The organism is Shewanella sp. KX20019, from assembly GCF_016757755.1.
Lineage (GTDB): Bacteria > Pseudomonadota > Gammaproteobacteria > Enterobacterales > Shewanellaceae > Shewanella.
Map to the genome: position 1 here is coordinate 3,344,942 of NZ_CP068437.1, position 57,671 is coordinate 3,402,612.

The 57,671-nt window shown below is 43.0% G+C and carries 48 protein-coding genes and 1 other RNA gene (1 of these 49 cut by a window edge); 14 read left to right on the top strand and 35 right to left on the bottom strand.

The window, feature by feature from the left end:
- Positions 1-70: 70 nt before the first annotated feature.
- Both JK628_RS14640 and JK628_RS14645 read right to left on the bottom strand, forming a co-directional pair.
- A complete protein-coding gene (locus JK628_RS14640; RefSeq protein WP_202285359.1) occupies positions 71-3,127 on the bottom strand; it encodes an AAA family ATPase in 3,057 nt (1,018 codons plus the stop codon).
- On the bottom strand, positions 3,124-4,269 hold the full coding sequence (locus JK628_RS14645; RefSeq protein WP_202285360.1) for an exonuclease SbcCD subunit D: 1,146 nt from the start codon (positions 4,267-4,269) through the stop codon (positions 3,124-3,126). Before JK628_RS14645 ends, JK628_RS14640 begins: the two co-directional genes overlap by 4 nt.
- A 282-nt stretch (positions 4,270-4,551) precedes the next feature.
- Between JK628_RS14645 and JK628_RS14650 the strand changes: the two genes are divergently transcribed.
- Genes JK628_RS14650 through JK628_RS14660 form a run of 3 tightly spaced genes read left to right on the top strand, consistent with a single transcriptional unit; the run spans position 4,552 to position 7,148 of the window.
- Entirely contained in the window at positions 4,552-5,091 is a 540-nt protein-coding gene (locus tag JK628_RS14650) for a PepSY domain-containing protein (RefSeq protein ID WP_202285361.1), read from the top strand.
- 46 nt (positions 5,092-5,137) lie between these two features.
- Positions 5,138-5,821 (top strand): winged helix-turn-helix domain-containing protein, encoded by a 684-nt coding sequence (locus JK628_RS14655; RefSeq protein WP_202285362.1) that lies wholly within the window; start codon positions 5,138-5,140, stop codon positions 5,819-5,821.
- Complete coding sequence (locus JK628_RS14660; protein WP_202285363.1) at positions 5,757-7,148, top strand: HAMP domain-containing sensor histidine kinase; 1,392 nt, start codon at positions 5,757-5,759, stop codon at positions 7,146-7,148. The genes JK628_RS14655 and JK628_RS14660 overlap by 65 nt, the downstream gene beginning before the upstream one ends.
- A 21-nt stretch (positions 7,149-7,169) precedes the next feature.
- Here the strand turns inward: JK628_RS14660 and JK628_RS14665 are convergent, their stop codons facing one another.
- Positions 7,170-8,639, bottom strand: a complete 1,470-nt coding sequence (locus tag JK628_RS14665) for a DUF885 domain-containing protein (protein WP_202285364.1) — start codon at positions 8,637-8,639, stop codon at positions 7,170-7,172.
- A 614-nt stretch (positions 8,640-9,253) separates the two neighbouring features.
- Between JK628_RS14665 and JK628_RS14670 the strand changes: the two genes are divergently transcribed.
- Positions 9,254-10,516, top strand: a complete 1,263-nt coding sequence (locus JK628_RS14670; RefSeq protein ID WP_202285365.1) for a valine--pyruvate transaminase — start codon at positions 9,254-9,256, stop codon at positions 10,514-10,516.
- Positions 10,517-10,641: 125 nt separating this feature from the next.
- Here the strand turns inward: JK628_RS14670 and JK628_RS14675 are convergent, their stop codons facing one another.
- From JK628_RS14675 to JK628_RS14715, 9 genes are all read right to left on the bottom strand, one after another.
- Entirely contained in the window at positions 10,642-11,001 is a 360-nt protein-coding gene (locus JK628_RS14675; RefSeq protein ID WP_202285366.1) for a DUF6488 family protein, read from the bottom strand.
- Positions 11,002-11,201: 200 nt separating this feature from the next.
- The gene (locus tag JK628_RS14680) at positions 11,202-11,717 is read right to left on the bottom strand and encodes a hypothetical protein (RefSeq protein WP_202285367.1); all 516 of its coding nucleotides are present in this window, start codon (positions 11,715-11,717) and stop codon (positions 11,202-11,204) included.
- A gap of 20 nt (positions 11,718-11,737) precedes the next feature.
- Positions 11,738-12,385, bottom strand: coding sequence for a HupE/UreJ family protein (locus JK628_RS14685; RefSeq protein ID WP_443020012.1), 648 nt, complete (start codon positions 12,383-12,385; stop codon positions 11,738-11,740).
- Positions 12,386-12,429: 44 nt separating this feature from the next.
- A complete protein-coding gene (locus JK628_RS14690; RefSeq protein WP_202285369.1) occupies positions 12,430-15,582 on the bottom strand; it encodes an efflux RND transporter permease subunit in 3,153 nt (1,050 codons plus the stop codon).
- Between the two features lie 9 nt (positions 15,583-15,591).
- On the bottom strand, positions 15,592-16,827 hold the full coding sequence (locus JK628_RS14695; protein ID WP_202285370.1) for an efflux RND transporter periplasmic adaptor subunit: 1,236 nt from the start codon (positions 16,825-16,827) through the stop codon (positions 15,592-15,594).
- A gap of 11 nt (positions 16,828-16,838) precedes the next feature.
- Positions 16,839-18,116 carry a TolC family protein gene (locus tag JK628_RS14700; protein ID WP_202285371.1) on the bottom strand — a complete coding sequence of 426 codons (1,278 nt, stop codon included), beginning with the start codon at positions 18,114-18,116 and terminating at the stop codon, positions 16,839-16,841.
- Positions 18,117-18,211: 95 nt separating this feature from the next.
- Positions 18,212-19,174, bottom strand: a complete 963-nt coding sequence (locus JK628_RS14705; RefSeq protein ID WP_202285372.1) for a M56 family metallopeptidase — start codon at positions 19,172-19,174, stop codon at positions 18,212-18,214.
- On the bottom strand, positions 19,174-19,560 hold the full coding sequence (locus tag JK628_RS14710) for a BlaI/MecI/CopY family transcriptional regulator (RefSeq protein ID WP_202285373.1): 387 nt from the start codon (positions 19,558-19,560) through the stop codon (positions 19,174-19,176). Before JK628_RS14710 ends, JK628_RS14705 begins: the two co-directional genes overlap by 1 nt.
- A gap of 124 nt (positions 19,561-19,684) precedes the next feature.
- Positions 19,685-20,458: a TSUP family transporter gene (locus JK628_RS14715; RefSeq protein WP_202285374.1), complete on the bottom strand. Its 774-nt coding sequence runs from the start codon at positions 20,456-20,458 to the stop codon at positions 19,685-19,687.
- A 131-nt stretch (positions 20,459-20,589) separates the two neighbouring features.
- Between JK628_RS14715 and gcvA the strand changes: the two genes are divergently transcribed.
- Complete coding sequence (gcvA, locus tag JK628_RS14720; protein WP_202285375.1) at positions 20,590-21,483, top strand: transcriptional regulator GcvA; 894 nt, start codon at positions 20,590-20,592, stop codon at positions 21,481-21,483.
- Positions 21,484-21,500: 17 nt separating this feature from the next.
- On the opposite strand, the gene JK628_RS14725 is transcribed toward gcvA, so the two are convergent.
- The 6 genes from JK628_RS14725 to JK628_RS14750 all read right to left on the bottom strand — a co-directional run bounded on the left by JK628_RS14725 (position 21,501) and on the right by JK628_RS14750 (position 27,077).
- A complete protein-coding gene (locus JK628_RS14725; protein ID WP_202285376.1) occupies positions 21,501-23,465 on the bottom strand; it encodes an NERD domain-containing protein kinase family protein in 1,965 nt (654 codons plus the stop codon).
- A 116-nt stretch (positions 23,466-23,581) separates the two neighbouring features.
- Entirely contained in the window at positions 23,582-23,968 is a 387-nt protein-coding gene (locus tag JK628_RS14730; RefSeq protein WP_202285377.1) for a ribonuclease E inhibitor RraB, read from the bottom strand.
- A 9-nt stretch (positions 23,969-23,977) separates the two neighbouring features.
- Complete coding sequence (locus tag JK628_RS14735; protein ID WP_202285378.1) at positions 23,978-24,223, bottom strand: RNA-binding S4 domain-containing protein; 246 nt, start codon at positions 24,221-24,223, stop codon at positions 23,978-23,980.
- Positions 24,224-24,301: 78 nt separating this feature from the next.
- Positions 24,302-24,835 (bottom strand): GNAT family N-acetyltransferase, encoded by a 534-nt coding sequence (locus JK628_RS14740; protein WP_202285379.1) that lies wholly within the window; start codon positions 24,833-24,835, stop codon positions 24,302-24,304.
- A gap of 31 nt (positions 24,836-24,866) precedes the next feature.
- Positions 24,867-25,145: a peptidylprolyl isomerase gene (locus JK628_RS14745; RefSeq protein ID WP_202285380.1), complete on the bottom strand. Its 279-nt coding sequence runs from the start codon at positions 25,143-25,145 to the stop codon at positions 24,867-24,869.
- A gap of 108 nt (positions 25,146-25,253) precedes the next feature.
- A complete protein-coding gene (locus tag JK628_RS14750; RefSeq protein WP_202285381.1) occupies positions 25,254-27,077 on the bottom strand; it encodes a DUF885 domain-containing protein in 1,824 nt (607 codons plus the stop codon).
- A 74-nt stretch (positions 27,078-27,151) separates the two neighbouring features.
- Here JK628_RS14750 and JK628_RS14755 point away from each other — a divergent pair, with 74 nt between their 5' ends.
- On the top strand, positions 27,152-27,658 hold the full coding sequence (locus JK628_RS14755; protein ID WP_202285382.1) for a diguanylate cyclase domain-containing protein: 507 nt from the start codon (positions 27,152-27,154) through the stop codon (positions 27,656-27,658).
- A 139-nt stretch (positions 27,659-27,797) separates the two neighbouring features.
- Here JK628_RS14755 and JK628_RS14760 read toward each other — a convergent pair whose 3' ends face one another.
- From JK628_RS14760 to JK628_RS14800, 9 genes are all read right to left on the bottom strand, one after another.
- Entirely contained in the window at positions 27,798-29,045 is a 1,248-nt protein-coding gene (locus tag JK628_RS14760; protein ID WP_202285383.1) for a tetratricopeptide repeat protein, read from the bottom strand.
- Between the two features lie 2 nt (positions 29,046-29,047).
- Positions 29,048-29,668, bottom strand: coding sequence for an energy transducer TonB (locus tag JK628_RS14765; protein ID WP_202285384.1), 621 nt, complete (start codon positions 29,666-29,668; stop codon positions 29,048-29,050).
- 1 nt (position 29,669) lies between these two features.
- Positions 29,670-30,074: an ExbD/TolR family protein gene (locus tag JK628_RS14770; protein WP_020913264.1), complete on the bottom strand. Its 405-nt coding sequence runs from the start codon at positions 30,072-30,074 to the stop codon at positions 29,670-29,672.
- Between the two features lie 13 nt (positions 30,075-30,087).
- Positions 30,088-30,612, bottom strand: a complete 525-nt coding sequence (locus JK628_RS14775; RefSeq protein WP_202285385.1) for a MotA/TolQ/ExbB proton channel family protein — start codon at positions 30,610-30,612, stop codon at positions 30,088-30,090.
- Positions 30,612-31,967, bottom strand: coding sequence for a MotA/TolQ/ExbB proton channel family protein (locus JK628_RS14780; protein ID WP_202285386.1), 1,356 nt, complete (start codon positions 31,965-31,967; stop codon positions 30,612-30,614). The genes JK628_RS14775 and JK628_RS14780 overlap by 1 nt, the downstream gene beginning before the upstream one ends.
- Positions 31,967-32,749, bottom strand: a complete 783-nt coding sequence (locus JK628_RS14785; RefSeq protein WP_202285387.1) for a DUF3450 domain-containing protein — start codon at positions 32,747-32,749, stop codon at positions 31,967-31,969. The genes JK628_RS14780 and JK628_RS14785 overlap by 1 nt, the downstream gene beginning before the upstream one ends.
- 1,547 nt (positions 32,750-34,296) lie before the next feature.
- Entirely contained in the window at positions 34,297-37,101 is a 2,805-nt protein-coding gene (locus JK628_RS14790) for a TonB-dependent receptor (protein WP_202285388.1), read from the bottom strand.
- 1,397 nt (positions 37,102-38,498) lie between these two features.
- On the bottom strand, positions 38,499-39,692 hold the full coding sequence (locus JK628_RS14795) for a porin (protein WP_202285389.1): 1,194 nt from the start codon (positions 39,690-39,692) through the stop codon (positions 38,499-38,501).
- 232 nt (positions 39,693-39,924) lie between these two features.
- Positions 39,925-42,309, bottom strand: a complete 2,385-nt coding sequence (locus JK628_RS14800) for a DNA polymerase II (protein ID WP_202285390.1) — start codon at positions 42,307-42,309, stop codon at positions 39,925-39,927.
- A gap of 101 nt (positions 42,310-42,410) precedes the next feature.
- Here JK628_RS14800 and dinG point away from each other — a divergent pair, with 101 nt between their 5' ends.
- The 5 genes from dinG to JK628_RS14825 all read left to right on the top strand — a co-directional run bounded on the left by dinG (position 42,411) and on the right by JK628_RS14825 (position 47,213).
- Positions 42,411-44,483 carry an ATP-dependent DNA helicase DinG gene (dinG, locus tag JK628_RS14805; RefSeq protein ID WP_202289837.1) on the top strand — a complete coding sequence of 691 codons (2,073 nt, stop codon included), beginning with the start codon at positions 42,411-42,413 and terminating at the stop codon, positions 44,481-44,483.
- An 8-nt stretch (positions 44,484-44,491) separates the two neighbouring features.
- On the top strand, positions 44,492-45,265 hold the full coding sequence (locus JK628_RS14810) for a sulfite exporter TauE/SafE family protein (RefSeq protein ID WP_202285391.1): 774 nt from the start codon (positions 44,492-44,494) through the stop codon (positions 45,263-45,265).
- Positions 45,262-45,924, top strand: a complete 663-nt coding sequence (locus JK628_RS14815; RefSeq protein WP_202285392.1) for a primosomal replication protein — start codon at positions 45,262-45,264, stop codon at positions 45,922-45,924. Before JK628_RS14810 ends, JK628_RS14815 begins: the two co-directional genes overlap by 4 nt.
- 9 nt (positions 45,925-45,933) lie before the next feature.
- Positions 45,934-46,650, top strand: a complete 717-nt coding sequence (locus JK628_RS14820; RefSeq protein WP_202285393.1) for a DUF2057 domain-containing protein — start codon at positions 45,934-45,936, stop codon at positions 46,648-46,650.
- A 302-nt stretch (positions 46,651-46,952) separates the two neighbouring features.
- Entirely contained in the window at positions 46,953-47,213 is a 261-nt protein-coding gene (locus tag JK628_RS14825) for a late competence development ComFB family protein (protein WP_202285394.1), read from the top strand.
- Between the two features lie 192 nt (positions 47,214-47,405).
- Here the strand turns inward: JK628_RS14825 and ffs are convergent.
- Both ffs and JK628_RS14835 read right to left on the bottom strand, forming a co-directional pair.
- An RNA gene (ffs, locus tag JK628_RS14830) (signal recognition particle sRNA small type) lies at positions 47,406-47,502 on the bottom strand.
- 194 nt (positions 47,503-47,696) lie between these two features.
- A complete protein-coding gene (locus JK628_RS14835; RefSeq protein ID WP_202285395.1) occupies positions 47,697-48,008 on the bottom strand; it encodes a ComEA family DNA-binding protein in 312 nt (103 codons plus the stop codon).
- A gap of 386 nt (positions 48,009-48,394) precedes the next feature.
- Here JK628_RS14835 and JK628_RS14840 point away from each other — a divergent pair, with 386 nt between their 5' ends.
- Complete coding sequence (locus JK628_RS14840; RefSeq protein WP_202285396.1) at positions 48,395-49,789, top strand: SLC13 family permease; 1,395 nt, start codon at positions 48,395-48,397, stop codon at positions 49,787-49,789.
- 92 nt (positions 49,790-49,881) lie between these two features.
- Here the strand turns inward: JK628_RS14840 and JK628_RS14845 are convergent, their stop codons facing one another.
- The 6 genes from JK628_RS14845 to pspA all read right to left on the bottom strand — a co-directional run bounded on the left by JK628_RS14845 (position 49,882) and on the right by pspA (position 55,399).
- Positions 49,882-51,060 carry a trans-sulfuration enzyme family protein gene (locus JK628_RS14845; RefSeq protein WP_202285397.1) on the bottom strand — a complete coding sequence of 393 codons (1,179 nt, stop codon included), beginning with the start codon at positions 51,058-51,060 and terminating at the stop codon, positions 49,882-49,884.
- 318 nt (positions 51,061-51,378) lie between these two features.
- Complete coding sequence (locus JK628_RS14850) at positions 51,379-52,479, bottom strand: TIGR01620 family protein (protein WP_202285398.1); 1,101 nt, start codon at positions 52,477-52,479, stop codon at positions 51,379-51,381.
- A 6-nt stretch (positions 52,480-52,485) separates the two neighbouring features.
- The gene (locus tag JK628_RS14855) at positions 52,486-53,931 is read right to left on the bottom strand and encodes a YcjX family protein (RefSeq protein WP_202285399.1); all 1,446 of its coding nucleotides are present in this window, start codon (positions 53,929-53,931) and stop codon (positions 52,486-52,488) included.
- A gap of 68 nt (positions 53,932-53,999) precedes the next feature.
- On the bottom strand, positions 54,000-54,395 hold the full coding sequence (gene pspC, locus JK628_RS14860) for an envelope stress response membrane protein PspC (RefSeq protein WP_202285400.1): 396 nt from the start codon (positions 54,393-54,395) through the stop codon (positions 54,000-54,002).
- Positions 54,396-54,461: 66 nt separating this feature from the next.
- Positions 54,462-54,695: an envelope stress response membrane protein PspB gene (pspB, locus tag JK628_RS14865; protein ID WP_202285401.1), complete on the bottom strand. Its 234-nt coding sequence runs from the start codon at positions 54,693-54,695 to the stop codon at positions 54,462-54,464.
- Between the two features lie 20 nt (positions 54,696-54,715).
- Entirely contained in the window at positions 54,716-55,399 is a 684-nt protein-coding gene (gene pspA / locus JK628_RS14870; protein ID WP_202285402.1) for a phage shock protein PspA, read from the bottom strand.
- Between the two features lie 177 nt (positions 55,400-55,576).
- Between pspA and pspF the strand changes: the two genes are divergently transcribed.
- Complete coding sequence (gene pspF, locus JK628_RS14875; protein ID WP_202285403.1) at positions 55,577-56,623, top strand: phage shock protein operon transcriptional activator; 1,047 nt, start codon at positions 55,577-55,579, stop codon at positions 56,621-56,623.
- A gap of 65 nt (positions 56,624-56,688) precedes the next feature.
- Positions 56,689-57,671, top strand: partial view of an ABC transporter substrate-binding protein gene (locus JK628_RS14880; RefSeq protein WP_202285404.1) — the 5' portion only. It continues 646 nt past the right edge of the window; only the first 983 of its 1,629 coding nucleotides appear in the window; it begins with the start codon at positions 56,689-56,691; its stop codon lies off the right edge, out of view.

Consider the following 57,671-nt stretch of genomic DNA (forward strand, 5'->3'; position numbering starts at 1 on the left):
GCTTAAGCAACCTGCTCAAGCCGTTAGTATTTAAACATACGTACGTCAAATTAACGCACTCGCTAAATGTTTATGGCAATACGATTGAGATCTCGCTGCCCATAGCACTCTTATTAATGTCTATTCGAGTCCCTATTTGCTCTTTCATTTCCGACACATGAGAGATAACACCGATCATGCGTCCAGATGACTGCAGATCCATCAAAGTTCTTATGGCTAAATCTAGAGAGTCTTGATCTAAACTGCCAAAGCCTTCATCAATAAATAGAGTATCGAGCTTAATGCCACCCGCATAAGCTTGCACAACATCCGATAAACCGAGTGCCATCGACAGTGCCGCCATAAAGCTTTCACCACCACTGAGCGTTGCTACAGGGCGTACTTTTGAGGTGTAAGCATCTTCCACTTCAAGCTCCAGTCCCGAGGCTTTATTGCCTTTGGCTCGCTCTTCCTTACGAATTAAACGATAGCGCCCTTTGCTCATCAGCTGTAATCGCTCACTGGCCTCAAGCAACACATCATCAAGCAACACACTTAACACAAAACGCTGTAGGCTGACCTTGTTGCCCGTCTGGCCATTCGCCACCTCGGACAATGTGCCAATGATGGCATACTCATCTTCGAGCTTTTTGGCTTGTTTATCGGCTTCTTGGAGCAACTTCTGAGTCTGTGTGAGCTGATTCACCCTGCTCTGTAACACCTGCCAGCTATGTTCAGCTTCACGCTGCTCAGTCTGACTCGTTGCCACGCGCGCCTCAGCATCGGCTAACAGAGGTTTAACTTGCCCGTCCAACTTATCGCTGATTTGAGTAAGCCTGGTCTGATTAGCAATACAATCCTGTTGATACGTAGCAATCTCATCAGCTAAATCTTTAAGCGCTTCAGTAGATAACAGCGCCTGAGTTAATGCCTGCTTATCACTGAATCCTGACTTATCTAACTCAGCATTAAGCTCGGCTTGGACCTTATCACTTTGCTCCCTTGCCTGAGTTAAATTCGACTGAGCTCCCGCTAAAGCCGCAGACTGTGCAGCATCTAGCTCTAGGGCTTGCGTATGAGACTGACGTATGGTGTTTATCGTTTGCTGTAAATCTGTTAGATGACTCTGAGCTTGGTTAATCGCACTGTTAAGCGCATCTATGCTGCGATATTGCTCTGGAATAGCCGCAGAGGCCTGCTCTGACTGCCCTTTAAGGCTAGATGCATGATTTTGCAGCTCTTGAAATCGCTCACGTTCAGCATCCAGCCCCGTTTGTAATTCCCTCTCCTTTGATTGCCAAGCTTGTATCTGCTGTCTTAGAAGAGCTAAATCTTGTGCTGCAGAGTTAGCTTGGTTCACTTGCAACTCTAGTTGATGAAGCTGGGATTGTAGCGACTCTAGAGAGTGAGCAGCCCATTCACCAAGTTTTTGTTGATATTCATCTTTGAGCTTCGTCTGCTCCTGAAGTTGAGCTTTTAGCCCTTTATAATCAGCTATCGCTTGATTCAATGCATCTTTGGCTGCTTCACAGACCTGCTTGCTTGACTCTAATTCCTCCTCCGTCGGCAGCACCTGCTCACTAAAGGCTGGCTTAGGGTGTACATCGCTGCCACATACCGGACAAGGTTCTCCAGGATTGAGCTTTTGCGCCAAAATACTTGCTTGGCCACGATGCCAGATCAACTGTTGTTGATCATAAGCTTCCCCCTTAGCTTGGGCATCTAATCGAAGTTGCTTACCTTTCGCTTCAGCCTGTTTCAGTGCTTGATTGGTATTTTCAGCATGACGATTAGCAACTTGCCATTTCTGGTAGCGTTCAATCAAGTCACCTTGTGCCGTCAGGGCTTGCTGAACATTAACCTGCCCACTAGCAACTTGTTCTAACTGAGGGATGAGTTGCTCTGCTACATTTTTTTCTGTAATTAATGCATCTAATGCGGCCTTCTGATTAATGCCCTTCTCTTTAGCTTGATCACGCTCACTCCTTGCCTGAGTGAACGATTTTTGCAAGCTATCTAACCCCAGAAGTTGCGGCTCTAACAGAGTTAGACTCTGCTCATCAACCTGTGCTTTCTGCAGTTTCAAGTCCAACTCAGCCAATGAGTCATACTTGGTTTGGCTTAAGGCTAGTGCCTGCTCACTGCTCTGCTTAACAGATTTAATTCGGGTCAGGCTAGCTTGAGCTTGAATAACCTCTGTTTCACGTGTTAATGAAACATCTAATACTGGTTTTAGTTGCTGCGCCTTTTGACCACTTTCGAGTCTTGTTCTGTCTTGCTCAATCGCCTGCTTTTTCTCATCTAACACTGCAGCTGACTGGTTCAATTTATCCAGAGCATCGAAATCATTGGCCAGTAACTTGGCAGACTCAAACTGCTTGCTGACATTAATTAAGGCAAGACTCGCCTTATCTTTACTCTCAACGGCTTGAGTTAACTTAGGTGAACACTCGGTAAGTTCAACGTTTAGCGCTTCACCTGACTCAAGTTCAATATTATGTAAGATACCCTCTCGTTTATGACGGTGATCGCGCACTGCGCCTCTAATCGCTTGTGCTTGATACTTTAACTTGTCTTCAATTTTTCGGTAAATTTGCGTCTGAAACAACTGACTAAATATTTTCTCTCTGTCTTTTGAGTCCGCCATTAACAGCTCACGGAACTTGCCTTGGGGCAGCACCATCACCTGACGAAACTGGTCGGCATCTAGACCGGTTAGTTGCTCAATTTCAGCCGTGGCTTCTGAGACTTTACTCGGCACCAAAAGGTGTTCAGCCCCCTCGATATCAATCTTATAAAGCTGTGCTTCTGGCTTTTGTACTGTGTAGCCATCGCCACTCTTCTTAGCGCGTTGCTGCTCCGGAACGCGGCGAATACGGTATTGGTCTTCACCGAGTTCAAAACTAAAGGTCACTTCAGTCAATAAACCATCATCAGCGTTATCGCAGCGCATCTGGCTGCCTTCACGCTCATCACCGGTGGTTTTGCCATATAAAGCAAAACAGATAGCATCGAGTAAGGTGGTCTTACCGGCGCCTGTCGCTCCATTGATTAAAAATAGAGGGTTAGAGCCTAATGCTGAAAAATCGGTAACTTGAGTTGATGCAAATGGACCGAAGGCAGACATCTCTAGGGTAAGTGGTCTCATGAGGTGCACTCCGCTTTATGCAACTCGTCAATCGCAGTGCTCATCGCTTGGTGCTGCGCCTGCGTCATTGAGTCACCTGAGACTTGAGCAAAGAAATCGCTGAACATATCCATCTCACCCTTTTTGATATGATCTCGGCTTAGTTCAACCTTGCCCTTCTCGCTCATCAATCCAGTACGCTCTAAGTGCAGCACATTAGGATATACACTTCTCAGCTTACCCATGGCATCTAAAATGGCGTTTTTATCGCTCAATCTCACCATCAGGTAATCGTCTCGATTTAGATCGGTTTTACCGATCTCCAGCAATTTGGCTAGCTCACCTTCGACAATACGTACATCTCTTTTAGTGGTTAATGGCAGCAACTCGAATTGCGCTTTGCCATCGTCATCAAACTCAACCAAGGTGACAGACTTCTTTTGGTGCTGCTCGCTGAACGAATATTTGAGCATGGAACCCGAATAACGCACATGTTGCGCGCCTTTATATTGCGGCCCATGCAAATGACCTAAGGCTACATAGTTAAAAGGGGTAAACAATGCTGGTGACACCTTATCGGCACCGCCAATACTCAATGGACGCTCTGATTCAGATTCACTACCGCCATCAAGAAAACAATGGCTGAGCACCACTTTGGGTAAACCTTTACTGTCGTGTTCATGCACCTGTTCAAGCAGTTTAACCATCGCCTGCTCATGAGTACTGACCTCACAGTCAAACACATGACGCACCGTTGCGGGATCGGCATAAGGCAGACCATAAAACACCGCATTGCCCTGCTTACCTTTGAGCTCAATCGGCGTGAGTGTTTTTGTGAGTGGACCGACTATGTGCAAGCCACTATCTATCATCTGTCTTGAGGCAAAGCCCAGACGTTCATGACCATCATGGTTACCCGCTATCATGATCAGCGCAATATTGAGTTCATTAACTAAGCGATTTACCACTTCATCTAACAGCGCTACCGCATTGGCGGGCGGAATAGATCTGTCGTAGATATCGCCAGCAACGATTACCGCATCGACATCATGCTTAACTGCCAGTTCGACAATCTGATTTAATACTGAGCGCTGGTCGTCGAGCAGACTCTGATTATGAAGCTGCCTGCCAATATGCCAGTCAGAAGTATGGATAAATTTCATGCATTCTCGATTAAAATGAGGGAGATGGTGAACCTGTTTTTTGATTTAGCTATAGTAAGAAAACTATCACGGTTTCACAAGCATGATAACCCGTGTAACACTCACTTTGGCCGTCCAAGATGTGTTAATCTTTTTTGAGTTAAGCCCATTTGACAGATCACAGTGATAACTAGATTAATAACCTAGTTTTGGGATTAACTTTTTGTAATGATTCATCCACGTTGGTGCAAGGGATGGCACGTACAATTCATTTGTCAACCAACAACCCACTAGGATAACAAAATGAAATGGTCTAAATTAATCTGTGCAGCACTGGCCTTCACATCACTATCAGCACTCGCAGGCCAAGAAGACGACGCACTATCTGCACTCGCATTACAACGCGCTAATTACACCTTAGAGCAGGCGATTGAAAAGGTAACTACAGATTACGCTAAGCACATTGTCGAATTTGAAATTGATGATCATGATAATCAAGCAACCTATGATATTGAAGCTATCAATCTTGAAACAAAAGAGAAGCATGACATTGAATTAAGCCTTGCTGATGGCACGGTGTTAAAACATAAAACCAAAAATAGCTTAAGCCGATTAGATGATGATGACCTGTTAGCGTTACAGGAGTTACAAGCATCAAAATTTAACTTAGGCGCTACCATTGCCCAATTACAGCTAAAATATAGTGCTGATGTTTTTGAGTTTGAATTAGAGAATAAAAAAGGCATTACATTCTACAAGTTTAAACTGATGGGCGAGCAAGGCCTTACACGTGTCATTGTAGATGTAACCACTGGCAAAGCCATTCCGGTAATGAAGCGCTAACTCAGTCAACATTTATGGGGGAGTAGCACTCCCCTAGGGAAATTTTTTGCGAATTCTTGTTATTGAAGATAACCAGACTACTCGTCAATACTTACAAAAAGCCCTTCAAGAACAGGGCTATGAGATTGATCTAGCCGATAATGGCCAAGATGGATTATTCTTAGCGCTTGAGGGCGACTACCAATTAATAGTGCTTGACCGGATGCTACCTAAATTAGATGGCCTAACGGTATTATCGACGTTAAGAAACGCGGGAAAACAAACACCCGTACTGATTTTAAGTGCCTTAGATAGCGTCTCTGAACGTGTAAAAGGACTGCGTGAAGGCGGTGATGATTATCTCATTAAACCTTTTGCACTTTCTGAGCTACTAGTACGTATAGAGATTTTAATTCAGCGCAAAGGTACCCATAGCGAAAAGATAACCAGCGTTTTACACGTTGCCGACCTTAAAATGGATCTGCTTTCTCATCGGGTGTTCCGAGGCCCAACTGAAATATCCCTGCAACCAAAAGAGTTTAAGCTGTTGCGTTATTTGATGGAGCATAACGGACAAGTGGTATCTCGCTCGTTATTGTTTGAAGCAGTTTGGGACTATCAATTTGATCCACAAACGAATGTTATTGATGTTCATATGGCAAGATTGCGTAAAAAGGTAGAATTTGATGGTCTTACCCCCTTACTTGAAACAGTACGTGGCGTCGGTTACAGAATGGTGGAGCAGCGTTAAAACTGCCCACTCGGTGTGGCGTTTAACTCGTTTGTATACTGGTTTGTTATTATCAGTAGTGTCTATCTTATTGATAGTCTTGTATCAATTAAGCATTGGTCAAATGAACCGTCAGCAAGGGTTACAAATAGCCAATATTATTGCTCAGCAAACATTACTTGCTGAGCAACTAAGTACTGAGCAGTTTCTTGAACAATTTGAACTGCAGGCTCAAAGTTCACGTCAATACATTCTGAGTTATCAAACAAAGAAAGAGCTTATTGGTAGACTTAGCGAAATCCCAACAACTTTATCGCAATGCCCAAGCTTATCTCGTTTCCCGATTTGGTTAGACCAATTTGATGAGCTCAGACTGGTTTCCGGTTGTTCTCAGTCTATGGCCTCTGGAGCACTCATTATCGCTGTCGACGATGAATCATTATATGAACTTAAAGGACAGTTTATTAGTGCTTCAGCCGTTGCATTATTACTGGCCGTATTGCTCGGCATAATAACCGGATTGGTTTTTTCAATGCGCGTATTAAAACGCATTAACAGCTTTAATCAAGTCGCATTACAGGTTGAGTCAGGCCAATTGAGCGCACGTGTCGCTATATCTGAACAAAATGATGAATATGATCATATGGCGTTACATATCAATACCATGCTCAGTCAACTGCAGCACTCTTTTGAAACAATTTCCGGGATTACTGATGCGATTGCTCATGATTTACGTACGCCAATGAGCCATTTAAGGCAACAAATTGAATCGGAGATATTAAGTAAACGGCAACTGAACCTGCCCACTGAACAGCTACAACCTATGCTAGATAAGCTCGACGAGATACTATTCACCTTTAGTGCAATGCTAGAGTTAACTAGGCTTCAGCAACAAAAAGAGAGCAACAGCCAATACTTTAAAACAGTTAATTTAAAGCAAATCATTGTGGATGCTGTGGATTTAATTGAGCCAATTGCAGAAGAGAAACAACAAGTTGTTAATATAGCAAGCGCTGAGCCCTTATCTATTCAAGGTGATGCAACACTATTGTTCCGAGCCATATATAATCTACTAGAAAACGCCAGTAAGTACGCCGGAAAAAGTGCACAAATCAGCGTTCAGCTAACCCACCGCGGTTTTACTGTCAGCGATAATGGTCCTGGTATTTCTGATATCGAAAAGCAAAAAGTTTTTCAGCGCTTATATCGCATTGAAAAAAGCCGCAGTGTGGCTGGTTTTGGCTTAGGCCTGACCTTAGTAAAAGCCATAATACAACTGCATAACGGAAAAATAGAGTTACTGGATAATAAGCCTGGATTAATCGTCAACGTTGAATTTGTAGACTAAAAAAGGTAACAGATGAAAGCATCACTTAACCAATTGAACCCATAATCGTATATCGTCACGAACTTCAGACAGTGGGCGGACTCCGGCTTCCAAAATTACATCATGAAATGCAGCAATATTAAAATCATCACCTAAAAGTTCTCGAGCTCGCTTTCGTTCAGATAGAATCATATCCGCCCCCAGCATATAGCTCAGCGATTGACCCGGCATCGCAATATAACGGTCCACTTCGATTTCAATCTCCTGACGTGACATAACCGTATTGTCCATCATGAAATTTATTGCATCCACCCTCGACCAGCCACGCAATTGCAGTCCAGGTTCAACAATAAGACGACTAGCCGCCCAAAGGTGCTTGGCAATCATGCCTTGACGAGCATACGTTGAGGAGTAAAGGTTCATTTCATCAGCCAGATACTCCCCATAGAGTGCCCACCCCTCAAGAATTCCGGCATTATATCCCTTCGATGGAATCTCTCGTGGATATGCTACCCATAGGTGATGCCCTGGTATTCCTTCATGAAAAGCGATCACCTCTGCCATCAGACGTCGCTCATTTGGCCGTGATGTATTTATGATGTACTTGGCTGGTGAGTTTTCCTGAGCTTTAGCGTAATAACCTGCAGGTGCAGAATCTTGCAGGTACTTGGGCATTTCACTCACAATCAATTTCTGCGTTATTTGCTTTGAAAATGACAATTGGGTTTTACTTTGTGCCCGCGTTAAAGCCATCTCAGAAACAGATACTATCTCATTGACGCTAGTGTTGTTATCTTCAGTGGATATACGCAGAGCTTTAAGCATGCTCTTGAACGTATCGCCCTTTTGGCCTGTCGCAAGTAGTTGATGGCGAGATTCACTGAGTAATCGTTGACCCACATCTTCGATCTCTTTTTGGGAAAGATTCAAAGTCGTCCACCATGATACCGCCGACAAAAAACAGCCAGCCTCATTGTTGACTTTGGATAGACTCGGATCACTGCTTGCTACTGGAAGATACTCTTTTTTAAGAAATTGATTAAAATCTGACACTGAAGGAACGATACTGTTGCTGATCAGAGTGTTCCACAGTGCCGCATTATTATGAGTGGGAGAATTGAAAGTGTACTTAGAATTTGTCATGGTGAGATCAGACAACAGGTCGTGAATTTGTTGTTGCACACGAACAACTACCGCATGCGGAGCAGTTTCTTTAGAGCTAATACCTAATCGTAACGTCTCGATCGCTAATGTGATTGCTGCGGGGGCTTGCGACCAACTTATAATGGCCTCTTTTGCGGCTTCAGGTCCCGCGACCACTGTGTTCTGCCACTGTCTAGGCCACTTAACTTGCCAACCAATCACCTGATTAAGATGACGTAAATCAGTATTACAACTTCTAAGCGCTTGCGCAGCAAAGCCACTATCGGCAATAAGTTGCTGGCCATGCACATTGCAACAAAACATCATAAGTGCAACCATAAAACCTGCCAAAGATCCTTTTACTTTCATACTCACTCCTTGAATGACAAACCTGCGGATATTAATGCTGTAGAAGCTCACCTGTTTTACAGGTCAAATTTCAAAAAAACGATGATACCTTTGCTTAATATTGCCACTTAATAAAGCACATAATGCCTATAAACAATAGCACTCTATATGACGAAAACTAGCGGTTACTTTAACGAGAAATGTAAGGGGTTAATTAAAGGGATATGCTAGCTAAAACCATCCTTATATCCAGAAAATAGCAATCTTTCATTTCAGACTAAAACTGAACGATATCTCTCTAAACACTAACCATGACACCGAGCTCTTTCGTTATACTGCAAGCCGAATAAAAGCCTAAGTCTATGGGCATAATTCGACATCTAAAGTCAGCGCCGCGTTTTAGTCTCTGCGCATGCTTCTAGGACAGAATTCAGCCATCATTCTTTGGGTACATCATTCACTTTGACCTAACTCGAACCCTGAGTAACTGAACAAAAAAATTGCAATTTTTCTCACAAAACATGACGTATTCCAAATTAGTCACTAATAAATTAAATAATCAGTGCGTTTGCCGCTAAATATTGTTACTACAGGCACTCTTTTAAGTCCTTTCGGTATCTTCAGGTGTAGCTGTCATGCAGTATTCAAAGTTTGGTGAGAAATTTAATCGTAACTCCGGCATTAATCAGTTGATGAATGACCTCAATGAAGGGCTGCGTACACCAGGCGCCATTATGTTGGGGGGTGGCAACCCAGCCACTATTCCTGCGATGCAAGATTACTTTCACCAAGCAGCAAGCGACATGCTAGTAAACGGTGAACTGGTTGCTGCACTAGGTAATTATGATGGTCCTCAGGGTAAAGATACCTTCTTAAAAGCCTTAGCTAACTTGTTACGAGAAACCTATGGTTGGGAGATCAGCGAGAAAAATATCAGCTTGACCAATGGTAGCCAGAGCGCTTTTTTCTATCTGTTTAATCTGCTTGCAGGTAAGCAAGTTGACGGCAGCCATAAGAGAATTTTACTACCATTAGCACCTGAATATATCGGCTATAATGATGCGGGTCTTGATGATGATATTTTTGTCTCCTATCGCCCTGAAATCGAGATGCTCGATAACCGCTTATTTAAGTATCATGTTGACTTTGAACAGCTACAAGTAGATGACTCAGTGGCAGCAATATGTGTCTCCAGACCAACAAACCCTACCGGCAATGTGCTGACTGACAGCGAAGTGGCCAAGTTAGATAAATTAGCCCGTGAAAAGGGCATCCCTCTTATCATCGATAATGCCTATGGCACACCTTTTCCTAATATTATTTTTGAAGAGGTCACTCCCTTTTGGAACAGCAACACCATATTGTGCATGAGTTTATCTAAATTGGGCTTACCAGGTGTTCGCTGCGGCATTGTCATCGCTAATGAAGAGATCACTCAGGCGCTGACCAATCTTAATGGCATCATCAGTTTAGCCCCTGGCGGTTTCGGCCCTGCTATTGCCAAGCACATGATTGAATCAGGCGATCTATTACGCTTAAGCGAATCGGTAATAAAACCTTTTTATAAACAAAAATCAGAGTTTGCGTTGTCGTTACTGCAACAATCCATCACTGATAGCCGATTCAAAATTCATAAACCTGAAGGCGCCATGTTCCTCTGGCTCTGGTTCGATGAGCTGCCCATCACCACCATGGAGCTCTATAATCGACTAAAATCCCGCGGAGTATTGATTGTCCCTGGTGAGTATTTCTTCTTTGGGCAGAAAGACCAGCCTAAAGGAAAGTGGGATCACGCTCAGCAATGTTTACGGATGAACTATGTCCAAGATGAAAGCAAAATGCGCGCAGGTATTGCGATAATCGCTGAAGAGGTGATTAAGGCTTACGCGCAAGCTTAATCTACAGATATTAATAGCAAACTTATATAGTTAGTAACCATCGGTAAAATCGGCACTATTTGCACTATCGCGTAAGTTAAATCCCTATAACTTACGCGTGTTTATCTTAAATAAAAGCCTATGACTTAATGCGCATGTCCATGGCTTTTATTAAACTTTTTACTTTCTTCTACAGTTTTCACTTGGCCACTTTTATCAATAGTGAAATACAATGTTTGGCCGATTTTGGCGTTATAACCCTTGATGATAAATCCATCTTTTGCTTGCTCAGAAAGCACAAACTCAGATTTGGCAACTTGACTCCAGCTGTCATCGATTTTGCCAACTGACATGCCATGATCTTTAAAGGACAGCATTTTTGCTGAGGTTTGTGCTAATTTTACGGCCGCGTCAGCTTCCATGACACTATGGCCGTCACCGTGAGCAAAAGCTTGCGAAGACAGAGATACGAGAGCGGCGCAGATGATGATTGATAGTTTTTTCATGGGTGTTCCTAGATAAATGATTCAATGTAGCGACTTAAAAACTCGGTTTCATAGCGGTGACTGATTATTGCAAATCACCATTAATGAGAACCCTAAGACTAAGTCGCTCTTTAAAAGCGTTTGTGACAACAGCAACTTATTAGGCCTGTTTACAAACGCTTATTGCGACAGGTTTTTATACATGCTTGCCGTATTACAACTTATTTCAAACCTTCAACGATATATTCACCGCTAAAGCTGAGTTGAATTTTGATACTTTTGTCCGTGTTGTTCTTCCAGTACCAACCGTGTGAGCCGTCGAACGGGACGGTAAAGCTGCCTTTCATCTCAGGCAATGTGCCGATGGTGTAACTCTCAAAATAGCCCGTGGTATCACCTGCTGGCTCACCGTGCAAGTCAACATAAAGATCGCCGCCATCGGTTTGCCATTCATAAGTGACTTTTTCAAACTTGTTCATCGACAGTTTGTACTCAATGCCCTTACCTGCAGGCACGGTGAGTACCACAGATTGATTGGCACTATCGCCGCTTTGCTGAGCCCCTTGAGTCACCTCACCTTGCTCGTTAAACACGGTCAGCCCTAACGCCTTCCCCACACCCGTTGGATCGATGTTGTACTCAGCTGGCAAGATAAACAGCACTAATACGATGCCGGCAACAATTGACGAACCTAAAGTCGCTTTAGTCAGCGAACCATTGTTTTCTGTTGAGCTCATAAAAATATTTCTCTTTTTCATTAGTTAATAAAGTATCCAGTCAGCTGCATGCCAACTAGCATAAATCCAGCACTCATAAGTGCAATGTTGGTGACCCGAGCAAACTTGTGAAAGCTATTGTGCCTACGCCAGTAGTTGATCCCCAGTAGGATGAACATCAGTGCCATAAACTGGCCAAGTTCAACACCAACATTAAAGGCAATTAAGTTAGCGACCAAGCCGTCAGACGGCAGGTGAAACTCCTGAATTTTGGTGGCTAAACCAAAGCCGTGAAACAGGCCAAAAATCAATACTGCGGCCTTAGGGTTAGGTTGTACCCCGAACACCTTTTTAAAGCCGCCTAAGTTATCAAAGCCCTTATAGACCACCGACAAACCAATGATTGCATCGATAAGATAAGCATTAACCTGTATGCCACCCAGTACACCCGACATCAGCGTTAAACTGTGGCCAACGGTGAACATGCTGACGTACAGCAACACGTCCTTACTGCGACGTAGGAAGAATAAGACTCCGACTAAAAACAGTAAGTGGTCGTATCCGGTAACCATGTGCTTAGCGCCGATATACATAAATGGCAGGATCTGCACCCCGGTGTTACTTTGTAAAAAATTGCGCGTACTATCATCAACGCCATGGGCAAAGGCTTCTACGGAAACCAATGCCATTAACATCAATAATGGATACAGCAAATGCGTGAGCTTAAATCTACCTAGCATTTCGTTTTCTCTTCTATTAATTGTTGAGTTGGACCCGCTTTATTCGCCGCCTTAGCGTGGAATATGCGATATAAAGCAGGGAGAACAAATAGCGTCAGCAGCGTTGACGAAATTATTCCGCCAATGACCACCGTGGCCAGTGGCCGTTGTACTTCTGCACCAATCCCGGTATTAAGTGCCATCGGCACAAAGCCTAATGACGCCACCAATGCCGTGGTAATAATTGCGCGCAGACGCGTAAGTGCACCGGCAATGATGGCACCATCGAGGCTGAACTTATTGTCTTTACGCAGATCACGAATGAACGACACCATGACTAAGCCATTAAGGATTGCGATCCCCGACAGTGCGATAAAGCCCACCGCCGCCGATATTGAGAACGGTATGCCCCGTAGCATTAACGCAAACACCCCACCTGTTAATGCCAAAGGTACACAGGAGAAGATAATCATTGAGTCTTTCAACGAGCCTAACGCTAACAGTAGTAGGCCAATGATCAGCACTAGGGTTACTGGCACGACAATACTGAGCCTCTCGGTTGCAGATTGCAGCTTTTGGTAGGTCCCGCCATACTCCAACCAGTAACCTGCTGGCAGTTCAACCCGCGCCTCGATAGAGGACTGGATGTCTGCAACAAAGCTACCCAGATCGCGACCACGAACGTTAGCACTCACCACCACTCTGCGTTTACCGTTTTCACGATTGACTTGGTTAGCGCCAGCAACGAGTTTTATCTCAGCCAGCTCCTGCAAGGGCACAAAGCCATTATTCGCGGTTTGGATCGGCAGTTGATGCAGATTGTCCACATCGCTACGCTGACTTTCGGGCAAGCGCACCACGATGTCGAATCGTCTATCACCTTCGTAGAATTTCCCTGCTGTTTCACCTCCTATTGCTACGCCAACCTGGCGCTGTAGCTCTGCTTTAGTTATTGAATATGCCGCCAGTCTGTCGTCTTTTGGCTGTATGGTTAAAATCGGTAAGCCTTTAATTTGCTCAACTTGAATATCTGCCACGCCGTCTACATCGCTAATGGCGGCTTCAATTTCAGCACCTAGGCTGGCTAAGGTTTCAAAATCATCACCAAACACTTTAATTGCCAACTCTGAGCGCACACCGGCTAAGAGTTCGTTAAAGCGCATTTGAATTGGCTGTAAAAATTCATAGCGGTTACCCGGCACAGGCGTAACTAACGCTTCGATTTCAGCCACCAGTTCTATCTTGGTTTTACTCGGGTTTGGCCATTCATCGCGTGGTTTAATGATAATGAAGTTATCAGCAACGCTTGGCGGCACCGCATCTGTGGCAACGTCTGCGGTGCCCACTTTGGCGAAAATACGCTCGACTTCAGGCAAGGTTTGGATCCGCTCCTCAAGCGCTTTTTGCATCGCAATTGATTGACTAAGCGAGGTACCCGGTATGCGTAGTGCATGCATGGCAATATCGCCTTCATCCAAGTTAGGCACAAATTCACTGCCCATTTTGGTGGTCATAAAACCAGCCGACGCCATTAACATGGTTGCAGCAACGACCACTAACCAACGTGCCTTAAGCGCAAATGTCAGTGCAGGGCGATACAGCGACAAACTGGTGTTAATAAAGATGTTTTCACGTTCGACTACCGGGCCTTTAAATAGCAATGCAATTGCCGCAGGCACAAATGTGACTGACAGCAGCATTGCGCTAATAAGTGCAATAACAACGGTAATCGCCATTGGGTGGAACATCTTGCCTTCAACGCCTTCGAGCGCAAAGATGGGCAGATAAACCGCGGTAATGATGAATACGCCAAACATCGCTGGGCGAATAACCTCGCGGGTGGCTTCAAATACCAAGTTAAGCCGCTCAGTTAACGGCAGCGTTCTATCCTTTGCTGCGTGACTTAAACGGCGCATACAGTTTTCGACAATAATGATCGCGCCATCGACGAGCAGACCAAAATCCAGCGCACCTAAGCTCATTAAGTTTGCACTTACACGGGTTTGCACCATGCCTGTCACTGTCATTAACATCGCAAACGGGATCACGGCTGCGGTTAACAGTGCCGCGCGCATGTTGCCTAACATTAAGAACAAAATAACCGTGACCAAAACGGCACCTTCAACCAAGTTCATTTTTACCGTGTTGAGGGTTTTGTCCACCAGCTTAGTGCGGTCATATACTGCGGTGGCGACGATGCCTTGCGGCAAAGTGCTATTGATTTCAGCTAGCTTTTTACCGACATCGCGCGCCACTTTTTGGCTGTTCTCACCAATTAGCATGAACACGGTACTCATGACCACTTCGCGGCCATTTTGAGTAGCTGCGCCGCTGCGAAGCTCCTTACCTTCTTGGATTGTTGCTACGTCGCCCACGGTCAACACTTGCTCTGTGTCCGTTGCGAGTGGAATGCTGGCAAATTTTGTCAGATCTGCCACTTGCCCCGGAATACGCACGAGCCACTGAGCGCCATTCTTCTCAATAAAGCCGGCACCTTTGTTTTGGTTGTGCTCACCGATTGCGGTGATCACATCTTGCTGAGTGATCCCATGAGCCAGTAGCTTTTCTGGTTCGATAGCAACTAAGATTTCACGCTTGAAGCCGCCAATAGGGTTAACCTCAACCACGCCCTCAACTTGCATCAATTGCGGCCGAATGATCCAGTCATGTACGGTACGAAGATCGGTCGGGGTGATCTTATTGCCGTTCTCATCTTTGCCCCCCTCCTCAACATCGACGGTAAACATGAAAATTTCGCCAAGACCACTCGAGATAGGCCCCAGCTGCGGCTCTAACCCTAATGGCAGATCAGCCTTTGCTGCGCCAACACGCTCACTAATGAGCTGACGGGCGAAATACACATCGGTATCATCACTGAATATGGCAACCACTTGGGATAAGCCATAGCGAGATACTGAGCGGGTATTCACCAAATTGGGCACACCCGCTAAGGCGGTTTCCAATGGAAAGGTCACCCGTTGCTCAATTTCAAGCGGCGTATATCCTGGTGCATCAGTGTTAATCACCACTTGTACGTTAGTGATGTCTGGCACCGCATCAATGGGCAATTTGGTGAAATTCCAAATGCCTAACGCAGCGACGGCTAACACCATAACCATGATGAGCTTGCTGCGCTCTATAGAAAATTTTAAGATCGATTCCAACATATTGGACCCCTAGTGATCGTGTGACGCACCCGATTTTTCGATATCGGCTTTAATGAGGTAGCTATTAAGCGCGACATATTCTGTCCCCAAAGGGATCCCGCTTAACACTTCTACCCAAGGTCCCGCTTTGCGCCCAAGCTCTAGCATTCGCACTTCGTACTGCTCGCCAATCTTGGCGTACACCACGGTAAAATCGCGAAAGCTCTGCAGCCCATCAGCTTTAACCGCCAGCGGCACTTGGTAACTGTCGAGCGCTATTTCAGCTTTGAAAAATTGCCCTGCATTTAGCAGCCCTTGGCGGTTGTCGACTTCAGCGCGAAACACCTTGGCTTGGTCGCTATTCAATTCAAAAAGTGAGTCAGTGATATAAGCGACTATCGGCGCATCTAGCCCAGTAATATTGAGCGATACTTTGGCGCCGACTTGCACTTTTTGTACATCAAGCGGGAAGACACTCAGCTCAGCGACTAACTTGCTGGTATCACTAATGGTCAGCAGAGTTTGCGCATTAGCTTGTTGGCCCTGAGTGACATTTTGTTTGGTCACTTGGCCATCTATTGGCGCGAAAAGGGTATAAGGCTGCAGGCTTTCATTGCTCTCGATAGTCATCAAAACTTGGCCTTTTTTGACCTTTTGTCCAAGCTTGACGTTGAGCTCCTTTACCTCTCCGGCAAAGCGAGCGCTGACATGGGTCACCGCGTTAGGCGCTAGCGTCATCGTCCCAAAAACAGCTAACGTTTCATTGAACTGCTGAGACTCGACATTTTCGGTGATGATCTGCATTTTGTCGGCTATCAAGGAGTTAATCAGAGTACGGCCTTCAAAATTGTCGTAGTCCCACTGGTAAGATTTTCCGTTATATTTAGCCGTTACCGTGACGGCGAATGAGTGCGGCTCGTAGATCTCCATGTCACCACGAAGGTAGTCATTTTCGGCATAAAAATTAATATCATCAATTCCATCACCCAGACGAGTGAGCTTGACGTTGATATCAATATCTTCAGGCGCAATTGGCGAGCCGCTGGTGGTCGCAAACACGCGGAACTCAGGTGGCATGCCATCTTCAAAAATAGCCAGTTCAACGGTTAAATCTTGCTCTTTTAGTAAGCGGCCGTTATTGGGACCTTTCTCTTCAACTTGTTGGCTCACCTGCTCTGCACTCTGAGCTATCACGCTATGTGTTGCTAAACTGCCTGCCGCTAAATGCGCCAACAAAATGGCCTTAACTATTGGTTTTAATTTCATAATCTTCTCGTTCAATTATTAAGAGAAACACCGGTTAAGCGTTCAAATTCAATGTTATTGATATGGATCTGGGTATAGGCTTCAATTAGCGCGTACTGGGCGCTGATCAGTTCCTGCTTTACGCCGTACCAATCGGTAAAGTTGTAGCCCCCTAGCAAGTAGGCGCGCTGAGCTTTAACGGATGCGCTTTCTAACAACGGCACTGTGCTGCTATTTAGGCTGTCGATGACATGACGACCGTGGCTTAACTTGCTACTTAGCAACTGCAACTGGGTGGTTACCGTTTTGACCCATGCGTCTGACTCGGCCTGTTGTTGGCTTTTTTGGGCGTTAAGCGCGATGATCTGCCCCTTGTTACGATCGTTACCGCCGAGTGGAATTGAGACGCCCGCGATAAAAGAGAAATCATCAACTTGTTCATCACGCTTCATGCCAGCTGTTACCTGCCACGCCGGGTTTTGCGTTTGACGAGCGAGTGCTATTTCCGACTGTTTTATCTTTTGTTGCTCAATAAACAGCTGCAATTTTGGGTTGCTGCGCAAGTTATCGATGCGCTCCGCAGACAACACTTGTGAGAGCGGAGTATTAAGTAAGCTGCCCTCGACAATAAAATCAGTATTACCGTTCCACTGCGCCGCTAACGCCAGCTTGCTAGCAGCGATTTCGTGGGTTAAATCTTCGGTTAGCAGCTGCTTTTGTGATAAATCAGCTTCAGCTCGCAGTTGATCGATGGCATTTGATTTGCCCGCAAGCGCCCTTTTACTGATACTTTTAACCGCAGCAGCAGCTTCAACTTGAGCCAATTTGGCAAGCTTCAATTTTTCTTGCTGAGACAAAAGCGTGACAAATATCGTCGCGGTACTGGCAGCGAGGTCAATGGCCTGTAGGTCTCGATTAAACGTACTTAGAGTCGATTGAGCGGTAGCGACCTTTTGCCGAGCATCGACAATATCGCCATCGAGTAACCATGACAGACTCAAAGTCGTTTGCATGGCTGATACCCCGGAACGATTACTGCCACCAAAGGCATCTTCGATGCCAACCCCCATGGTCATAGGGCTAGATACGCCCGCTTGCTCTACCCTACCCTCAGCCGCTTTTGCTTGATAAATATAGGTTTTAAGCTGCGGGTTTTGCGCAAACGTTAAGCCTACAGCGTCTTTTAGTGTCACCACTTGTTGCGCTTGTGCGATAGGTGAAATAACACTAATACTTAGCAAACTTAGTGTGACTCCAATATTAAACCGATTGACGATCGGTTTTAAGTTTAAGTTTTTACAGCGATGCATTAACCTTATCCTTACGCCCTAAGACGAGAATTGATGTATTAAACCGAGAGGTTATCGGTTTTATGGGTAAACAAAAGCCTAAAGCTTTGCCAAATTTAGTGGGTAAAAAGAGTCTCGATTAAATGATGAATTGCATCAATTGAATAAGCCGATACCGCAGTCACGATAATCATTAGTGTGATAGTTAACGGGCTACTTATCGGTTTAAGCGTTAACTCACCAAGCAGTGAATATACACGCTGCTCTAGAATTTCAGCACCAAAGCTACTTACCATTTCGTTATCTACAAAGTTATGACTATTGGCATTCAAACGGGCAACTTTGACCAGTGTCGAGGCGATAAATGTTGAAGAGTATTTGCTGCCTATCACTGCATTGTCTGCAGCTTGCTCCATGGCTAGCACCATCTGTAGCTTCAACCGCTGTGCAATCGGGATAACAAAAAAACTTGCTAACAAATTAAACAGCCACTTTTTGAGTGGGTCTCTGCTAGCCATATGCGCCCGTTCATGCATTAAGATCACTTGCTGTTCATCTTCGCTGCTATTTGCAAGCAAGCCTGAGGTGATATAACAACGCTGCTTGATAAAGCCGCTTGCAAAAGCACTTAACTCAGATGTTTTAAGCTGATAAACGCCATCACTGAGCGACGTTGATAACCCATGTAAAGATTGCATTGACTGCTGGTGTTGACGCAGCGCTCGTAGCTTTTTCAGTACAGTAAAACTCAAGCCTAGTAGAGCGAGGATCAAGGTCGCAGCGTGCCAACTTGCTAGCTCAAATGTGGTCATATGGTGCCAATGGGCATAGGCACCCGTTTGTTGAACAAAGGGTGAGCTCAGATCAGACAAAGAAAAATACAAAGCGACAACAAGCGCGGCGACCCAAGGCAAAGTGACGACCAACCACAAGGCAACTTTTCGAGATTTCAATTCAAAACGGGCCACTTTAGCATCAAAAATAGCGACTAATATCGACACGATAATATTCGCAGCAACAAAGCTAATAACTGCAATCGCGCTAATGTTTAGCCACACGGCTAAAGTGCCTTCAATCATTATTTACTTTCCTGTTCAAGCTTAAGTCTTTGCTTTTCTATCATCAGCTCTAAGGCATCGAGCTGGCTTACATTGAGATCGTTAGATATTGAAGAAAAAGCGGCGACTAGGCTGGTTTCGCCTTCAGCTACGAAATCACTGGTCACTGAATTGATCAGTTGGCCTATCAACTCATGTCGCTCGACTTTCGCTTGATATTGAAAGGCATGCCCTTCTTTATAACGCGACAATAGGCCCTTTTTGAACAGCCTGTCTAAGGTGCTTTGAATGGTATTGTAGGAACCGCCCCGCTGCTTCTCAAAATAGGCGTGCACCTGCTTTGCGTCAGCAGACTTATTTTCCCACAAATAGTGTAAAACAAGCTTTTCTAACTCTCCTAACTGCATGTGATGCTCCTTTTGGGCACTCGTTATCATTAAACCTATCGGCGATAGGTTTAATATATAGAAAGATAAAACCCATTGTCAATCGGTTTTACCTTTCTTTTACTATTTAATGGGATTGGTATGATTAACCAAACCAGCCGTACTGCTGTGAAAGTAACTTAAGACTCATGGCGATCGACATGGTCACCACCAAGGGTTTGATAATTTTTGTGCCTTTAGTCACCACCATTTTTGAGCCTAATGTTGCGCCTATTGCTTGGCCAACTAGCATGATAGCGCCGAGTAGCCAAAATACCTTGCCGCCAATGGCAAAGAAGATCAATGAAGCAATATTGGTCGAAAAATTTAGCACCTTGGCATGGGCAGTGGCTTTGGCTAGTCCATATCCCGCCAGTGATACAAAGGCTAAGGCAAAAAAGCTGCCGGTGCCGGGACCGAAGAAACCGTCATAAAAACCGATACTTAACGCCGCCGTAAAAGCAAATACCCCGGGTGTAAACACTTGGTGCTTGTCCTCTTCACTGATTTTTTTCGAAAACAGAAAATACGCACCAATTCCCAGAATAAGAAACGGCAGCATGACCTCAAGAAAGGCAGTGTCTATCATCTGCACCGCTATTGTACCTAGCGCAGCCCCCACAAAGGCGCAACCAATACTCAGTTTCATATCAGCCAAATTAACCAAGCCTTTGCGAACAAAGTACAGGCTGGCAAAGAAACTACCACCACAGGCCTGAAGTTTATTGGTCGCTAATGCCGCAGTAGGTGGCAGGCCCGCCCACATAAGTGCTGGAATGGTGAGTAAGCCACCGCCCCCAGCAATGGCATCGATAAAACCGGCAACTACTGCCACGAAAAATAGCAGAGCAATTAGTTCAAAGGTGAGTTCAATTGTCATTTTGGCTACAGCTTGGTAAGTAAAGTAGCGTTATTAAACGAGGTTTGCAGTTAAAACACAAAGGAGTTATGGTATTCTTCGTGTGAGAATTAGTCACACCTAAGCAACTGTAAAAACTAACAAGGCAGCTAATGTACTCTCATCTCCCGCCACTTAACTCGCTACGTTCTTTTGAAGCTGTAGCTCGATTATTGAGCTTTACTCTTGCTAGTAAAGAACTATTTGTGACTCATGGTGCAGTCAGTAAGCAGGTTAAAATATTAGAAGAGTATCTTGGTACACCGCTATTTGTGCGCCAGCATCGTAGCCTAAAACTCACTGATGAAGGTGAAAGGTACTTTATTAATGTCCAATCAGCATTGCAGACCATTAATAACGCCACCGCAGACTTAATTGAACATCCACTGCGCACACAAACCCTGTCCATTAACGTGCTACCAAGCTTAAGCATTAGTTGGCTTATCCCGCGCATGGAGCAGTTTAAATCTCGCTTTCCACATCTTTATGTTGATCTATCTATTGGTGACTTTGAGGTTGATTTTAATAACGCTAAGTATGACATCGCAGTGCGGAGCGCCACTTCGGTGCCTAAAGGGCTCAATGTGATGAAGTTAATGGATGAAGATCTTTGCCTTGTGTGTTCGCCTGAATTAAGCAAACAGCTGACATCATTGGACTCTATCAACCAAATGACACTGCTTAAGCATACGACTCGCCCTGATCTTTGGCAGCTCTGGGCGGAAGATGTTGGCATTAAACTGACAACAGAAAATAAGTTTGGTGTAGAGCACTTTTACATGCTGAGCCAAGCTGCAACGAGTGGAATGGGGGTTGCGCTAATCCCACGTTTTTTTATTGAAGATGAGCTTAAGACGGGAAAGCTAGTGATCCCCTTTGAAGCTAAGTTCACTAGCCCTTACAGCTATTACCTATTAGCCCCTAAATCGAGCAACCTATCATTGAAGGTACAATCTTTTATCGATTGGTTGCTCGAACTATTTAGCCCCTACAGAGAAACACCGTAGATATGCATACAATCCACTTATGACTCAGCTAAGTCGAACAACGCTAAGTAGCTAAGGCCTGGTTCAATAGCTAGCTCAAACCTAAGGACTTTATGACAAGCATCGAACAGTGCGTCGCCAAACCATTCTCTGTCGAATGCTTCTAGAGCATTGATAATGCCAGCTGGCCCCAAGTCACCTTTAGCACTTGTTGGAGCCAAGGCATCAATAAAGCTTGCAACTAGACCATAGAGATCCTTCTCTGCCTGCCCTTCTACATCCCACAGCGTTGGATCAGCATACTGACTCGCGTAATGGCTAGCAGCGATATCGAGGCCAATACCAAAGTTAACTAGAATGGCTTTGTTGGGATTACAGATGATGTTCTTTGGACAAATAGCACCATGATAGATATCCATCTGATGCATGTACTGCAGACCTGTGAGTAACTGGCTAAACCATTTCATCGGTTGACCAATTTCTATTTCCGGTAGCTCGTCAATTGAGACGCCATACTCCCATGCCCTAGCAATAAACAGCTCTTCACTTTGCGGCAGTTGACCAAAGGCGAGTACTTTTTCAATATGAGGATGAAAAAGTTTGGCTAGACTACGATAGGTATTACTGAGCATTGGCCAGTCAGCTGCCACATTACTATAGATAGATACGCCGCACTGATACTGCCCTTGCAGATGTTTAGCTCGCCAAAATTGACTGGTTTTGGTGGCAGCAATAAATTGTTCTAGTTCAAAATGATGATCAATAATCGCGCCCTTGGTCACCGCTATTTTTTCAGGCACGGTGTCGCAAACGCCCTGATCAATCAATGCCGAAAGATCGCATCGAAGTGCATCTAGATCATTCGTTTCACCCGCTATAGCAGCGCGATACCATTGGTAAACCCTAGGTTGCTTAGTTTGTTCTGCGATTGCTAAGAACCCTTGCGCATAGGCTTTGATATCATTGCTAACGCTTAATGTATCTTTGATATCGATAAATTCGACGTCACCCATGTCAGAGACAAAAATACAGTTACTTGTCCAGCCACCCACTGTAAAACCACGACGGTGGATCTGCTGCAGCCCCGATACGCTTCGGCGCAGAATTTCCAACAACTGATAGGTAGTCATCTGTTCAGACTCTAGCACGTTAAGCGGTACACCACGGGGCATACGGATAGGAAGTACTAACTGCTCACCATCTTGTATTAACGGTGCACAATATGGCACACCACTGCATCCAGATAATGCTTGTAGTCGTTGAAACTCGGTTCTAAGTTGAGTTTCATGGGTTTCAGATTGACTACTATCGTCAAATTGAGTCGGAATTAATACTTTAAGCAACCAGGGAGCAGTCCACTCCCCCGGATTATACTCGGCTTGCCAAACCTCTAAACCACTTTGAATAAACAGGCATTTTAGTTTGGTAAAATCTTGAATTTTATTGTTTCGCTGTTCAACAATCGCCACTTGGCCAATCGTTTCCAACACCAACTCTTTTTGGGTATCGGTAACTTGGTGCTTTCTCGGCGCAGTGAGTCCCCACTCTTTGGTAAGCGCAGCGACAATCTGCTTCGGTGTGTAGATACTCAAAGAGCCTTGATGTTTCTCAAGCTCAATCTCTTCACCTTTACGGCCGGTAATAAACACCATGCCTTGGCACCAAGGGGCATAAACACCGACGGGGATCTTATGCTTGACGTTACCCGCCAAGACTCGGGCGACATAGTTAGCTTTGGCTAAACTGTTATCAACTTCACGGCCATCAAGCGACCAAGCATGCAGGCCCGCGTCTAAGCGGCCGATATAACCTTTAACATCGACAACATAAACGCCCCATTCACCAATAACCAGTGCATCGACTTCCATGGCTTGCCCCGATTTTGTGGGGATCTCTACATTGGTCAGTAAAATATAATCTTCAGGTAGTTCATCTGCGAGCAATGAAAATGCCCAACGCTCAGCATCATTAACTGGCGTACCAAAACTTATCATTCTTGCCATTCTTATCTCCTTGTGTGGCAATCGATACCAACATACTCAACGTCTGGGCACAAAAAAGCCACTTATTTAAGTGGCTAATTTTAAAACTGATTTTTAGAGCTTATTTTTACAGCAAATTAGTGTTTACAATCATCGCTGCATTCATGGTCATCATCGGCGAACTCATCATCACCTTCCTGATGTTGCATTACGCCCCACCCATCAGTGACACCACCAAACTCCTGCGCAAATTCATGCAGATTTAGCTCTTGTTCAACAATCGTCTCGTAGGCTGGAACCATATTGAGGCAAACAATTATTTCCCATTTACCAGAGTCATCATTTAAGAGAAGCTCTATCTCGCCATCAAGATCTGATTTACTAAGCTCCTCTACCGCTGACTCTGCATCGCGCTGGTCTTCAAAGACCAAGAAAAAATCAACATCGAGTGCAACGGATAAATCGATACCTGCATCGGCCATCGCCTGGAGCATCTTGCCGTTATCATCATCTGGAAACTGCATATAAAACCTCTATTCGCTTGCTTCGGACGCTGCAATAATCTGCACAGATTCGTCATTAAAGCTGACAACTTCACCCGCTATCACTTTTTTACGTTTACGGGTCTCTACTTCACCGTTAACTGTAACTTTACCTTCAGAAATAATGTGCTTGGCCTCTCCGCCACCGCTAATCATTCCTTGAACTTTTAATACTTTGTATAACTCGATATATTCTTCGCCTGACTTTAATGTCAGCGTTGGAGTATCTGAACTCACGTTAATTCGCCTTTAATTTACTAAACTACCGCATTATAACACTCAAATCATCAAGCGAGCGTACGCTTTATCGAGTGACTAAGCTCTTTCTGCCATGAGTAGGCCATAAAGCCGTTCGTCCAACCAATTTTCGCCCACTTTCCAGTTTTGCCTCAATAGACCTTCCTGAATAAAACCGCACTTTTCCAACACTCTTGATGATGCGATATTCTCGTCGGCACAAAGTGCTATGAGTTTGTGGGGATTATGTGCAATACATAACCAATCTATGAGCGTTTTTAATGCTTCACTGGCAAAACCGCGACCCTGCGCATTATCATGCAGCATATAGCCGACTTCGTACCGACCTACAGATTCATCTGAATGATGTAGACTCACAAAGCCGACGAAATCATGCTGCTGAACCTCTTCCACTACCACTAATAATCGTTCATCAACAGCAAGATCATTAGGGATAAGTGCACGCTCGAACTTTTCTCGTATTACGATTTCTGCTTGCGGTTTTCGAACATATTTATTCAACTCTTCGCTTAGATGAGTATATAAAAAGTTATCCCAATCACTTGGACTGAGTGTTCTTAACCTTAATCTATCGGAATACAGTTCGAGCATGTTATGTCCTACTTAAATAGCCTGCAGGCTATTAGCCTCTGCTAGTGACTTCTAACAAGTGGTAGCCGAACTGAGTTTTAACAGGACCTTGAACTTCATTCAAAGGCGCGCTAAAAACCACTTCATCAAACTCTTTAACCATCATACCAGGTCCAAATGAACCTAAATCACCACCTTGGGCAGAAGATGGGCAAGACGAGTTTGCTTTAGCTATATCACCAAAATCAGCACCATCAAGGATCTGTTGTTTTAGCGCTTCACACTGCTGCTCTGTATCTACTAGTAGATGTCTTGCTGTTGCTTGTACCATGGAGTAACTCCTATAAATTAAAAATAGTTGCCTATTTGGCAAAATTAAACCCCGATAGTATATCCCAAATATTAGCGAATATTCCAGCGGGGTTATCTGTGGTCGACTCTATTGTTGCGACGCTATCCAGTCATTAACTTTTAGTTCCATCACTTCCATAGGGAGTGAGCCTGAGGTTAATATTTGGTCGTGAAATATCTTTAAGTCAAACTTATCGCCTAACGCTTTTTCCGCTTGTGCACGTAAAGACAGGATCTTTAGCTGACCGACTTTATAAGATAAAGCTTGGCCTGGTATCGCCATGTAACGTTCAACTTCAGCAACGATGTCAGACTCCGCCATCGGCGAATTGTCTTTCATGTACTGAATCGCCTGTTCACGGGTCCAGCCCTTTGCGTGTAACCCTGTGTCTACAACCAGACGCATTGCACGTAGCATCTCATCCGATAGCTTACCAAAGTACTGGTACGGATCTTCAAATAGTCCCATTTCAATACCTAAATATTCAGCATAAAGCGCCCAACCTTCTTCGAATGCCGTGTAATTGCCAAAACGTTGGAACTCAGGTACGCCGGACAACTCTTGCTTAATCGCAATCTGGAAGTGATGTCCTGGTGCCGCTTCATGCAATGATAACGTCGTCGTCCCCCACTTTGGTTGTGCCTTGAGGTTGTATGTATTGATATAAAACACCCCTGGACGCGAACCGTCAACAGCTGGAGACTCGTACGATGCACCCGCGGCCGATTGCTCTCTGAAACTTTCTACGGGTTTGACGATGTAATCAGCCTTAGGCATAACATTGAAATACTTAGGTAACTCAAGATTGATTTTGTCTTTTAGCAACATATAACCATCAATAAGCCCCTGACGATCATCAAAGAAATACTGAGGTTCTGAAGACAACGAGGCAAAGAATGCCGTTAGATCGCCTTCAAAACCCACTTGCTGACGTACTTTATCCATTTCAGACAGTATGCGTGCAACTTCATCTAGACCAATTTTATGGATCTCATCTACCGGCATAGTCGTAGTCGTATGAGAGTTAGCTAAGTGTTGATACCAAACTTTGCCATTCGGTAAGCCCCACCAACCGTCGCTTGCACGAGCTGATTTTAGGTAAGTGTTTTGGAAGTAATCACGTAATGCAGCTAACTCTGGTAGCAGCTGATCAGCAATAAGCTTGTTATATTCGGATGTTAGCGCCACTTTATCAGCAGCAGAGAACGACTCAGGCATTAAATTGATAGGGCTATAGAACAGGCTGTCTTCAGGTTTGTCGACTAATTGAGCTGTCAATTGAGGAATGATACGCTCAACTAGCACTCTAGGTAATACCACCTTACTCGCAATGCCTTCATCCATACGCACTTGCGCAAATTTCATCCACTCGATGAATCCTTGCAAACGTTTCTCCCAATTACGGTAATCTTCTACTGTTTGGAAAGGTTGGGCACTTTCACCCGTGCCCAACTGGACCATGCTAATGACGGTACTATAAAACTGATTCATTGGCATAAAGTGGTTCGGGAAGGTCTCATCTGCCATGGCGACATTACGGTCATAGGTAAACATGTCATAACTGAGTTTTAAGTCATCTGACAATTTGCTGCGGTCGACTTTTTTGACGTCACTCAAATAGCGCTTATTCAAATTGTGGCGCTGTTTCAAGTAATCATCTGATAATCCATCACCAAATTTATCGTTGTAATCATTAACGCCAACGAATGTTGCGTAGATAGGTTCAAGCGCAAGCTGGTCTTTAAAATAATTATCGACCAAAGCTAGATAAGCTTGCTCTACGGTTTGCTCTTGACTTAACGCTGTACTCTTTGCTGTATCAGATTCTTTTAATTGGGTATTTGCTTTATCACCACAAGCCGTCATACCGAGTACCATGCTAATAGACAATGCGACTATCGCCTTTTTCATTCTAATCTTCCTTTTATTCAATGTAAGTGAGCGATCTTTTCTATACTTAACCTTAAGTCTTATAGGAGTGACTCATGATTTACTCTTTTAGTAATTCTGGTTTTAGAGATCCAGAAACAGGTGTGTATAACCAAACCTATTTTATGGAAGTATTTAATCGTGAATGGCATCGCCATATACGTGATCACCAAAGTCTGGCCTTATTGTATCTATGCCCGCACATTCATGGAACTATTTCTCAACCTCAATTGTTAGAATTATTCATGAAGCAGGTACAAGATGCCCTACTGCGTACCAGCGACTTGCTAGCAAGGCTGGATAATCAGTCATTTGCCTTGGGGATTTTTGAAACTGATGCATCTGGAACTAAGATTGTAATCGATAGAGTGGAGAACAGAATCGCTGACTTCAACAGAATCTATCAGAAAGAAACACATGCAGAAATATCATATGAGCTAACTGGATGTATTTGCTATCCATCTTCGAACGTGTACCTAGAAACACTATTTGAAACGGTGGAGCAACAAAGCTTAAGGATGCGAAATAACCAAGCGTTTAATGACAGGCTCGTTAGCTTATAAACCAGCCTTTGACTCTCGCAAACAACAGTAGCCATAAAGCCCCGGTTAATGAAGACTAACTAAAGCGTTGTTCTCGACAAAATAATACGCTAGAAATAAAAAAGCCTCTTTAAAAGAGGCTTTTTTTCACTCAAAAAAGTTAAAGCGTTACGTTATGAACTCGCGCTTTTTCTTTAATATAAGAGATATAACTTTTAGCCGCACGACTTGTTTTCTTGTCTTTAGCTGCAAGCTTCGCATACTTGTATGCGCTCTTGTATTGCTTCAAATTGAGATAGGCCAAAGCGAGTTCAAACTGAACTTCCCCTGGGCTCTTAACTCCAGCATCAAGTGCTTTCTTCAACGCTGTAATAGCTGGCTTACTTTTACCATCCAAAGACAGAATACGTCCCTGTCGAAGGTAAAGCTTACCATCATTATCAATAGCAGCAGCTTTACCATAAGTCGCAGCAGCTTGTTTCAGCTCCTTAGAGTTATGATAAAATCCTGCTAATATTTTGAGCGTTTTCGCGTCTTCTTTAACTAAACCAGACTTAATATGTTTAGCATAGATTTGAGCTGCACGATATGGCGAACCTTTTTGTGCAAGTAACTGCGTTAAACGTTGAATGTTACTCGCAGATTCCAAAAATCCATTTTTATAAGCTAAATCATAAGTGGCTAGAGACTTATCAAAGTCTTCAGTCATCAAATAAAACTGAGCTAACTGTACCCAAAGGCGCTTGTCTTCCTGAAACAATGGCACCATTGTTTCTAAGACGTTAACAGCTTGCTTATAGTTTTTCTTGTTAAAATACGCAGTAAGTTTTAGCTGATAAAGACTTTTATCAGGTTTATCTGCAATAGCTAAACCTTTATCCGCAACTTCAAGAACTTTATCCCACTGCTTTAACTCAGAATAAGCAACACTAATACGACGGTATACGTTTGCTTCTTCTTTACAAGTAAACTCCATCCAGCTGTAATAAGCTGGAATTGATTCTTTAAACTTCTTCTCTTGAATCAAGAGATCGGCATAAAGTTTCAGAGTTTGCGCATGGTCTACACCACCGAGGATATCTGCTTCTACAGCTGTTTTTAGGTACTTAACAGCGGTTTGCATCTGCCCTTTCTCAGCATAGAAGTTACCCAGCATACGTGCAATATAAGCTTTATCAAAATCACTTTTAGCGTTTGCTTCCAATAACATCGTAATTGCTTCATCGACATTACCTTCAGTGTAAGCTTTAAAAGATTTCTGTACTTTCTTCGCTGCGCTCTGACCAACGGCTTTAGACTTTCGCATTTCAATCGGGCATTTCTCTGCCGCTGACACGGCAGGCACGATTGCGACACTTCCCCCTAGACAAAGCATCAAAGCAGCAGCGATAGTATTTACTTTACGCATATCTACTTTCCTCCCTTATCTAAAGTAAAATCTAGTTGGACAGTCTGCCCGGGTACACTTTGCGCTTTTCCATCGATAATTCTAGGCTTGTATTTCCACTTTTTCAGTGCTCTACGAGCTTCTTTATCAAAGATACGCTTAGGTTTGGCCTTGATGACTTTTACATCTTCAACTCCACCAAGTGCATTAATAGTAAAGCTAAGCTGAACCCAACCCTCTTTACCATCACGCGCAGCAGCTATTGGATACTGAGGTTCGATTCTCACGATTGGTGTAGCATCACCATCTCGCGTCATCATGTTACCTAGTTTAAATCCAGTATTAGCTCCACCGGCATTCACTCCACCCATGTTAAATGACATATTTGTATCAATGTCAGATGAACTGTCAGGTGGCGTAGTATCCGGTTTTGGCGGCTGCTCTGGCGGAGTAGGCGGTTTAGGCTTAACCCTTGGCTTTTTCTGCGCTGTTGCATCATCTTTGTTCATGGTTATTTCAATGACAGGTGATTCTGTCGAAGCATCGTGGCGGGTTGGACCGCCACCTACCAAAAATGCCATGAAGACAAACAAAGCAAAAGTCACAGCACCACCAATTATGAATGATACTATTCCTCTCAGCATATTACTCGTTCCCCGCCGATACAGATATCTTATCGATACCCGCCGCTTTAACGTTATCAAGTACCTTAACCACTAAACCATGTTTAGCTTCTTGGTCTGCTTGAATTAATACTGCTGCCTCTGGTGCTTCTGCAAGCATACGTTCAACGTTTGCAGTTACACGTTCGATATCAACTTGACGGTTTTCCATCATGATGACACCTGTCTTGCTCACACCGATAAAGATGTTAGCAGAAGGCTTCTTAGTCGCTTGTGAAGCTTCAGGCTTGTTATAGTCAAGGCCTGATGGCTTTACAAACGAGGTTGTTACAATAAAGAAGATCAGCATGATAAACACGATGTCGAGCATCGGTGTCATATCAATCTCTGCTTCTTCGTCTACGCTTGAATGCTTTCTACGTGCCATGTTCAATCTCTCTCTAGTGGTGCGGCATGCTGTCTTTTAGCTTCGCTAAACTGATTTTCATTTTTGCATCAAGGCGAGTACTAAAGAATACTCCCGATAACGCTGCAACCATTCCTGCCATTGTCGGCATGGTTGCCATTGAAATACCAGCTGCCATCATACGAGCATTACTCGTCCCATGAACTGCCATCACATCGAATACTGAAATCATACCGGTTACGGTACCTAGTAGACCTATCATAGGACAGATCGCAACTAAGGTTTTGATTAACAGCATACGTGCGGTTAAATCTTGCTTCGCTTGGGATACCCAAGCTTCACGGATGCGGTGTGCATACCAAGAGGTTGAATCCTCTCGCGCTTGCCATGCCGTAATGATTGCTTTGTGTTCCTTTGGTGATATCCAGTTAAGATACCAGTAACGTTCAAGCATCAATACCCACATTACAAACAATACAGCCGCAACCAGCCAGAGGACGTCGCCCCCGGAGGCCATGAAGCCCCTGACGGAATCCCAGATATCCATCAGGAATAACATTAGGCTTTCCTCTTCTCAGCGTGTGAAGCAACGATGCCAGCGCTCTGTTCTTCTAGAACTTGTACGATTGACTTGCTACGTGCAATAACAACAGCGTGCATCAACATTAGCGGTAGCGCAGCAACTAGACCTTGTACAGTAGTCATTAGTGCCATAGAGATACCACCAGCCATAAGCTTAGGATCACCCGTACCGAACAACTGAATACTCTGGAAGGTTGCAATCATACCGGTTACCGTACCAAGTAGACCCATCATAGGTGCGATAGCCGCCAGAACCTTGATGATAGAGATACGAGTCTCAAGTGCAGGCGTCTCTTTCAGAATGGCTTCATCAAGTTTCAGCTCTAGCGTTTCAACATCAACGTCTTTGTTGTCCTGGTAAGCTTTAAGTACACGACCTAATGCGTTGTTACCTGGATTTTCAACATTCTTGCGTTGAGCCTTAACTTTAGCACCAACTACACCAAGTGTAATTAAACGTTCGATAGAGATAAGAGCACCAAGAATTAGCAATGCGATAATGATGTAACCAATCGTTCCACCCGCTTCGATACGCTCTTCGATAGTTGCTTTTTGGGTAAAGATATTTAGCAATACGCCGCGAACAGGGTCAATATAAACACTTGGAGTACCTGATGTTGCTCCTTGGAAAGCAGCAGCTGACTTCACTTGATAACCATCAGGCTGCTGTGAAAGCTCCTGGATTAGGTTTAGATCAGCGTTAAATACAACATATTTGCCGTCGGCTAATAGGTTATATGCACCAATACGGGTAATAGTGGTGTTATGCACACTACCATCAATTGCAGTTACTGAACCTTCAAAATTAACTACTTTTCCAGATTCAGCCATTTCAAACAACTGCTCTTCCCAGAAACGCTCTAGCTCGTCAATTTTTGGTAGCTGCTTACGTGCTCCAAGCTCAGCGATAAATACATCACGGCCTGGGTACTGTGCAGAAACGTTTGAACCCGCTAGCTTACCAGCAAAGTCGCCCGCATCGCCTTTAACAACACCAAACATTTCACCCAAGTCACCTTGAGCTGTTTTTAAGTCTTCTTCTAATTGAGCAATTTTACGCTCATTATCCAAAAACGCTTGATTTAAATCTTTACCACGTTGACGCTCTGCCGCTAAAGCATTTTTCTCACGCTTTAGTAGTGCAGCTTTATCGCCACGTTCATTTTTAAACTCTTGCTCACGCTTTGCGTTTGTCTTTGATGCATTCGCACGGTCAACTTTTACTTGGTTAAGTAGTTGATCGATTGTCTTTGGTGCATCTGCAGCGTTTGCAAAACCAGCCGTGAATGTCAGGCTCGCAGCAACGATTGCTGTAGTTATAAACTTTTTCATTATTGTGCAGCCTCCGCAGCAGGAATTGGTAACGAGAATAGATCCGGTGCACCCTGTTTACGTGCAATTCGAATACCTTTGGTGAGTTCACGAAGATTACTATCTTCTAATTGATCCCAACCTTTAGTGTCTCCGTTATACATCCAAGCAGACTTCTGATCCAAGCTCATAGCATATAAAGATACGCGGCCGAAGTTAAAGAAGTCGACTAAAACGTCTTTACCATCTAGCTGTAGCTGACCAGTTTTAACAGCAAGTGTGGTGCCATATTCACGTTCAATTGAATATGCATCAAGAATTAGACGATACTTCTCAGCCAGCGTTATTTCTGCGCTGTTAAGTATTGTTTTAAGGTTTTCGACACGTGCTACACGTGTTTCCTTATTGAATGGAAGATCTAGAGCGACAAACTGCTCTAAAGCGTCAACCATTTTAAACATCAAAGGCACGACGCCTTGACGTAATGCATCAACACCGTTGATGTCACCTTGAATAGATTTCATGGTAGCTTCTTGGTCTGCAACCAAGCCTGCTACGTAATCGTTATAAGATTTTAGTGACTCACGCTCATCAGCAACTGAACCATACTCGAACAACATGTCCTGAGCTTGGTCAAAATACTTATCAACTTTCTTCTGAGACGTCGCCGCGTCAGCGTGAATTTTACTGTCAGCTTTCTGAACATCAGAAAGAGGATCGGCAATCACTAAGTTACTGCCTGCTAGGGCTAGTGCGCCAATGAGCGCTGTAGCGATTTTTGTTTTATTGCTTACCTTGGACATAGTTCCCAACCAATTTGAAGTGATTAAAAAAGCTTTAACTTATCGACAACAGGGTGCGTACGCTTATTTTGCTTTAGTTCCCAGTGCCTAAGCTCGTCTTTCTATTGTGATTGTTAATTATTATCTTCCCTTTTCTACACCTTCGAGGGTGTAGACCCGCTGGCATCATTTCACAAAATGTTGACCTGTGTCAACATTTGGAAACCGCTAAAACTTGTGAAAAACGAGCTTAAAGGCTAGAAAAGAATCGGGAGCGCTGTTTTTTAGAACTTCATGTAATACAAAATGATGATAAAATGAAAAGAAAGAAACTAAAGCTATCATAACTAGCTGTAAACAAAGTCAATAAACAATCAGGTCCTACCGAAGTTAAAATTAACAAACCGTTAACACCACAAGGCGCAAAGATTAACATTACTACTGTCATCTCCTGCTCGAACGGGGCTAAAAAACAACCAGCCGTCTGATAGAATAACTAACTGACGCTTTTAACAACTGATGTTATTTAGGAGGAAAACCTTAATTAATCAGTGCTCTTCTCCTATAAATTAGTAACCTAAGTTCAAAATAAGAATAAAAAAATATTTTTTTAGCCAAAAAACCGACTTTAGCATGCTCATTTATATCCAAAAGGAACACTAGGCATCTCCGTCCTATGGTTAACAAGCCAAGCCGATACCAAGATATATTCACCTCACTATTGCATAAAAAAATGTTAATAAATGACTTCAAATTCAGCACAAATTGCCGCCAGTGAAAGTCGCAATATAGATATAGTCTGTAAAAATCCGCAAAGACTGCCTCATAGAATACCCATTGACACCTGCACACCGCTCTGAGTTTTAGCCACTTACGAACGCCATAGAGCCGAGCATATTCAGTATTAATCATGATGGTAGCGGGGATAAGCCAGTGACTGAGTCAACTCTTATCACTGTGAAAGGCTGTCATAGAAACGGTTCTATAAAATCCATAAATCGCTGCATAGCGATTACATCGAGTTAATCTATAGTCACTAATATTATGATACGTCCAGGAGGGGCTCTAAGCAGGTTCGAAAAATTTAATTATTGGGATGGCTGTTGTTGCAACTCTAGCCTTGACAAAAAGCCTGGGTATTTTTACTTTTCTCACAAGCTATACAGGCGTATAAACTTCTGACACTGTACTGATGTTAGCGACATCAATCAGTAACCTGTAATCGGCATTCCATTAGCAAGCTGCTGATTTATCAAAGCTACTCACTCTTCATCCGGATATTTAGCCACGTTAATTCCTGAAGTTATAGCAGCTAGTATAAGTAAAAACTCAATTAAAGCAGTTAAAAACGTACTTGCCATAACCATTACTTTAAAGTTGAATGAATAGTTTCGTTATGAGACTTTATTATGTATAGCTACTCAAGTTGTCATATTTAAGCCCTAAATGTGTAAACACATTCTAGGACAAGACAGCAGAAAATAAAAAACCAGCTGGATACTCCGACTGGCTTTTTATTTCTGTAGCCGTCAAACTAGTTCGGCTTATATACAGTATGTTTCATTACTTTAGAAAGTATAATCACCTTGTATATAGAAGGTACGACCATAGGCATCAGAATAACGAGGGTCAAAACCAACCTGATGTCCAGCGCCACCAGTGCGTAATGATAAGCTAGGTTGTACATCAAATAGATTGTTAATTCCAAATGTTACTGACATATTATCCATCACGAAGTATTTTGACTGATAATCAATTTTCGTAAATGAAGGAACACGTAACTGAACATTTACACAATCGCCAAATGCATCGACCTCAGTTACCGCACAGTCATCAGCTGACTGGAACTGATCCTGATAACCCGATTTATAGTTTGCTGTAAATGTATGGGCAAAATCATCATGCTTCAATGTTGTTGATAGTTTAGCAACGACTCTGAAAGTCACTGCGTTATTATCACCAAACTGTCCCATACTATTAGTCATTTCATCCGGGCTTCCTGGTACACTACGATCACTTTCAATCATATATGTACCTGCGAAATTAGTGTGTAATTCACCCCAACCGAAATCGTTCAATAAATTCGTATTCCAATCGATTCCGCTATTACTTGTTCTACCTATATTTACAGCAGCCTGAATAATTGCTAGCTCTTCTTCATTCGTTGCTAAGTTTGTCTTAGTTGTAAATAACTCTCTGTATAGCACTGGATCAGCAAATATCTGCCTTTCAGTTAAACGAGTAACGACCTCTTCCATCTCGACGTTCCAATAGTCTAGGCCAAATGAGAATTCGGCACTAGGCGCAAACACAAAACCTCCAGAATATTGCTTAGAAGTCTCAGGTTTTAAATCGGCATAACCTTCCCTAAACACACTGTATTGGGATGCGCCTGTTAAACAATATTGCGCCATAGGGTCACTACTCGGGAACGGACAGCTATAAGTATCACTAGTAACTCCAAATTCAGCTTTAGGTTGGCCAATTTGCAGCATTGAAGGAGCTTTAAAACCTGTGCCGTATGATGCTCTTAATAGTAAGCTGTCAGTGGCTTGATAACGGGCACTAACTTTATAAGTCGTATCGTTAAGATCGCCGCTTAGTTTTTCACCTGAAAGATTATCATCGACTCCACTAATACCATCATAACGTAATGAGCCTGTAACTTCTAAGTCCTCTATTATAGGTAGAGAAATCTCTGCAAACACACCGTAATTATCACGTTCTAGATCATATGGATCGCCAGCACTTAGAAATAATATTTCTGCATTTTTCTGAGCATCTGATAATTTGCTTGTGTATTGAGTTTGACGATAATCGAAACCAGCAGCGATGTATGCGTCTCCACCATCCATTGAAAATATCGGCATAGAACCTTTAAAATCTACGCCTTTAACTTCAACTTTTGTCGATCCCCAGTTACCACTAAACACAGTTTTATCAAGTGCCGCTCGAGAAGCATCATCCATTTCAGATGCAGGCACAAAAACATTAATATCACCAGCACTTACAGCCTCAACAAATGGGTCTCGAAGTAACCAACCTGTAGGATAATTTTCGTCTGTATCATTTGAAGAATATGTGACCGCACCTGAATATTCAAAGTCACCAAAGCCACCTTCTAACCCTGCAACTAACTGAGTTGAAAGTGTATCCCACTCTGTCGTACGATTCCCAGCAGGTAGAGCTCTCCAGCGAGCCTGCACAGATAAATCACCAGAATCATACGCTGCACGTTCTGCATCTGTAAGGTAAGGTACTACATACTGTTCAACTAGAGGCGAACCTGCACTTGGTAAATTAAAATAGCCCGTTGGATAAGGAGCTATACGAGTCGTCATTTTAAAATTTGATACTGAAGCATCCGCAAATAAACGCAGATCATCAGTGAGTTCAAGGTCACCACTCAAGAAAACACTGTCGCGTGTGGATTCAGGAACTATCTCAATTGTAGTTGTGTAATCAAAAAAGCATTCTGCATCTATAGCAGATGTATTTACTGCACATGTTTTATTTTCAGCTGCATACGGATTAAAAGTTCGTCCGTTGACTATGCTTTCACCGGTTTCAGGATCAATAACACCTGTATCATATCTCACCCTAGCATTAGCTGGAATAGCATTAGGGGAACCGTTGAAAAAATAAAGGTCTCTTCCGTTATCGTTAAATGAGATAATTCCCGAACTTGCAAAATCTCTATCAACTGCTTTCAACTGCTCTCTTTCGTTATGGCTATATGAAAGCATCACATTAAAACCATCACTTTCTATATCACCAAAACCAGCAGTAAAGCCTAAATCGTATCCAGAACCGCCTGTTTCTTGGGGCTTGTCATATCTAGCGTTGATATTAAATCCTTGAAAGTTCTCCTTCATAATGAAGTTAACAACACCAGCAATAGCATCTGACCCATATAAAGCAGAGGCTCCATCAGTCAACACTTCCACACGTTCAATGGCAGAAATTGGGATAGAGCTGACGTCAATAGTACTACCAGAATCTGCTGGAGCTAATCGTCGGCCATTTAACAGAACTAAAGTATATGCTTCGCCTAGATCATGGATTGATGCAGTTTGAATACCACCACCACCTCCGCCAACTGAATCAGAAGATGTTGTGAACCCCTGCATAGATGGAAGTTGTTGTAATAAATCTGCGGTATTTGTAACACCTGACCTGTCAATATCATCTCTCGAAATTACAGTAATAGGTAACGCACCTTCTAAATCCGTTCGTTTTATCGCTGAACCTGTTACAGTAATTCTTTCTACTTCTTCAGCTGCAAATACTGTTGGAGCAGTAAAAGCGACTGACATAGCGCCACCAACTAATGCGATTCGCACAGATTTGGCTAATAAGTTATTTCTATACATTGTAAATCTCCCTGGACTTTCCTTTATAGTTTTTAAGCAAGCAAGTTACCCTCTAATGAAAAAGTTGTAACCCTCATCACTTGCAAACAAATAAAAACACAGCGGCTACATTTTTACAACACATGTAACAACCATCCGCCACCCTGCTAATAATTTGTTAACCTAATTTGAAGGCGTCAAGTTGAAAGCCTAAAGAAGCAAACGATATTGATAAAATAAAATTGAGGAGAGATAAGTTAGAAAAGCGAAGAACATACACAATGAAACAGGGTTGTCGCAGCGTGTCATAATAGACATATAGATTAACATACTGGTATAGCTAACTATTCGTAGATCTTATACAGTATACACTGCTAGGTATTACAATAAATAAAACATGAAAAAATCCCCGTAACAAGGCCGTAGATGAGATTCTATTGCACATATAAATTATGGGCTTACCCAAGCGAAAATAACTAATTAATCTAGAAACCTTAGCGGATTAAACTTTTATCGTAAAGAAAAACGTACACTAACAAAAAGGCCTAAACAACAGAAAATAAACCATTAACCATTTGTAATAAAATAATAAACTATAAAAACACCCCCCACCAGCAAGGACTATTAAAATTATTGATAAAAAAATACTGTAGGAACTGCTTTCAAACAAAACACTTGACAAGGAACTAGCCCGTTGAATTACATCTGTTTCACATTTACCAATACCTGCACTATTAAATGAGTAGTTCCACGCATTGCCACTCTATGTATGTTGTAAATGCATTCATCTGACAGATTTGCACTGTTTGCGAAGCAACTAATAGGAGTTTGCTCCTTAGCGCGACTAAACTCGATCACAAAACTACGTATATCACTAGGGAAGAATATGGCGTTAATAAACGGATTTCAGTTTATCTTTTCTATGGGCTGGGAGCACTTTAATCTTCAGGGAACCGTTAAAGGCTTTTAATAGCAGTTATCCAGTTAAGCCAAATCGTGGCGGCATAATTAGTGAGTATAATCGGTTGCATGTCATTTAATGCGCGCGCAAAAATGGGGTTGTATAACTTGTAGTTCCAACATCCTAAGCAACCATCAGAAACAGATGCCTGACACCACTATCGTAAGACTACACGCTCTTATGGTCGTTGGCGCCCCCTAAGTACGCTTATTCCAACTTAAGTTTCCGCCCTATTACCCAGAACTTAACCCTATAGAACAGGAACTGTGGTGCTAAAATTGCGATGCATATCTAAAACAGATTAAGGATTTGAGAACATCGTTGACCAAATAGCAAGCAGCTAGAATCTAGCAGCTCTTTTTTTCGACCATAACAACAAAAAAAGCCAGTAACGTGAAGCTACTGGCTTTTAGATATCCACTACCCTAGGTCAACTAGGATAGTCATCGATTAGATATTACATGTAATATCTAATACCGATTGAGATCCCGTCGTCTTCCGAGAACTCCATCGCAGCTTGCTGAGCTTTATCAGAGCTGGTGAAATCACTGTAGTCTTTACGACCTTCTAGGTACAACATAGTGTTGTCATCCCAAACGTAGTGTAAACCAACGATTAACTGCTGACGCTTAAATACATCGCCATTATATGCATCGCCGTATTCGTCACCAGCGTCTAATATGTTGTAACCAACAATTGGACGTAGACCGTTATCAAACTGATAAGCGAATAGTGACTCAAGGCCCCATGCTTCTTGAATGTAACGATCCAAGTTATCAGTATCGTGGAATTCTTGCTTGTTGACGTTTACAGCACCATAAAAGCCTTTGCTGTTAAATACGCCTATCGTCGCACCTGCACCAAAAATAAGATCAGTTTCGGTAACCGTTTTGCCGGTCAAGTAGGTTGCTTCAAACTCGCCTATATTGGCACCCGCGGTAACAATCAGGTTGTCAGACACATTATAAGTTGCAGAAGCACCGTAAGTGTTGTTGTACTCAACTGACGCAATCTTGTTTTGAGTTGCTACAGCGGCAGCCGTAAACAGATTCACTTCTTCATCAGCGTAAAGGTCAAAGCTATCTTGCTTTAACTGAGCTTGAACAGCAAAGCTAAAATCACCGAATGCGTTACGATACTGAACAGTCTTGTCACCACGGCCAGTACCGTTAATAGCACCGTCGGCTTTGTTTAAGGTATAAGTACCTGACGCATTACCATCCCAAGTGTTTACTAGGTTAGTATTATAAACCACGTCATACCATGCGCCCCATTGCTTACCAATGGTTAATGAACCATAGGTATCATGAGCTAAACCTACATAGCCTAAACGAGTACTTAAGAAATCATTACTCTCTGATGTAAATGTGTTATTTGAGCCTGTTTCAATAGAGCTATTACCTACTAGGTTTACGCCCCACTCGATTTTCGCAAATGTCTTCCAGCCATCACCCATATCGCGAGTGAAACCAAAATTAATACGTGAAGAACCGTTTTCAACTTCTGTAGCACCTTGAGTGTTAATCACTCGTGCATCAATCCAACCACCGATTTCTACTGCGTTCTTATCATCTTTATATACTTCGATTGCTGATGCTGTTGGTACAAAAATCACTGCGGCCAAAGCCGATGCTACTAAAGTCTTTTTCATGTAATGCCTAACCTTTAATTATGTTCAGTCTGCTTCATTCAATATATTTCCATTCCGTTGTTTTCTTTCTATCCTATTTGCAGACGAGGTTAGCAAAAGATTAGCAATCACTCAAAGACGAATGTCACAAAAGCAGCCATATTTTGCACCGAATTAACTAGCAAACCGACTTCAGCCAAAGGATTAAACCATTTGTTAACATAAGATCAGCAGCGCGTTAATATAACCACGACTAAATTAACGTCATTTGATTTGATGTAACCTTACTGAAACTTTTATTCATTATTGAAAGTATTGCTTCAGCAATCGGTCCTAATTGGCGCTCAATGTAGTAATCAAGATCAATGGGGGATTTTTGGTGGGTCAGCGGTTCAGCACCCGATGTCGTCATCACATACTCGATTCTTGCCCCTTTTTTGGTGACACTCTCATCTCCAGTTGCTTCAAATAGCATTCTAGCCGCTTTTAAATGAGGAGATGACTTTGCGGTATAGTCTTCAAGGTTGCGACGTAAGTTTTTAACGAAGACCAATTCTTCATTCAAGGCTCCGCTATTTAACTGCTCAATAGTGAGCTTTAAGTACGCTTCTACGTCTTGCTGACCAAATAACCTTTCATAAAGCTCATACTGTACTCTTCTGGCGAGCGGTGACCAATCACTGCGGACTTGCTCCATCCCTTTGAACACCAATTCTGTTTTACCAAGCTCGCCTTTTTTAGTGCCGACATAACGTTTTTTCGATCCTTCAGCAGAACCTCGAAGGGTGGGCATAAAAAACTGCTCAAAATGGGTCTCAAATTCCAGCTCTAAAAAGCTATCTATAGCAAATTCGTCGCTGAGTTTTTGTAGCCAAAGCTGGTTGATTCTTGCGGCGAGTGATTTACCCGTTGCCTGCACTTTTTTTTCGTCAAAATCATTACCTAACCAGACAAAAGTTGAATCAGTGTCACCATAAATGACTTCAAAGCCCGCTTCCTCTATCCAGCTGCGGGTTTGCTTCATTATGTCATGGCCACGCATGGTTATTGAGCTCGCAAGCTTGGCATCATGAAAAACGCAGCCGCGAGAACCAAGCACTCCATAGAGGGAGTTCATAATAATTTTAATCGCTTGAGATAGAGGTGCATTACTATTGGTTTTAGCCAACTCTCTTTGTTCAGAAAGGTGCTTAATTAATTGAGGTAAAATGGGCTCCTGGCGACTAAACCTAGCCCCTAAATAGCCCTCAACCGTATCTGACTCTTGTTGGTGTGATGCTTCAACTAACCCCTTAGGGTCAATTAAAAAAGTTCTTATTATTGAGGGGTAAAGACTCTTAAAATCTAAAACTAGAATATGTTGGTACAGCCCAGGAACTGAATCCATTACATAGCCGCCGGGGCTCTCTATACCTTCACTAACCGGGGCGCTTGGTGCAATATAGCCACTTCTATGCAAGTGCGGCAGATACAAATTCATAAATGCAGCTACCGATGCCCCCACACGTCCAAGCTCAAGCCCTGTTAACTTTGCACGCTCAATGGCAAATTCAAACAGCTGCGTTTTTTCAAAAATGTCCCAAACCAGTCGACTATCGGTCAGGTTATAGTGCGCCAACGCGGGCTTGTTATTAGCAAACAGGTCGTTGATTTCATCCATTCTATTACTGACATTATCGATGGCTTTGCCTTCATCCAATAATGCTCTAGACACAAACTCCAGTGAGTAACGATCAAACTGATAAAATGCCGCTTTCAGCCAATCAATGCCATCGAGCACAACTCTTCCAGGTAACAGCAGTGTCTCTGGTCGATACTTGTCTTCGACTTTCCAGCCCAAGTTTTGATTATTGCGTCCAATAGTGAGCGCGATACCATGATGTTTTGCGCGACGATATAATAGGGCCAAGTCAAAGGTCACTACGGCCCATCCAATAATTATGTCGGGATCGTAATCTTTAAACCATGCAATCAGCTCATGGATTAACGCCACTTCATTTTCTACCCACTGTATGTAATCAACAGCGACTGATTGTGTCTCACCCACCATAATGACTTTCTCAAAAATAGCGCCAGAGTCTTTTTTTCCGTATAAACCCACAGAATAGAGTTCACCACTAAAACTACATTCAAAATCAAGCGAAATGGCTTTAAGCTGCTGTGTAAGCTCTGTTCGTCTGGCTTTATTGGCGATAAAGCGCGGCTCAACGCCCTGCTGGGCAGGTTCAAATTGACCACTAAATTCGGCATCTAGGGCGATGAACCGTTCAATTAAAAATCGATGTTCCGCTTTGATATCGCTTTCAAACAGTTCGATACCTTGATCTTTTGCAATCCGTATAAGGTTACGTTGGTGTCTAAGATCTCGGGTATACAGCGCTGTAACGTTTTCATGCTGAAAACTCTTAAGCGTTAGTCGCTTACGGCGAATATTCTGTAACTCGTGATATTGATTGATAATATTTTCATCAATAGTGCGAATAAAGCACACATGTTCTTGCTGCGGGAGCTCTACTATTACAGGACCAGATGGTGTAGCAATAAAGTACTGGAGGGTAAGTCCATCTCGCCCACGTGTTGCATGGCGGGTAAGCACTCGCCCCTTTATTGTCTGTAGCGCATTGGTTACTGGGTTCATAGCTGTCTACTCAAATAAATTCACGAATAATCACTTAACACTTCTTAGGCTATGTAATCACTGTTATTATGTACAGCATTATTTACTGGACCAGTGCATTCATGTTATCCGCAGACGTTAAAACCCAGATCCGTACTATCTATAAGGGCATTGCTTCGGCTCTACCCAACTTTCGTTCACGGCGAGAGCAAAATTATATTGTCGCGGAAATATCCAAAACCCTTGCGGGAGAGTATGACAAGCAACGACCTATTATCGTGGTTGAAGCCGGTACAGGTATTGGTAAATCACTTGCCTATATTTTGGGCACCATACCCTTAGCATTAGCGAATAAGAAAAAGGTCTGTATTGCCACCGCGACCGTAGCATTGCAAGAACAATTGCTCCATAAAGATCTGCCTTTTTTCCTAGAGCATTCAGGCTTAGATTTTACCTTTGGCTTAGTCAAAGGACGACAACGCTATGTCTGTCTATCTAAGTTAGAGATGCTGGTTGGTCCCGATAACAGTAGCCAAATGGCGATGTGGCAATCAAAGCCAGATCAAAGTCAGGTTGATATGTTGGAGGGGTTGCTAAAAGACTATAAAGAGTCTCGTTGGAATGGAGAACGCGACACATTAACCCAACCATTACCGGATCATTTGTGGCAACAGATTGCCTGTGATAAACATAGCTGTCATAAGCAATTAGCCAGTCATCGAAATTGTCCTTTTCATAAAGCCCGAGAGGATCTCGATACATGGGATGTATTGATTGCCAACCACAGCCTACTCTTCGCTGACTTAGAGCTAGGCGGCGGGGTCATTCTGCCCGATCCTGAAGATCTATATTATGTCATCGATGAAGCACACCACTTACCGATTGTTGCACGTGACTTTAGTAGCGCTCAATCTACGATTCGTGGCGCGACCGATTGGCTAGAAAAGCTCACCAAAACGACCTCAAAACTGCAAAACCAGATTAAGAGCAATTATATCATTGCGCCAGCACAGGCAATGCTCGACCATATCAGCGATATTAGTGGATTACTCAATCAAGTTGCTCACTTTTGTGATGCGCAAGCTAAACAGTTTGATAATCCAGAAAATCGCTTTCGTTTCGAGCACGGTAAACTGCCACCAGCACTGCTTATTCTTGCTGAAAATCTCGCTACAGCGTCAAATGTAGCGTTAAAACAATTCAACAAGATGCTAGCCTTGCTCAATGAAGCCATAAAAGATGGTGATATTCCTAAGCATCAATCGGAAGCACTATTATCTGAAACAGGTTTTATGTTGCAACGCATCGAGAATTTGCAAAAGCTGTGGAAAATGATGGCTAAGCAAGATAATCCTAAAGGCGCACCAATGGCGCGCTGGGTTGAGCAACTGACTGGCAAGCAGGCGGATTTTTTATTCAGCGCATCACCAATTGAAGTTGGCTTTATGCTTGAGAACTTACTCTGGGATAAGGCGGCTGGCGTGGTGCTTTGTAGCGCCACACTGAGAGCACTTAACAACTTTAACCATTTTACTCATCAAGTGGGTTTATCCATCAATGATGGAAGCCGCTATCTTGCCCTCGACTCACCCTTTGATTTTGAACAAAATGCCACACTGTTCCTACCACAAATGGACACAGAGCCCACGCACGATAACTACACCGATGAATTAGCAAAGCAGATTATCGCACTTGTAGAGGATGAAATGGCTAGTTTGGTGTTATTTGCCTCTTATTGGCAGATGGAAAAAGTGGTCGATCTTGTTGAAAGCAAAATTAAAACAGGGTTGCTTGTCCAAGGTGTATTACCGAGACAAGAGATCCTAAAACAACATAAGCAGCTTTGCGATGATGGTAACCCGAGTATAATTTTTGGTACCGGCAGCTTTTCTGAGGGCTTAGATTTACCTGGTGATTACTTAACTAACCTTATCATTACTAAGCTACCTTTTGCGGTACCTACTTCACCTGTGGAGCAAGCTCATTCAGAATATATTAAAATAAAGGGTGGAAACCCCTTTTTACAACTGACAATCCCCGATGCTTCGCGCAAATTAGTACAGAGTTGTGGTAGATTACTCCGCAAAGAACAAGATTACGGCCGGATTACCATCTTAGATAGACGCTTAGTCACCAAGCGCTATGGAAAATCACTGTTAGATGCCCTACCGCCTTTTAGACGCGTTATTGAATAGGACAACGATTGGATTTATTACTAGAGCCAAGTAGCTGGGCCTTGCTGGCATTGATAGGGCTAATTGCAGGCTTTATCGATGCAGTTGCTGGCGGAGGTGGACTATTGTCTATCCCAGCACTATTAGCCATGGGAGTGCCTCCCCATATGGCACTTGCCACCAATAAATTGGCCGCCTGTTTTGGATCCTCTATGGCGGCGTTCACTTATTATAAGCAAAGGTTATTTTCTCCCAGCTTGTGGTATCACACCTTTGTAGCTACTTTCATCGGCGCTGTTATTGGTACGTTTATCGTCTCAATCATCGACAACCAATGGCTCGAAAAATGGTTGCCGCTGATTATTATTGCAATCGCAATTTATACGCTATTCCAGCCAAATGCCATGGGTTGTAAAAACTGCAACATCCCAGTTAAACCTAAGCGTAAAATAAAACAATGGTTGCAAGGGTTACCGCTAGGATTTTACGATGGATTTGCAGGGCCTGGCATCGGTGCATTTTGGACCGTCACTAGTACTGGTATGCATAAGCTTCCTTTGCTCTATAGCTTAGGACTTGCACGCGCTATGACCTTTACCAGTAATTTAACCTCGCTGATTATTTTCTTGTTCATGGGGCAAGTTAATATGTCCATTGGACTCGCTATGGGTATTTGTATGATGATTGGCTCCTATATTGGTGCGCATTCAGCCATTAAGTTTGGCCTGCCGTTCATTCGACCTATTTTCGTTACCATGATCTTGTTAATCGCGGCGCAATTAGCCTGGAGTGCATGGGCATGACGACCAATGAACTGCTTAATCGACTCAAATATCAGTTAAAGCAGTTAGAGCAAGAAGTATTGCAACACGATGCTAATTTGCCCGCTGGACAGCGCAAAATGATGCAAGACGTTGAGCGTTTTAATAATGAGTTATTTGTACAAGAGGGCGCTCAACTTAAGCCTTGTATCGATCAGCTGTCAAAAAGTGTTGCTCAGCTACAACAACTTATCAATGCTAAACGCTCGCCCTATACCATTGTATCAAGCTGTGAAAAAATACAGGACAGATTCAGCGCCGTTCGCCGAGCGCTCTCTACGACCAACATTAATCTTAAGTCGCTAGAGCAGCAAAAGCGCACCCGTCGGGCTCATGCAATAAAGCGTGGAGCAAAAACTCACCAGCAGAGTGGCTTTAGCTGGATAGCATCAAATGTAATGCAAAATAGCCATCAACTGTATGAAGAGCTTAATAAACATTTGAACTGGGCCAAGATTATTGAACAAAAAATTGAAAATTTGCAATCTTCTCTTGAATACTGTCATAGTGCTGACAAAATTAGGCTACAGAATGAGATCCTTGCTCAACACTCTCGCCTCGGCAAGTGTCGGCAAGCTACCAGCTATATTGAAGATCGCATCCAACTGTTCGAGCGACCTTTCAAAGGCCAAAATCGTTAAGGAGCAACAATGAAACCGCTACTACCTATTACCGCTATTCTCGCTTTATGTGGTTCATCTGCGGCATTTGCTGCAAACTTGAATATTCCAATGTCATTTGAATATATCGCGCTTGATGGCAAGGAAGTTGAAACCAGTTTGTTTAACCATAAGTCTGAACTCGAGCTTAGCAATGGGACTCACAAGATCGCCGTTCGATATCATGATCTTGTCGAAGATGACTTTAGTGATAGCGAAACCAATATTAAGTCTTCGCCTTTTATCATCACTATCGAAGTTGATGGTGATTATGAATATCATATGAAGCCAGCAGATGGTGATTTTGTAAGAAATCCGTCCCAGTTTGCCAAATCTCCTCAAGTGGTCATCACTCGAAAGGATAACGGTACAGTTAACTATCAAGTAGCTCAGACAAATATCGCTGAAGAGTCTTTTGTCTCGCGTCTTTTTAGCGGTAACACTGCAACAGATGTGGATGTTGAAGCTGCGGTTGCTACTGGTACAGCAACTAGCGTCGCCGCAACATCAAAGACACCGACAGCTCCAGTGAGTAAACCATCTCCATCTTCGAGCCCTATTGTTGCAGCCACTGCCGTTACAGCAACTCAAACTGCAACGAATGCTGATGACGCCGCAAAAGCAGAACAGATGCTGCAGTACTGGTGGCTACATGCTGATGAGAAAACACGTAAAGAGTTCATGAGCTGGGCCATTCAACAACTTTAAGCTCATTTTTCAGCTAGAGTATGATCCCATAGATCTATCGCGCCAGCTATTCTAGGCTGGCGTACCTTCTAAACATCGCAATCCTTAGCCAAATATCGTTACTTATCCCCAATACTTGCTAGTAGCAGAAATAGCGATTGCGTGTGTCAATGGAGGAGGATACAGTAGGGTTCAGCATTTGTTGAACATTCAACATAGCCAACTATTGTAGAGCGCAAATACAGTATGGTGCCCATAGACTTTATAAATCCAATCTCATAAATTGATTACATTCAATACAGACAGTACGCGAGGAGAGGTGTATGCAATTAGAAATTAGAAACTACTATGAAGTTCTTTTACTTGAGTTACTCTCTGATGAAGGTTTATTAGACGAGCTACCTGCTGACTATCTTGCCGATCTATGCTGTGTCACGCTCAATCAGCTACCCACCCGTTACATACGACATCTAGTCGATACCTATTTTTTTGAAGATTATGAAGAACTTCAGAAAATGAAAACAGAGATCCAGCAAGCACTTGAAAAATCTAGAGCATTTTTGAAAGAAAATCAAAAGGCTTAAAACAGAAAGAAAGCTTTGTTGAGCCTCCGGTACGACTATACGCACATACCAAATACCATGACGAGATTGGAACAAATATGGGGAGTTTTAGATAAACTATTTCTCATCGAGTGTACCACCAAGTGTATCACCTGAGGCATTTCTTATCTAAGTAATGATCTAAGCTATTGATGTACTAGGAGATTGGAGGTTCCCCTAGAGCCACACCTCGGCACATGAGTCACTCGCTGCGGTTGCTCCCTTCCAGGCCTGGCCGAATTCACAAGTTATCATTGCGAGGGGACCCTAAGGTCACCATTGATTTCGTTGAAAGCAGATACTCTCAAGAACGGCAGCATTATCTACCATGAAAGCTTTCCAATCAAGTCATTATCTAGTTAGAACCCTCAGTTTTGGTTCAATCGCTGCTTCTATAAACAAAAAACCTCATTTGAAGGCCTTATTTCGCCTTATCTACAAATATAAATGTAATAACAAACTTACTTACAGGCTAAGAGCGGCTTTGTTTTGCTCAATGAGTTTGTCACCTATACCCTTTACATTAGATAGCTGATTAATTGAATCGAATTTGCCATGTGTTTTGCGATAATCAATAATCGCTTTGGCTTTTGAATCGCCAATCCCCTTCAATGACGATAACTGCTCGGCGCTTGCTGAATTGATATTCACCACTAGAGTTTTCGCTTGAGTCCTCTCTGCAATACTCACAGACTCAACTTTTTCAATTGCGGCATATGCCGCCGGAAGCATAATTAGGTTTGATAGCAATAAAGCGGGTAGTAGTCTTTTATACATAATCTAATTCCTTATGTGATCCTTTAGGTTGTAGCCTTCATCCTTTTCCTTAGCTACGCTGCGAAATGTAGATCACAGCCACGAAATTAGCCAATAAGCGACCAACATCTCACGCAAAAGTTTTACGCGGAGATCTGGATCACAAAAACAGCATAGCGTTAAACTTTCAATTTATTCATCAAGGTATTTAAATCGTTCAACTTTGATAACTTATTTAGTAATAAACAGACGCTTATAACGGTTTAATATCAAAAGTACGACCATTATCGCGAACAATATCACCTAAACAGCAGTACGATTCTGTTATGAAATAACAACCTGAGTTATTTTGAAGATAATAGTTACTCCTCTAGAGTGTGGTTATCTACAATAATAATGGACATAAAATGTCACTAGACTCTACAGAAATACCCGACAAAGCCAGCAGTAAAATATCAGGGCAGCAAAAGAAACTGTTAATTCTGGCCGCTGACATTCTATTGCTATTTCTAATGCATAACTTCCTCCCATTTGAACAAGGGGTTAATACAGGTCTTGCACTTCTCACCTTCGCAGCGATATTGTGGCTAACGGAAGCTATTCATATCAGTATCACAGCGATCATGATCCCAATCCTCGCCGTTCTCTTTGGCGTGTTTGAAACCAAATCTGCGATGAGTCATTTCGCCAACCCCATTATTTATCTTTTCTTTGGTGGCTTTGTCTTGGCCGCTGCTTTGAATCATCAAGGTATTGATAAGTTAATTGCTCAGAAAGTATTAACGGCATCAAAAGGACGCTTGTCTGTCGCCTGTGTCATGCTGTTTGGAATAACCGCTGCGCTATCGATGTGGATCAGTAATACCGCCACGACTGCAATGATGTTACCGCTTGCGCTAGGAATATTGCATCAAATCGATATCAAGAAACACAAAAGTACTTACCTATTTTTGCTACTAGGTATTGCTTATTCTGCCAATATTGGCGGTATCGGTACTCTGGTAGGTAGCCCGCCGAATGCGATAGCTGCCGCACAAGTTGGCCTATCTTTCAGCGATTGGCTTGAGTTTGGATTGATCACAGTAGCTATTATGTTGCCACTAATGTTAGTGGGTCTTTACTTATATTTAAAGCCCGATCTGTCGATGGTGTGCGAGATAAAAGCTGAAAAGCAATCGCTCACCTTTCAAGGTCAATTGACGCTATTAATTTTCGTCACCACTGTCTGTTGCTGGATTTTTAGTAAGCCTATCTCACAAGCGCTTGGTGGTATTGCTCAGTTTGATACTGTCGTTGCCCTTGCTGCTGTCGTCACTCTTGCAGGGCTTGGCTTAGTGCAGTGGAAGAAGATAGAAACAACAACGGATTGGGGAGTACTCATATTATTTGGTGGTGGTTTAACACTAAGTGCAGTACTTAAAGCGACAGGGACCAGTGTTTTCCTAGCCCATTGGGTAACCGATATATTCGGCAATACTCACATGGCCTTGTTCACATTTGCTGTCATCGCATTTGTTATCATGCTAACCGAGTTTGCCAGTAATACTGCGAGCGCCGCGCTATTGGTGCCCGTGTTTGCCGCTATCGCTGAAGCACTAGGTCTGTCGCCAGTCATGCTGTCTGTACTTATTGGTATTGCAGCGTCTTGCGCATTTATGCTGCCTGTCGCCACCCCTCCCAATGCGATAGTCTATGGGTCCGGTTATATTAAACAGTCTGAGATGATGCGCGCAGGCGTTATCATTAACTTTATCAGCATGTTTGCGCTTTATATCATCGCGCACACTTTCTGGAATATCTAGCACTTAGGTTGTATAACTGCAGGTGTAATCTGCTAGCAAAAAGCACAGTGAGTAGTTGCTCACTGTGCTTTTATCGTTCAAGAAGCCTTATATTATAAAGCCGTAAGAGCTTCATCTAACGCGGCGATAATATCTTCTACCGCTTCTAGCCCGACTGAGATCCTAAGCAAGTTGTCTGTAATGCCCGCTCTCGCTCTCTGCTCTTCGCTATAGGGTGAATGCGTCATCGAGGCAGGATGCTGAATGAGTGACTCTGCATCCCCCAGACTAACCGCAATAGAAAAAAGTTCCAAATGATTAATGAAGGCGATTGAATCTTGTAAGTCAGCGTCCAGCTCGAATGCTATCACCCCTCCAGCACGCTTCATCTGACGGCCCATATATTCATTACCACTATGGCTCCTCAACCCAGGATAATACACTTTTGAGACTTTAGTGTGGGCTTCCAAAAATTGAGCTACTTTCTCCGCGTTATCACAATGTCTGCTAACTCGAACATCTAGAGTTTTAAGCCCTCTTAGAATGAGCCAAGCATCATGGGGGGAGATCACTGCACCTATATCTTTGAGGACTTCATACTTAATCACATCCATCTGTTCGTGACTGGCACACACAATACCCGCTATAACGTCACCGTGACCATTTAAGTATTTAGTAGCACTATGGATCACTATATCAATACCGTGCTTAATGGGTTGTTGCAATAAGGGAGTCATAAAGGTGTTATCAACAACACTGACTAAATTATGCTGCTTTGCAATACTTGCTATAGCATCTAAATCAAACACCTCAAGATGAGGGTTAACGGGCGTCTCACAAAAAATAACCTTGGTATTTGACGTTATTGCTGCTTCTATTTCAGCTAGGTTACAAAAATTGACGAGAGTAACTTCTATACCAAACTTTGCAAGCTGTGAATTCATCAGCGCAAATGTACAACCATAGACGGCATTTGAGGCGACGAGGTGGTCCCCCATTTGCAGATTTGCCAATAGTGCAGCAGATACTGCAGCCATACCCGACGCTGTCGCAGCAGCGCTATCACTGCCTTCGAGCGCTGCAATTTTTCGCTCTAACTCTGCAGTTGTTGGATTACCTAAGCGGGTATAAATATAACCAGCCTCCTCACCCGCAAACCTCGCCCCACCTTGCTCGGCACTATCAAATACAAAGGTCGCACTTTGACATAGAGGTGATACTAGAGCGCCTGTTTCATTTGGCTCTCGTCCAGCATGAATCACTTGTGTTGCCAATTGCCAACTTTCTCGCATAATTATTTCCCTACTAAATGCTTGTGATACAGACACAGTGAATTAATAGTTGTTGTTTTGTCTGTATAGAACCAACCATTTCAGAAAATCAAAGTCGAAACAACATAGCTGGCAACGGTTTACCCACTCTAAACTACCTATATAATTAGATTCTGTAGATACAGATTTTAGAGAGCAAGCTGATAAGTAAATACCTTGGACTAGTCCTAGGTATTTACAAACCATTTCGAAAAGATTTATAGGGGAACGTTTGTAAAAAGAATGTTACATCGCAAGTGAATGCAGTAGATAAAATCAACTTGTATTGTAAAGTGTCAGCTATTTACCTGATACAGCCTGCTTTTCCATCTTGCTGGTTTTAGTAAGAACCATCGAACTAAGCTCTTTTAAATCCAATAATAGCTCTTTATGGATCCCTTTTAATTTGGGTTTTGTCTGTTCGTTAAACTCTAGTGGTCGACACAATGCCATTGCTTGGTAGCCTAATCGCGCGGTTAACAACCCACCGCCAAGACCTTGTCCTAGCCGAGCAGATAACTTGCCAGACATCTCTACAGACAAGAGTTGAGTGCCTAGATCCGTGACGATTTCACTGGTACCAGCATAAATAATATTAGTGAGAATTCCGCGAATAAGTTTAATTCGACTCCAATAACCAAGTTCAATCCCATAACATTTTGCTAGCTGATTAATCATACTTTGATTTCGCCACAGGATGATTGCCATATCAAGTACAGCCAACGGGCTTGCCGCTAACAATAATGCGGATTCTTGCGCAAAACGTCTAACAATTTTCTTTGCTGCGAGATCTCGCTCGGTTAATACAGTGGCTTCGAACAACACCAGCTTTTCAGCATCATTGTGCTCCACGCTCACTTGTTGCATGTAGCGTTCAGTGTGGGCACTTTTAGGCAATTGGCTGAGTAATTTATCAATGAATGGATCGGCCGCGCCCATCTGCATACTGCAGAGCAGTCGCATACCGGTGGTCTGTGTATCTTCAACTTTTTTGAGCATTTTAAGTTTACGCCATTCGGTAAAGCTCACTTTTGCCGCCCATGACACGACTAAGGTTACGACCACTGCATACAAGCTAAACAGCCAAGTGCTTTGAATAAGTGCATCATATAAACCCAGAACTGTTTCAACGACAGCAATAAGTAACACACCTAATAAACAGGCTTTACCTAGCCAAGCTCGTTTACCCGACCCTTTCGATGAAAGAGCTGCATTAAGCTGCTCAACACTGTCAATGTGCTCAGTTAATGTGATCTCTAATTCGTGCTCCGAAAGAGTCTCTTCTTCGACAAAAACTTCATCAGCCGCAAATGTCGTTGCTGGCGTTATCTTTGTTTCTACATCCTGCTCAACGCTGTCAAAACGTTGCTGTTTCTTAATTGGATTATTATCAGTAGCCATAAAAAATCACTTTAGTTTGTCACCGACTAAATATTGCAATACATGATCAAGTCGAATATGTTCAAAATCGGCATGACTCCGTTGTTTATCTATCACTGTTTTTGGTGCGAAATTGACAAAATCAAAGCCCTGTTTTTGCCAAAAATCAGCTGATGGTAGCGATTTAGGCACCTCTCCAGGGAATAAGGTCACCGTCTCATGACTGGCAAGCTCTAAGCCTTTCACGACTTCAATATCACGCCCGCTCTGTTTCACCATGCCATGAGTGGTCGATTTAATCGCGCTGATCGCCATGGTCTCAACTTCACAACCTTCAAACTTAGCGTGTAGCTGACTTTGTTGCACCAGCTGACTTAACAAAGATAAAACATTGCCTTGTTGGTCGCGTGTAACATGGTCAATCTTGCTCGCTGCAAACAAGAGTTTATCTATTTTGGGAGAGAACAAGCGCTTTAAAAGACTTGATTGGCCGAATTGAAAACTTTCCATCACCGCCTGAAGCGCCGTCTTCATATCGTCGAACTGCTCTTTGCCACGATTTAACGGAGTAAAACAATCTACCAATACCAGCTGACGATCAAATTTGGCGAAATAATCATGGTAGAAGGGTTTTACTACCCGCGAGATATATTCCAAGTATCGCTGCTTTAACGTGTGGTAAAAGCTGCTTGCAGCACTCTGTTCCAATACAGGATACTGCTCATCAGTCACATTGATTAACGGGAAAAGTGCCAGTACAGGGGTACCTTCGAGCTCTCCGGGTAATAGCAATCGCCCTGGCTGGGCGTAATAAAATCCATACTTATCAACACAGTCTTGCAGTAATAGTTGATAACTATCGGTAATCTGTTGCAGTTTTGCTTCATCAGCCGTTGCAGTAAGATCAATACTATTAAGCATTCGAGTAAACTCTGCGTAATAATTTGAACACTCAAATACAGCAGTACGCGCTACCTGCGAGGCAGACCACTGCTGAAAGCTTTGTTTAAGCATTGGAAGGTCAAGTAACCATTCACCTGGGTAGTCAACAATGTCGAGATAGAGCGTTGCGCTATCAGTCAACTTTGACAATAATCCCTTCGCTGGACGATACCTTATTGCTAGTCTTAGCTCGCTGATATTACGCGTGGATTTTGGCCATGATGACGGCTCATTTAGAATGGCATTCACCGCACCATCATAATTAAAACTCGGAATAGTCAAATCAGGTTGTAGATCTCGCTTCACGCCATATAGTCGGCTATCTCTAGCGACCTGCCATAGAGGTAACTGATTATTACCTTCTACGACTCCAGAGTGCAGCAGTTGATTCACAAGCCCAGTGATAAACGCCGTTTTTCCTGCACCAGCAAGACCAGTAACAGCAAGACGTAAATGCCTGTCCGTTGAACGAAGCGCTACTGCTTGAGTTTTTTTACCGAGTTTTTTAAGAGAATGTTTGATACTTGCCATAGGCGGAAGTTGCACCTGTAGAGAGGAGTTCTAGGGCAGTATACTGCTATATTCTGCCCTGCTTCAAACTATAAGTTATTGATTTCATTTTTAAGGTCATAGTTATCAGATGTTACGTGTCGCTCTAAATTCTGCAATCTAAGCTCTAGCGTTCTAAACTGACTATTCACATCCCTTAATGCCATTTTAGCTGGCTCACCGGATTGCCAAATTTTCTTCTTAATTTCAATCTCTTTGTGCGCTGATTTATTTTTGTCAGTGCCTGGTTTGATGTCTAAAATCATCCAAAGTAAAACATAGATAATAAACACAATCCCGGTGCCACCAAGTAAAAATATTGAAGCGGCAACCACTCTGACTAACCATGTTTCAAAATTGAAGTAATCGGCAACCCCTGCACATACACCCGCTATTTTACCTGCTTGAGGAATTCGATATAAAGTTCTGCTTGTGCCTTCACTCATTTCTACTTCCTCCTTCATTTTAGGACTAAATTGAGATTATTTGCCTTACAGGGAAAGGCTGATGATTTATACATCACGTCCCCTCCATTGTGGTGCCTCACTGTCCAAGATGGCCTCAAGTGTTTCAATACGTTGTGACATCTTGTCAGCCTTGGTAATAAGCTCATTTAACTGGCCGAACTCTTCATCGGTAAGCCCCTGACTTACTTGTCTTTTACTGCGATAATGCAGTATCAACCAAATCGGAGCCACGATAATCATAAAAATAATAATTGGGGCTATCAAAATATCCATGTTCATAACTCACCTCTGCTCCGTTACTATTTAGTCTTAGCTTTTGCCTTGCTTGCTTTCATTTTAGCTTTAAGCGCTTCAAGCTCATCATTTACAGAGTCTTCAGCTTCAAGTGCGGCAAACTCGTCGCTTAAGCTATTCTTTTTGCCTAAGTCGTAAGCTTCAACTTGTGACTCTAACCCTTCAACTCGACGCTCATATTGTTCAAACTTACTCATAGCGTTATCGATTTTACTTGAATCAAGCTGCTTTTTAACTTCTAAACGAGAAGATGCAGTTTGTTTACGCATAATGATAGTTTTTTGACGAACTTTAGCATCAGCTAGTTTTTCTTGTAGTAAGTTAACTTCCTCTTTTAAACGAAGAATGTGTTCCTCTACTACCACTAATTCAGCTGCTAAGCTTTCAGCTAGTTCGTTGGTTTTTTGCTTCTCAATCAAAGCGGCTTTTGCAAGATCTTCGCGATCTTTAGACAATGCCAGTTCAGCTTTACTTTCCCAGTCATGCACTTGCTGTTGTACTTTAGCTACTCGGCGAATGATCTCTTTCTTTTCTGCAAGTACTTTGGCAGAAGTTGAACGAACTTCGACAAGCGTATCTTCCATCTCTTGGATGATCAGACGCACCATTTTTTCAGGATCTTCAGCCTTATCAAGTAATGAGCTGATATTTGAATTTATGATGTCTGCAAAGCGTGAAAAGATTCCCATAATAATTTCCTCTAATTAACGTTGGTTTCGATAAATACTATCCAGTATTCGTGCCAACTTTACATTTACCTTACCATACAAATACTTAACCAAAATATTAACTTTTCCTTTCAATTACAAACAAGGGATCATATTATTATTTTCACCAATTATTAGCGTGAAAGACTAAAACTTACTGTGACCAATCAATTTCAGCAAGACAATCTTATTGGACAATCTAATGCATTGTTAGAGGTTCTTGAACATATTTCGCAGGTAGCCCCTCTTTCAAAGCCTGTGCTAATCATTGGCGAACGTGGCACTGGCAAGGAACTTATTGCCGAACGTTTACACTTTCTATCAAAGCGTTGGGATCAAAGTTTTGTAAAATTAAACTGCTCCTCATTAAGCGAGAACTTATTAGAGAGCGAGTTATTTGGCCATGATGCCGGTGCATTTACAGGCGCGAATAAAAAACACGAAGGTCGATTCGAGCGTGCTAATGGTGGTACATTATTTTTAGATGAGCTAGCCAATACCTCGGGTCTCATCCAAGAAAAGCTTTTAAGAGTGATTGAATATGGCGAGTTCGAACGTGTCGGGGGTAATAAAACCGTTCAAACTGATGTCAGGTTAATTTGTGCTGCCAATGAAGATCTTCCCTCTCTGGCAGAGGCTGGGGAATTTAGACCCGACTTGTTAGATCGATTAGCGTTTGACGTAATAACATTGCCACCACTACGTCACCGCCCAGATGATATTATGTCTCTTGCTGAATACTTTGCAGTCGGGATGGCAAGACAATTAAAGCTAGAGCTATTTGAAGGTTTTAGTCCCAGTGCTGTAAAACAGTTAATGGAGTATCGCTGGCCAGGTAATATTCGAGAACTGAAGAACGTAGTTGAACGTAGTGTCTATCGAAACGCAGAGTCAGGTATGGCGATTACTGATATCACCATAGACCCATTTGCATCTCCTTATCGTCCTACAACTCGAGTCAAAACCCGAGAGAGACAACAGCTACAAGACACTCCAGTGGCAAACATTGCTCCCGAGCCCATCAAAACTGCAGCGTTCAACTTCCCTATCGATTTTAAAATCCATTGCGAAGAAAATGAAGTCAATCTGCTAAAACAAGCATTAGAAGCGGGACAGTTCAACCAGAAAAAAACCGCCGAGCTGCTTGGGTTAAGTTACCACCAACTTCGTGGGATCTTAAAGAAATACAACTTACTGGATAAATAATTGCTGTTCAGCTGTTGGCACTGTTAAAATACCCATTAACGTTCAGATCATAAAATGATTGCTTAATGAAACAGCAGCTAAAGCGAATAGGACTTGTAACCAGTATATCGGTGATAAACCTGTTACTTGTTGCCTGTGGACCGCAAAAGATCCCCACAGGCTTGGTCTATTGCTCAGAAGGTAATCCCGAAAGCTTTAATCCGCAGACGGTGACATCAGGTACCACTATTGATGCTACGTCGCAGCAATTGTACGACACCCTCGTTGATTACGATCCCATTACTAGCTCTATAATTCCCGCTTTGGCCATATCTTGGCAAAGTAGCGACGACGGTCTTACTTATCGATTTAAACTTCGCAGCGGCGTTCAGTTTCACCAAACAGACTACTTTACTCCGACAAGACACTTTAATGCTGACGATGTTTTGTTTTCTTTTAACCGCATTATCGATCCCGAAAATCCTTATCACAGTGTTTCAGCAAACGGTTATCCGTTCTTTCAAAGTATCGGTTTAAGTCAAACGGTTAAGCAGATAGAAAAAGTGGCAGATGATGAAGTTGTGTTTCATCTAAATATGAGTGATGCCTCTTTTCTCTCGAATCTTGCAACCGGCTTTTCCATTATTTTATCCCAAGAGTATGCCGATACCCTGCTTGAAGATCACAGCCTAGATAAATTAGATCGCTATCCTATTGGTACAGGGCCTTTTAAACTGACCAAATATGTCAAAAATGAATATATTCGTTATCATCGTAATGAGCAGTTTTGGCGTAAACGCCCCGAGTTTGAACACCTGGTTTTTGACATCACCCCACGAAGTACGGCTAGGTTAACCAAATTGATCACTGGCGATTGTAATGTATCCGCTCTACCCAAAGCGGGTGAGCTTCCGGTTATAAAACAGCATGATCACTTAGAGCTCGACACCCAACTTGGTTTTAATGTCGCTTTTTGGGCCTTTAATACCAAAAAAGCACCATTTGATGATGTTAGAGTGAGAAAAGCACTCGCTTATGCTGTAGATAAACAAAATATTATTCGAGCCGT

What these genes read in the sequence shown, in the direction of transcription:
- JK628_RS14755 (WP_202285382.1), top strand. Translation starts at nt 27,152, where the DNA reads ATGATTTACTCTTTTAGTAATTCTGGTTTTAGAGATCCAGAAACAGGT.
- gcvA (WP_202285375.1), top strand. Translation starts at nt 20,590, where the DNA reads ATGTACTCTCATCTCCCGCCACTTAACTCGCTACGTTCTTTTGAAGCT.
- JK628_RS14850 (WP_202285398.1), bottom strand. Translation starts at nt 52,479, where the DNA reads ATGGCTACTGATAATAATCCAATTAAGAAACAGCAACGTTTTGACAGC.
- JK628_RS14670 (WP_202285365.1), top strand. Translation starts at nt 9,254, where the DNA reads ATGCAGTATTCAAAGTTTGGTGAGAAATTTAATCGTAACTCCGGCATT.
- JK628_RS14730 (WP_202285377.1), bottom strand. Translation starts at nt 23,968, where the DNA reads ATGCAGTTTCCAGATGATGATAACGGCAAGATGCTCCAGGCGATGGCC.
- pspB (WP_202285401.1), bottom strand. Translation starts at nt 54,695, where the DNA reads ATGAACATGGATATTTTGATAGCCCCAATTATTATTTTTATGATTATC.
- JK628_RS14700 (WP_202285371.1), bottom strand. Translation starts at nt 18,116, where the DNA reads ATGCATCGCTGTAAAAACTTAAACTTAAAACCGATCGTCAATCGGTTT.
- JK628_RS14840 (WP_202285396.1), top strand. Translation starts at nt 48,395, where the DNA reads ATGTCACTAGACTCTACAGAAATACCCGACAAAGCCAGCAGTAAAATA.
- JK628_RS14680 (WP_202285367.1), bottom strand. Translation starts at nt 11,717, where the DNA reads ATGAGCTCAACAGAAAACAATGGTTCGCTGACTAAAGCGACTTTAGGT.
- JK628_RS14665 (WP_202285364.1), bottom strand. Translation starts at nt 8,639, where the DNA reads ATGAAAGTAAAAGGATCTTTGGCAGGTTTTATGGTTGCACTTATGATG.
- JK628_RS14750 (WP_202285381.1), bottom strand. Translation starts at nt 27,077, where the DNA reads ATGAAAAAGGCGATAGTCGCATTGTCTATTAGCATGGTACTCGGTATG.
- JK628_RS14660 (WP_202285363.1), top strand. Translation starts at nt 5,757, where the DNA reads ATGGTCTTACCCCCTTACTTGAAACAGTACGTGGCGTCGGTTACAGAA.
- JK628_RS14780 (WP_202285386.1), bottom strand. Translation starts at nt 31,967, where the DNA reads ATGAAAAAGTTTATAACTACAGCAATCGTTGCTGCGAGCCTGACATTC.
- JK628_RS14855 (WP_202285399.1), bottom strand. Translation starts at nt 53,931, where the DNA reads ATGGCAAGTATCAAACATTCTCTTAAAAAACTCGGTAAAAAAACTCAA.
- JK628_RS14775 (WP_202285385.1), bottom strand. Translation starts at nt 30,612, where the DNA reads ATGTTATTCCTGATGGATATCTGGGATTCCGTCAGGGGCTTCATGGCC.
- JK628_RS14725 (WP_202285376.1), bottom strand. Translation starts at nt 23,465, where the DNA reads ATGGCAAGAATGATAAGTTTTGGTACGCCAGTTAATGATGCTGAGCGT.
- JK628_RS14835 (WP_202285395.1), bottom strand. Translation starts at nt 48,008, where the DNA reads ATGTATAAAAGACTACTACCCGCTTTATTGCTATCAAACCTAATTATG.
- JK628_RS14640 (WP_202285359.1), bottom strand. Translation starts at nt 3,127, where the DNA reads ATGAGACCACTTACCCTAGAGATGTCTGCCTTCGGTCCATTTGCATCA.
- JK628_RS14790 (WP_202285388.1), bottom strand. Translation starts at nt 37,101, where the DNA reads ATGTATAGAAATAACTTATTAGCCAAATCTGTGCGAATCGCATTAGTT.
- JK628_RS14825 (WP_202285394.1), top strand. Translation starts at nt 46,953, where the DNA reads ATGCAATTAGAAATTAGAAACTACTATGAAGTTCTTTTACTTGAGTTA.
- JK628_RS14710 (WP_202285373.1), bottom strand. Translation starts at nt 19,560, where the DNA reads ATGCAGTTAGGAGAGTTAGAAAAGCTTGTTTTACACTATTTGTGGGAA.
- JK628_RS14785 (WP_202285387.1), bottom strand. Translation starts at nt 32,749, where the DNA reads ATGTCCAAGGTAAGCAATAAAACAAAAATCGCTACAGCGCTCATTGGC.
- JK628_RS14795 (WP_202285389.1), bottom strand. Translation starts at nt 39,692, where the DNA reads ATGAAAAAGACTTTAGTAGCATCGGCTTTGGCCGCAGTGATTTTTGTA.
- JK628_RS14650 (WP_202285361.1), top strand. Translation starts at nt 4,552, where the DNA reads ATGAAATGGTCTAAATTAATCTGTGCAGCACTGGCCTTCACATCACTA.
- JK628_RS14820 (WP_202285393.1), top strand. Translation starts at nt 45,934, where the DNA reads ATGAAACCGCTACTACCTATTACCGCTATTCTCGCTTTATGTGGTTCA.
- JK628_RS14715 (WP_202285374.1), bottom strand. Translation starts at nt 20,458, where the DNA reads ATGACAATTGAACTCACCTTTGAACTAATTGCTCTGCTATTTTTCGTG.
- JK628_RS14745 (WP_202285380.1), bottom strand. Translation starts at nt 25,145, where the DNA reads ATGGTACAAGCAACAGCAAGACATCTACTAGTAGATACAGAGCAGCAG.
- dinG (WP_202289837.1), top strand. Translation starts at nt 42,411, where the DNA reads ATGTTATCCGCAGACGTTAAAACCCAGATCCGTACTATCTATAAGGGC.
- JK628_RS14845 (WP_202285397.1), bottom strand. Translation starts at nt 51,060, where the DNA reads ATGCGAGAAAGTTGGCAATTGGCAACACAAGTGATTCATGCTGGACGA.
- pspA (WP_202285402.1), bottom strand. Translation starts at nt 55,399, where the DNA reads ATGGGAATCTTTTCACGCTTTGCAGACATCATAAATTCAAATATCAGC.
- JK628_RS14815 (WP_202285392.1), top strand. Translation starts at nt 45,262, where the DNA reads ATGACGACCAATGAACTGCTTAATCGACTCAAATATCAGTTAAAGCAG.
- JK628_RS14690 (WP_202285369.1), bottom strand. Translation starts at nt 15,582, where the DNA reads ATGTTGGAATCGATCTTAAAATTTTCTATAGAGCGCAGCAAGCTCATC.
- JK628_RS14740 (WP_202285379.1), bottom strand. Translation starts at nt 24,835, where the DNA reads ATGCTCGAACTGTATTCCGATAGATTAAGGTTAAGAACACTCAGTCCA.
- JK628_RS14800 (WP_202285390.1), bottom strand. Translation starts at nt 42,309, where the DNA reads ATGAACCCAGTAACCAATGCGCTACAGACAATAAAGGGGCGAGTGCTT.
- JK628_RS14760 (WP_202285383.1), bottom strand. Translation starts at nt 29,045, where the DNA reads ATGCGTAAAGTAAATACTATCGCTGCTGCTTTGATGCTTTGTCTAGGG.
- JK628_RS14675 (WP_202285366.1), bottom strand. Translation starts at nt 11,001, where the DNA reads ATGAAAAAACTATCAATCATCATCTGCGCCGCTCTCGTATCTCTGTCT.
- JK628_RS14645 (WP_202285360.1), bottom strand. Translation starts at nt 4,269, where the DNA reads ATGAAATTTATCCATACTTCTGACTGGCATATTGGCAGGCAGCTTCAT.
- JK628_RS14685 (WP_443020012.1), bottom strand. Translation starts at nt 12,385, where the DNA reads ATGGCATTGGTTTCCGTAGAAGCCTTTGCCCATGGCGTTGATGATAGT.
- pspC (WP_202285400.1), bottom strand. Translation starts at nt 54,395, where the DNA reads ATGAGTGAAGGCACAAGCAGAACTTTATATCGAATTCCTCAAGCAGGT.
- JK628_RS14765 (WP_202285384.1), bottom strand. Translation starts at nt 29,668, where the DNA reads ATGCTGAGAGGAATAGTATCATTCATAATTGGTGGTGCTGTGACTTTT.
- JK628_RS14695 (WP_202285370.1), bottom strand. Translation starts at nt 16,827, where the DNA reads ATGAAATTAAAACCAATAGTTAAGGCCATTTTGTTGGCGCATTTAGCG.
- JK628_RS14770 (WP_020913264.1), bottom strand. Translation starts at nt 30,074, where the DNA reads ATGGCACGTAGAAAGCATTCAAGCGTAGACGAAGAAGCAGAGATTGAT.
- JK628_RS14705 (WP_202285372.1), bottom strand. Translation starts at nt 19,174, where the DNA reads ATGATTGAAGGCACTTTAGCCGTGTGGCTAAACATTAGCGCGATTGCA.